56 protein-coding genes and 2 pseudogenes (1 of these 58 only partly in view) are annotated in these 55,104 nt (G+C 70.1%); 34 read left to right on the plus strand and 24 right to left on the minus strand.

Annotation, left to right across the window (positions count from 1 at the left end; all coding sequences use genetic code 11):
* Positions 1–62: 62 nt before the first annotated feature.
* A complete protein-coding gene (locus VXC91_RS11330) occupies positions 63–1,886 on the minus strand; it encodes a glycoside hydrolase family 18 chitinase (protein WP_329506989.1) in 1,824 nt (607 codons plus the stop codon).
* A 224-nt stretch (positions 1,887–2,110) separates the two neighbouring features.
* Between VXC91_RS11330 and VXC91_RS11335 the strand changes: the two genes are divergently transcribed.
* Genes VXC91_RS11335 through VXC91_RS11350 form a run of 4 tightly spaced genes read left to right on the plus strand, consistent with a single transcriptional unit; the run spans position 2,111 to position 4,994 of the window.
* Positions 2,111–2,803, plus strand: a complete 693-nt coding sequence (locus VXC91_RS11335; RefSeq protein WP_329506990.1) for a response regulator transcription factor — start codon at positions 2,111–2,113, stop codon at positions 2,801–2,803.
* A 49-nt stretch (positions 2,804–2,852) separates the two neighbouring features.
* The gene (locus VXC91_RS11340; RefSeq protein ID WP_329506991.1) at positions 2,853–4,316 is read left to right on the plus strand and encodes a sensor histidine kinase; all 1,464 of its coding nucleotides are present in this window, start codon (positions 2,853–2,855) and stop codon (positions 4,314–4,316) included.
* A 49-nt stretch (positions 4,317–4,365) separates the two neighbouring features.
* Positions 4,366–4,767 (plus strand): hypothetical protein, encoded by a 402-nt coding sequence (locus VXC91_RS11345; protein WP_329506992.1) that lies wholly within the window; start codon positions 4,366–4,368, stop codon positions 4,765–4,767.
* Positions 4,767–4,994: a hypothetical protein gene (locus VXC91_RS11350; RefSeq protein WP_329506993.1), complete on the plus strand. Its 228-nt coding sequence runs from the start codon at positions 4,767–4,769 to the stop codon at positions 4,992–4,994. Before VXC91_RS11345 ends, VXC91_RS11350 begins: the two co-directional genes overlap by 1 nt.
* 17 nt (positions 4,995–5,011) lie before the next feature.
* Here VXC91_RS11350 and VXC91_RS11355 read toward each other — a convergent pair whose 3' ends face one another.
* On the minus strand, positions 5,012–5,584 hold the full coding sequence (locus VXC91_RS11355) for a cob(I)yrinic acid a,c-diamide adenosyltransferase (RefSeq protein WP_329506994.1): 573 nt from the start codon (positions 5,582–5,584) through the stop codon (positions 5,012–5,014).
* A gap of 599 nt (positions 5,585–6,183) precedes the next feature.
* On the opposite strand from VXC91_RS11355, the gene VXC91_RS11360 reads away from it, so the two are divergent.
* From VXC91_RS11360 to VXC91_RS11370, 3 genes are all read left to right on the plus strand, one after another.
* A complete protein-coding gene (locus tag VXC91_RS11360) occupies positions 6,184–7,032 on the plus strand; it encodes a 3-hydroxyacyl-CoA dehydrogenase family protein (RefSeq protein WP_329506995.1) in 849 nt (282 codons plus the stop codon).
* Between the two features lie 145 nt (positions 7,033–7,177).
* The gene (locus tag VXC91_RS11365; protein ID WP_329506996.1) at positions 7,178–7,501 is read left to right on the plus strand and encodes an STAS domain-containing protein; all 324 of its coding nucleotides are present in this window, start codon (positions 7,178–7,180) and stop codon (positions 7,499–7,501) included.
* Between the two features lie 244 nt (positions 7,502–7,745).
* On the plus strand, positions 7,746–10,247 hold the full coding sequence (locus tag VXC91_RS11370) for an ATP-binding protein (RefSeq protein ID WP_329506997.1): 2,502 nt from the start codon (positions 7,746–7,748) through the stop codon (positions 10,245–10,247).
* 80 nt (positions 10,248–10,327) lie between these two features.
* Here VXC91_RS11370 and nucS read toward each other — a convergent pair whose 3' ends face one another.
* The gene (gene nucS / locus VXC91_RS11375; RefSeq protein ID WP_329506998.1) at positions 10,328–10,999 is read right to left on the minus strand and encodes an endonuclease NucS; all 672 of its coding nucleotides are present in this window, start codon (positions 10,997–10,999) and stop codon (positions 10,328–10,330) included.
* 416 nt (positions 11,000–11,415) lie between these two features.
* On the opposite strand from nucS, the gene VXC91_RS11380 reads away from it, so the two are divergent.
* On the plus strand, positions 11,416–11,808 hold the full coding sequence (locus tag VXC91_RS11380; protein WP_329506999.1) for an SCO5389 family protein: 393 nt from the start codon (positions 11,416–11,418) through the stop codon (positions 11,806–11,808).
* 101 nt (positions 11,809–11,909) lie between these two features.
* On the opposite strand, the gene VXC91_RS11385 is transcribed toward VXC91_RS11380, so the two are convergent.
* Positions 11,910–12,938 carry an LLM class flavin-dependent oxidoreductase gene (locus VXC91_RS11385; RefSeq protein WP_329507000.1) on the minus strand — a complete coding sequence of 343 codons (1,029 nt, stop codon included), beginning with the start codon at positions 12,936–12,938 and terminating at the stop codon, positions 11,910–11,912.
* Positions 12,939–13,154: 216 nt separating this feature from the next.
* On the opposite strand from VXC91_RS11385, the gene VXC91_RS11390 reads away from it, so the two are divergent.
* A complete protein-coding gene (locus VXC91_RS11390; RefSeq protein WP_329507001.1) occupies positions 13,155–13,487 on the plus strand; it encodes an ATP/GTP-binding protein in 333 nt (110 codons plus the stop codon).
* A 6-nt stretch (positions 13,488–13,493) separates the two neighbouring features.
* On the opposite strand, the gene VXC91_RS11395 is transcribed toward VXC91_RS11390, so the two are convergent.
* From VXC91_RS11395 to mce, 7 genes are all read right to left on the minus strand, one after another.
* Entirely contained in the window at positions 13,494–14,363 is an 870-nt protein-coding gene (locus VXC91_RS11395; RefSeq protein WP_329507002.1) for an ABC transporter permease subunit, read from the minus strand.
* Positions 14,360–15,610, minus strand: coding sequence for an ABC transporter ATP-binding protein (locus tag VXC91_RS11400; protein ID WP_329507003.1), 1,251 nt, complete (start codon positions 15,608–15,610; stop codon positions 14,360–14,362). The genes VXC91_RS11395 and VXC91_RS11400 overlap by 4 nt, the downstream gene beginning before the upstream one ends.
* 173 nt (positions 15,611–15,783) lie before the next feature.
* Entirely contained in the window at positions 15,784–16,554 is a 771-nt protein-coding gene (locus VXC91_RS11405; protein WP_329507004.1) for an ABC transporter permease subunit, read from the minus strand.
* 3 nt (positions 16,555–16,557) lie between these two features.
* Positions 16,558–17,535, minus strand: a complete 978-nt coding sequence (locus VXC91_RS11410; RefSeq protein WP_329507005.1) for an ATP-binding cassette domain-containing protein — start codon at positions 17,533–17,535, stop codon at positions 16,558–16,560.
* An 84-nt stretch (positions 17,536–17,619) separates the two neighbouring features.
* The gene (locus tag VXC91_RS11415; RefSeq protein ID WP_329507006.1) at positions 17,620–18,555 is read right to left on the minus strand and encodes a coiled-coil domain-containing protein; all 936 of its coding nucleotides are present in this window, start codon (positions 18,553–18,555) and stop codon (positions 17,620–17,622) included.
* A 181-nt stretch (positions 18,556–18,736) separates the two neighbouring features.
* The gene (gene scy, locus VXC91_RS11420) at positions 18,737–22,492 is read right to left on the minus strand and encodes a polarized growth protein Scy (protein WP_329507007.1); all 3,756 of its coding nucleotides are present in this window, start codon (positions 22,490–22,492) and stop codon (positions 18,737–18,739) included.
* Positions 22,493–22,727: 235 nt separating this feature from the next.
* A complete protein-coding gene (mce, locus tag VXC91_RS11425) occupies positions 22,728–23,168 on the minus strand; it encodes a methylmalonyl-CoA epimerase (RefSeq protein WP_329507008.1) in 441 nt (146 codons plus the stop codon).
* 148 nt (positions 23,169–23,316) lie between these two features.
* Between mce and VXC91_RS11430 the strand changes: the two genes are divergently transcribed.
* The 3 genes from VXC91_RS11430 (at position 23,317) to VXC91_RS11440 (ending at position 27,089) form a co-directional block, all read left to right on the plus strand.
* Positions 23,317–24,519, plus strand: a complete 1,203-nt coding sequence (locus tag VXC91_RS11430) for an acetyl-CoA C-acetyltransferase (protein WP_329507009.1) — start codon at positions 23,317–23,319, stop codon at positions 24,517–24,519.
* 45 nt (positions 24,520–24,564) lie between these two features.
* The gene (gene meaB / locus VXC91_RS11435; RefSeq protein ID WP_329507010.1) at positions 24,565–25,521 is read left to right on the plus strand and encodes a methylmalonyl Co-A mutase-associated GTPase MeaB; all 957 of its coding nucleotides are present in this window, start codon (positions 24,565–24,567) and stop codon (positions 25,519–25,521) included.
* A 179-nt stretch (positions 25,522–25,700) separates the two neighbouring features.
* Positions 25,701–27,089, plus strand: coding sequence for an MFS transporter (locus VXC91_RS11440; protein WP_329507011.1), 1,389 nt, complete (start codon positions 25,701–25,703; stop codon positions 27,087–27,089).
* A 91-nt stretch (positions 27,090–27,180) separates the two neighbouring features.
* Here VXC91_RS11440 and VXC91_RS11445 read toward each other — a convergent pair whose 3' ends face one another.
* From VXC91_RS11445 to VXC91_RS11460, 4 genes are all read right to left on the minus strand, one after another.
* Complete coding sequence (locus VXC91_RS11445; protein WP_329507012.1) at positions 27,181–27,657, minus strand: MarR family winged helix-turn-helix transcriptional regulator; 477 nt, start codon at positions 27,655–27,657, stop codon at positions 27,181–27,183.
* A gap of 92 nt (positions 27,658–27,749) precedes the next feature.
* Positions 27,750–28,544: an AIM24 family protein gene (locus VXC91_RS11450; RefSeq protein ID WP_329507013.1), complete on the minus strand. Its 795-nt coding sequence runs from the start codon at positions 28,542–28,544 to the stop codon at positions 27,750–27,752.
* On the minus strand, positions 28,541–29,191 hold the full coding sequence (locus tag VXC91_RS11455; protein WP_329507014.1) for an AIM24 family protein: 651 nt from the start codon (positions 29,189–29,191) through the stop codon (positions 28,541–28,543). The genes VXC91_RS11450 and VXC91_RS11455 overlap by 4 nt, the downstream gene beginning before the upstream one ends.
* A gap of 1 nt (position 29,192) precedes the next feature.
* Positions 29,193–29,825 carry an AIM24 family protein gene (locus VXC91_RS11460; RefSeq protein ID WP_329507051.1) on the minus strand — a complete coding sequence of 211 codons (633 nt, stop codon included), beginning with the start codon at positions 29,823–29,825 and terminating at the stop codon, positions 29,193–29,195.
* Positions 29,826–30,065: 240 nt separating this feature from the next.
* Here VXC91_RS11460 and VXC91_RS11465 point away from each other — a divergent pair, with 240 nt between their 5' ends.
* From VXC91_RS11465 to VXC91_RS11520, 12 genes and pseudogenes are all read left to right on the plus strand, one after another.
* The gene (locus VXC91_RS11465; protein ID WP_329507015.1) at positions 30,066–30,410 is read left to right on the plus strand and encodes a DUF3817 domain-containing protein; all 345 of its coding nucleotides are present in this window, start codon (positions 30,066–30,068) and stop codon (positions 30,408–30,410) included.
* Positions 30,407–30,544, plus strand: a pseudogene (locus VXC91_RS11470) (thiamine-binding protein); the annotation flags it as partial. The gene VXC91_RS11465 and the pseudogene VXC91_RS11470, both read left to right, overlap by 4 nt.
* Positions 30,545–30,563: 19 nt before the next feature.
* The gene (locus tag VXC91_RS11475) at positions 30,564–31,958 is read left to right on the plus strand and encodes a recombinase family protein (RefSeq protein WP_329507016.1); all 1,395 of its coding nucleotides are present in this window, start codon (positions 30,564–30,566) and stop codon (positions 31,956–31,958) included.
* Between the two features lie 1,223 nt (positions 31,959–33,181).
* Positions 33,182–33,604 (plus strand): hypothetical protein, encoded by a 423-nt coding sequence (locus VXC91_RS11480; protein ID WP_329507017.1) that lies wholly within the window; start codon positions 33,182–33,184, stop codon positions 33,602–33,604.
* A gap of 89 nt (positions 33,605–33,693) precedes the next feature.
* The gene (locus VXC91_RS11485) at positions 33,694–33,912 is read left to right on the plus strand and encodes a hypothetical protein (RefSeq protein WP_329507018.1); all 219 of its coding nucleotides are present in this window, start codon (positions 33,694–33,696) and stop codon (positions 33,910–33,912) included.
* Positions 33,909–34,181, plus strand: coding sequence for a hypothetical protein (locus tag VXC91_RS11490; protein ID WP_329507019.1), 273 nt, complete (start codon positions 33,909–33,911; stop codon positions 34,179–34,181). The genes VXC91_RS11485 and VXC91_RS11490 overlap by 4 nt, the downstream gene beginning before the upstream one ends.
* Positions 34,178–34,630: a hypothetical protein gene (locus tag VXC91_RS11495; protein WP_329507020.1), complete on the plus strand. Its 453-nt coding sequence runs from the start codon at positions 34,178–34,180 to the stop codon at positions 34,628–34,630. Before VXC91_RS11490 ends, VXC91_RS11495 begins: the two co-directional genes overlap by 4 nt.
* Positions 34,631–34,661: 31 nt before the next feature.
* The gene (locus VXC91_RS11500; RefSeq protein ID WP_329507021.1) at positions 34,662–35,519 is read left to right on the plus strand and encodes a phage major capsid protein; all 858 of its coding nucleotides are present in this window, start codon (positions 34,662–34,664) and stop codon (positions 35,517–35,519) included.
* A complete protein-coding gene (locus tag VXC91_RS11505) occupies positions 35,519–36,082 on the plus strand; it encodes a hypothetical protein (protein ID WP_329507022.1) in 564 nt (187 codons plus the stop codon). The genes VXC91_RS11500 and VXC91_RS11505 overlap by 1 nt, the downstream gene beginning before the upstream one ends.
* Positions 36,079–36,411: a phage head closure protein gene (locus tag VXC91_RS11510; protein ID WP_329507023.1), complete on the plus strand. Its 333-nt coding sequence runs from the start codon at positions 36,079–36,081 to the stop codon at positions 36,409–36,411. The genes VXC91_RS11505 and VXC91_RS11510 overlap by 4 nt, the downstream gene beginning before the upstream one ends.
* A 304-nt stretch (positions 36,412–36,715) precedes the next feature.
* Entirely contained in the window at positions 36,716–37,069 is a 354-nt protein-coding gene (locus tag VXC91_RS11515; protein WP_329507052.1) for an HNH endonuclease signature motif containing protein, read from the plus strand.
* Between the two features lie 273 nt (positions 37,070–37,342).
* Entirely contained in the window at positions 37,343–37,687 is a 345-nt protein-coding gene (locus tag VXC91_RS11520; protein ID WP_329507024.1) for a hypothetical protein, read from the plus strand.
* 535 nt (positions 37,688–38,222) lie between these two features.
* Here the strand turns inward: VXC91_RS11520 and VXC91_RS11525 are convergent.
* The gene (locus tag VXC91_RS11525) at positions 38,223–38,564 is read right to left on the minus strand and encodes a hypothetical protein (protein WP_329507025.1); all 342 of its coding nucleotides are present in this window, start codon (positions 38,562–38,564) and stop codon (positions 38,223–38,225) included.
* Positions 38,561–38,938, minus strand: a complete 378-nt coding sequence (locus VXC91_RS11530; RefSeq protein WP_329507026.1) for a hypothetical protein — start codon at positions 38,936–38,938, stop codon at positions 38,561–38,563. Before VXC91_RS11530 ends, VXC91_RS11525 begins: the two co-directional genes overlap by 4 nt.
* 157 nt (positions 38,939–39,095) lie before the next feature.
* Here VXC91_RS11530 and VXC91_RS11535 point away from each other — a divergent pair, with 157 nt between their 5' ends.
* Together VXC91_RS11535 and VXC91_RS11540 are read left to right on the plus strand one after the other, a co-directional pair.
* Entirely contained in the window at positions 39,096–39,317 is a 222-nt protein-coding gene (locus VXC91_RS11535; RefSeq protein WP_329507027.1) for a GntR family transcriptional regulator, read from the plus strand.
* Between the two features lie 49 nt (positions 39,318–39,366).
* A pseudogene (locus VXC91_RS11540) lies at positions 39,367–39,531 on the plus strand (thiamine-binding protein); the annotation flags it as partial.
* Positions 39,532–39,757: 226 nt separating this feature from the next.
* On the opposite strand, the gene VXC91_RS11545 reads toward VXC91_RS11540, so the two are convergent.
* Entirely contained in the window at positions 39,758–40,189 is a 432-nt protein-coding gene (locus VXC91_RS11545; RefSeq protein WP_329507028.1) for an SRPBCC family protein, read from the minus strand.
* 125 nt (positions 40,190–40,314) lie between these two features.
* On the opposite strand from VXC91_RS11545, the gene VXC91_RS11550 reads away from it, so the two are divergent.
* The 3 genes from VXC91_RS11550 (at position 40,315) to VXC91_RS11560 (ending at position 43,059) form a co-directional block, all read left to right on the plus strand.
* A complete protein-coding gene (locus VXC91_RS11550; protein ID WP_329507029.1) occupies positions 40,315–40,824 on the plus strand; it encodes a MarR family winged helix-turn-helix transcriptional regulator in 510 nt (169 codons plus the stop codon).
* 64 nt (positions 40,825–40,888) lie between these two features.
* Positions 40,889–41,227 carry a DUF3817 domain-containing protein gene (locus tag VXC91_RS11555; RefSeq protein ID WP_329507030.1) on the plus strand — a complete coding sequence of 113 codons (339 nt, stop codon included), beginning with the start codon at positions 40,889–40,891 and terminating at the stop codon, positions 41,225–41,227.
* Between the two features lie 131 nt (positions 41,228–41,358).
* Complete coding sequence (locus tag VXC91_RS11560) at positions 41,359–43,059, plus strand: acyl-CoA mutase large subunit family protein (protein WP_329507031.1); 1,701 nt, start codon at positions 41,359–41,361, stop codon at positions 43,057–43,059.
* 100 nt (positions 43,060–43,159) lie between these two features.
* On the opposite strand, the gene VXC91_RS11565 is transcribed toward VXC91_RS11560, so the two are convergent.
* Together VXC91_RS11565 and VXC91_RS11570 are read right to left on the minus strand one after the other, a co-directional pair.
* The gene (locus VXC91_RS11565; RefSeq protein WP_329507032.1) at positions 43,160–44,311 is read right to left on the minus strand and encodes a DUF3103 family protein; all 1,152 of its coding nucleotides are present in this window, start codon (positions 44,309–44,311) and stop codon (positions 43,160–43,162) included.
* Positions 44,312–44,522: 211 nt separating this feature from the next.
* Positions 44,523–45,137 (minus strand): TetR/AcrR family transcriptional regulator, encoded by a 615-nt coding sequence (locus VXC91_RS11570; RefSeq protein ID WP_329507033.1) that lies wholly within the window; start codon positions 45,135–45,137, stop codon positions 44,523–44,525.
* Positions 45,138–45,404: 267 nt separating this feature from the next.
* Between VXC91_RS11570 and VXC91_RS11575 the strand changes: the two genes are divergently transcribed.
* From VXC91_RS11575 to VXC91_RS11585, 3 genes are all read left to right on the plus strand, one after another.
* Complete coding sequence (locus tag VXC91_RS11575) at positions 45,405–46,379, plus strand: tetratricopeptide repeat protein (RefSeq protein WP_329507034.1); 975 nt, start codon at positions 45,405–45,407, stop codon at positions 46,377–46,379.
* Positions 46,380–46,999: 620 nt separating this feature from the next.
* Positions 47,000–47,665 (plus strand): DUF6230 family protein, encoded by a 666-nt coding sequence (locus VXC91_RS11580; RefSeq protein WP_329507035.1) that lies wholly within the window; start codon positions 47,000–47,002, stop codon positions 47,663–47,665.
* A 135-nt stretch (positions 47,666–47,800) separates the two neighbouring features.
* Positions 47,801–48,349, plus strand: coding sequence for a DUF6114 domain-containing protein (locus tag VXC91_RS11585; RefSeq protein WP_329507036.1), 549 nt, complete (start codon positions 47,801–47,803; stop codon positions 48,347–48,349).
* A gap of 54 nt (positions 48,350–48,403) precedes the next feature.
* Here VXC91_RS11585 and VXC91_RS11590 read toward each other — a convergent pair whose 3' ends face one another.
* A complete protein-coding gene (locus VXC91_RS11590) occupies positions 48,404–48,994 on the minus strand; it encodes a hypothetical protein (RefSeq protein WP_329507037.1) in 591 nt (196 codons plus the stop codon).
* Between VXC91_RS11590 and VXC91_RS11595 the strand changes: the two genes are divergently transcribed.
* Positions 48,972–49,628 carry a hypothetical protein gene (locus VXC91_RS11595; RefSeq protein WP_329507038.1) on the plus strand — a complete coding sequence of 219 codons (657 nt, stop codon included), beginning with the start codon at positions 48,972–48,974 and terminating at the stop codon, positions 49,626–49,628. The genes VXC91_RS11590 and VXC91_RS11595 overlap by 23 nt on opposite strands.
* A gap of 103 nt (positions 49,629–49,731) precedes the next feature.
* Here VXC91_RS11595 and pyk read toward each other — a convergent pair whose 3' ends face one another.
* The 3 genes from pyk to pta all read right to left on the minus strand — a co-directional run bounded on the left by pyk (position 49,732) and on the right by pta (position 54,552).
* Entirely contained in the window at positions 49,732–51,162 is a 1,431-nt protein-coding gene (gene pyk, locus VXC91_RS11600) for a pyruvate kinase (RefSeq protein WP_329507039.1), read from the minus strand.
* Between the two features lie 73 nt (positions 51,163–51,235).
* Positions 51,236–52,468, minus strand: a complete 1,233-nt coding sequence (locus VXC91_RS11605) for an acetate kinase (protein ID WP_329507040.1) — start codon at positions 52,466–52,468, stop codon at positions 51,236–51,238.
* Positions 52,465–54,552: a phosphate acetyltransferase gene (gene pta / locus VXC91_RS11610; RefSeq protein WP_329507041.1), complete on the minus strand. Its 2,088-nt coding sequence runs from the start codon at positions 54,550–54,552 to the stop codon at positions 52,465–52,467. The genes VXC91_RS11605 and pta overlap by 4 nt, the downstream gene beginning before the upstream one ends.
* Positions 54,553–54,885: 333 nt before the next feature.
* Here pta and VXC91_RS11615 point away from each other — a divergent pair, with 333 nt between their 5' ends.
* Positions 54,886–55,104: the start of an ATP-dependent 6-phosphofructokinase gene (locus tag VXC91_RS11615; protein ID WP_329507042.1), read on the plus strand. Its footprint extends 807 nt past the window's final position; 219 of the gene's 1,026 nt are visible here — the first part of the coding sequence; it begins with the start codon at positions 54,886–54,888; its stop codon lies off the right edge, out of view.

Genomic DNA, 55,104 nt, shown 5'->3' on the forward strand with positions numbered 1-55,104 from the left:
AGCCGCAGCCGTCTCCCCCGGACGAATCCGGGAGGGGCGACTGCGGCCCGGTGGAGGCCGCCTTACGACAGGCCGCTGTTGACGGCGCTCACCAGCTCGCCGTTGCTGGTGTCACCGCTGAACTCCCAGAAGAACGCGCCGCCCAGACCCTGGGTCTTGGCCCACGCCATCTTGGTGCCGATGGTGGCCGGGGTGTCGTACGACCACCAGTTGCTGCCGCAGTGGGCGTACGCCGTGCCCGCGATCGTGCCGGTGGCCGGGCAGGACGTCTTGAGCACCTTGTAGTCCTCGATGCCCTGCTCGTACGTGCCCGGCGCCGGGCCGGTGGCCGTGCCGCCCGGGGCGTCCTGGGTGACACCGGTCCAGCCGCGGCCGTAGAACCCGATGCCGATGAGCAGCTTGCTCGCGGGTACGCCCTTCGCCTTGTACTTCGCGATCGCGTCGGCCGTGGTGAAGCCCTGCGCCGGGATGCCGCTGTACGAGGTGAGCGGGGAGTGCGGGGCCGTCGGGCCCTGGCCCGCCCAGGCTCCGAAGAAGTCGTACGACATCACGTTGTACCAGTTGACGTACTGGGACGCACCCCCGTAGTCGGCGGCGTCGATCTTGCCGCCGGAGGAGCCGTCGGCCGTGGTCGCCGCGGTGACCAGATAGTTGGAGCCGAACTTGGCGCGCAGCGCGGACATCAGGTTCTTGAAGGCCGCCGCCCCGCTGGTGTCACAGCTCAGACCGCAGGCGTTCGGGTACTCCCAGTCGATGTCGATGCCGTCGAACACGTCGGCCCAGCGTGGGTCCTCCACCAGGTTGTAGCAGGACTGGGCGAAGGCCGCCGGGTTGGCCGCCGCCTGCGCGAAGCCACCGGACCAGGTCCAGCCGCCGAAGGACCACAGCACCTTGATGTTCGGGTACTTCGCCTTGAGCTGGCGCAGCTGGTTGAAGTTGCCGCGCAGCGGCTGGTCCCAGGTGTCGGCCACGCCGCTGACCGACTGGTCGGCGGTGAAGGCCTTGTCGTAGTCGGCGTAGGAGTCGCCGATCGCGCACTGGCCGTTGGTGACGTTGCCGAAGGCGTAGTTGATGTGCGTGATCTTCGCGGCGGAGCCGGACGTCACCAGGTTCTTGACGTTGTAGTTTCGGCCGTAGATGCCCCACTCGGTGAAGTAGCCGAGCCTGACCTTGTCGCCGGTGGGCGGGGGATTGGTGCCGCCGCCCGTGGTGTGCACCGCGACCGAGCCGCTGGCCGGGCCGGTCTGGTCGGCGGTGTCGCGGGCCTGGACGGTGTAGGAGTAGTCGGTGCCGGCGGTCAGACCGGTGTCCGTGTACGACGTCGTCGTCACGGTGGCGACCTTGGCGCCGCCACGCAGCACGTCGTAGTTCTTGATGCCCTTGTCGTCGGTCGCCGCGCTCCAGGACAGTTTCACCGAGGTGTCCGTGATGTCGGAGGCGGTCGGAGTGCCGGGTGCGGAGGGCGGGTTGTCGCCGGGGACGGTGCCGCCGTCACAACTCGCGCCGTTGAGGGAACAGTTGCTCGGTGCCCCGGAACCGGTTCCGTTGAAGCCGAAGGAGACGGAGGCGCCCGGGGCGAGGGTGCCGTTGTAGGACTTGTTCTTGGCGGTCCAGTGGGTGCCGGAGCTCGTCACGTCCGCGTCCCACGCCGAGGTGACGGACGTACCGGAGGGGAAGTCCCAGGTGATCGTCCAGGAACCGATGGTGGTGGTCCCGGTGTTCTTCACGGTCCACTTGCCCTCGAAGCCGGTGCCCCAGTCCAGGGTCTTGGCGTAGGTGGCGGTGGCCGAGGTGTCGGCATGTGCGGGACCGGCGAGTCCCACCAGGCCGGCGAGCGGGAGCAGCAGGGTGGCGAACCCCGCCGCGGCTCTGTGTCTGAAGCGCATTCCGCGCCTCCTTCGGTCGTTGTGCGCCAGGGGGTCAGGGGCATGACTGAGCCTTCACGCCCACTGTGCTGCGAGCGTAGAAAGGTCTGGACCATCGGTCAATAGGTCTGGACCAGCGGGCAGTTGGCGGTCCACAGCCCGAACTTCCGTGCCTGCGCCCGGCTGCCGCCCGTCCGGAACAGGGTCGTACCCTGACCCGACGGCAAGCGGATCCGGGAGGGCGGATGAAGGGCATGCGCCCCGGTGCGGTGCTCGTCGTGGACGACGACGCGGCCATCCGCCGCTCGCTGGAGCGTGGACTGCGCCTCGGCGGCTTCCGGGTACGCACCGCCGGCAGCGGCCCCGAGGCGCTGGCAGCGATCCGGGACACGCCGCCGGACGTGCTCGTCCTCGATGTGTCGATGCCCGGCATGAGCGGCATCGAGGTGTGCAGCCGGCTCCGCGACGACGGTCAGGACCTGCCCGTCCTGATGCTCTCCGCCCTCGACGAGACCGCCGACCGCATCGCCGGACTCCAGGCCGGCGGCGACGACTACCTCGTCAAGCCGTTCGCCCTGCAGGAGCTGGTGCTGCGGCTGCACGCCCTGCTGCGCCGCAGGCCGCCCGTGGACCGGGACACGCTTCGGGTGGCGGACCTGGTGATCGACCCGGCGGCGCGCACCGCGCACCGGGGCGGCCGGGCCCTGGAGCTGACCCGGCGGGAGTTCGAACTCCTCGAGGTGCTCGTCCGCAACGCGGGCCTCGTCCTCACCCGCGACCAGCTCCTCGACCGGGTGTGGGGATACGACTTCGACGTGCGAACCGACGCGGTCGACACCTTCGTCAGCTATCTGCGGCGCAAGCTCGAGGCGCACGGCGGCAAGCGGCTCGTGCACACCGTGCGCGGAGTGGGTTTCGTCCTGCGGGACGAGCCGTGACGGGGCCGGCCGCCAGGGGTACGGAGTCCCGGCCGACCGTGGAGTCGCCATGAGACTGTCCACCCGTATCGGACTCGCCGTGGGACTCACCGTCCCGCTGCTCGTGCTCGCCTCCGGCTGGCTGCTGCTCCGCCTGGTCGCTCAGGACCTGCACCGGGAGCAGGACCGCCATCTGCGCGAGCGGGCCGTGTCCGTGCTCCCGGACGCCCGCGCCCTGCTGCGTGCCACGGCCGCCGGCCGGCCCCAGGCGGCCGACACCAGGGAACGGCGGCTCTACAACGCGGCGCTCGACGTCGGCATACGCGTCGTCGGGCCCACCGCGACCTTCAGCGGTGGACCGCAGCCCGGTGCCTCGGTCGCGCTGCCGACGCAGGCCACCGCACCGGTCACGGTGCGCCAGGACGGGCACAGCTGGCGGGCGCTGTCCGTGCCGGTCGAGATCGCGCGTGCTCGGGGCACCCTCTGGGTGTTCCAGGCCGACACCGCCGACCGGACCCAGGTCCGGCTCGTACGCCGCCGCGTGGTCTTGACGGCTCTGCTCGCCGCCCCCCTGTCCGGCCTGCTCGCCTGGGGCGTCGCCACGGGCGCCACCGGCCCGCTGCGCCGCCTGGGCCGCCGTACCGCGGGCCTCGACCCGTGCAGGAGCACCACCCGGCTGCACCACGAGCACACCGGCGTGAGAGAGGTCGACGAGCTCGCGGCCACCCTCCGGACGGTCCTGGCCCGCTACGACGAACAGGCCGCCCGTACCGGCGAGGCCCTGGAGACGGCGCGTTCCTTCTCCGCCGCCGCCTCGCACGAACTGCGGACGCCGCTGATGAGCATGGGCACCAACCTCGACATCCTCGCGGACCACCCCGGCCTGCCCGAGCCGGACCGTACGGAGGTCCTCACCGATCTGCGCCGTGAGCACGCCCGCCTCCTCGGCCTGCTGGTGATGCTGCGCGATCTGGGGCGTGGCGACCTCGTGGAGGCGGAGGCGTTCCGCACGGTGGACGTGGCGGAGAGCGCGGACGCGGCGGTCGCCGAGGCCGGGCGGCGAGATCCGGGCGCCCGGATCACCCTGCATGCCGAACCCGGGCTGACCGTGCACGGCTGGGAGCCCGGACTGCGCCTGCTGCTGGACAACCTGCTCGCCAACGCTCTGGCGCACGGCCGGGACGCGCAGGGCCGGGCATGGGTGGCGGTAGGCGTGCGGGGCGCCGGCACCGAGGTCGTGATCGCGGTGGACGACCGTGGTCCGGGCGTGCCGCCCGAGGCGCGCGACCGGATCTTCGGACGGTTCCTGCGGGGGCCTGAGAGCGCCGGCTCGGGTCTCGGCCTGACCCTGGTCGCCCAGCAGGCGGCGCTGCACCGGGGGAGCGTCATGGTGGCGGACGCACCGGACGGCGTCGGTGCGCGCTTCGAGGTACGGCTGCCCCGGGCCGGCGGGGAGCTGCCCGGCCGACGGGACTGGCTGATCGGAACAGCCGAGGCAAACCGGTCACAGAGTTCCCACAAAGTCGGTTTCTAGCCTCCGGCGGCAGAGGACGGACGACGGGCCGTCCGGAACGGAGGCGGAGATGAACGCACGACGAGGACGGCGCACCCTGCTCGCGGGGCTGGCGACGGCGGCCCTGCTGGCGACCGGGACCGGAGCGGCCGCGGCCGACGGCTCACCCGCGCCCGCGCCCACGGGTGACGGGGCGCACGCGCTGTGCAAGCGGGTGCCGAAGATCGACCGGCGGATCGAACGGGCGCTGAAGCGGCTCGACGGGGGAGCGGGCGTGCGCGGATCCGTCGCGCGGCTGCAGCGGCGCGTGGACAACGCGAAGAAGGCGGGTCACGACGAGATCGCCACGTTCCTCGAGGACCGGCTCGCCTTCCGCAAGTCCCTGGTGCCGACACTTCAGCAGCGCCGGAAGGACCTGGAGGGCGTCAAGACGTGGTGCGCCGCCCACGACAACGGCAAGGCGGCGAGCTGATGCGGGGTCCGCGAGCGCTGCGCTGGGCGGTGCCCGTGGTGGTTCTCCTGGTGGGGTTCACCGCGGGCTGCGCAGGGGACCACGGCGCGCCGGCCACGCCCTCCTCGTCCGTGGCCCCCTCGGCGGAACCCTCGGACGTCGCCGAGGTGCAGAAGGCGGTGTCCGCCGCCGAGTCCGCACTCGCGCAGGCGGACCGGGACGCCGCGCAGGACGCCGGCGACCGCTGACCGGCCGGGAGCGCGGCTCAGCGCTCCCCGCCGGGCACCCACAGCACGTCGCCCGTCTCCTTGTTCGCGTACCGGGCGAGGATGAACAGCAGATCGGACAGCCGGTTGAGGTAGGTCGCGGTCAGCGGATTCATCACCTCGCCGTGGACGTCCAGCGCGGCCCAGGTAGAGCGCTCGGCGCGCCGCACGACCGTGCACGCCTGGTGCAGCAGGGCGGCGCCGGGCGTGCCGCCGGGCAGGATGAACGAGCGCAGCTTCTCCAGCTGCTCGAGGAAGCGGTCGCAGTCGTCCTCCAGCCGGTCGACGTAGAACTGCTCGACCCGCAGCGGCGGGAACTCGGGGTTCTCGACCACCGGCGTCGACAGGTCCGCGCCCACGTCGAACAGATCGTTCTGCACGCGGGTGAGGACCTTGACGACTCCTTCGTCGAGTCCCCCCAGCGCGATCGCGGTGCCGATCACCGCGTTCGCCTCGTTGGCGTCCGCGTACGCGGCGATTCGCAGGTCGGTCTTCGGCACCCGGCTCATGTCACCGAGGTGCGTCGTCCCGCTGTCGCCGGTCCGCGTGTAGATGCGCGTCAGATTGACCATGTGACCAGCGTAGTTACGCCCGGGCAGTCCGGAACACCCGTGTGCCCACCGTCACGGCGGGCACACGGGGGCCGGGGGCGACCGGGGCCCGTACGGCAAGCGGGCCGTCGCGCGGGGGCCACGGCGTGCGGGGCCCGGGCGGTGTCCACCGGAGGGCAGAGCGCCGCCGTCCCACGACGACGGGGGTCGTCGACCGGCCCTCCCGACGGGTGCGCGGGAGCGGCGCAGGCGAGTCCTCGCCGACCTCGACGAGGCGCCGCGCAAGGAGACCGGCGCCACACCCGGCGATGCGCCGCCCATGCTGATCGCCCGTCAGATCGCCTGGGTGGACCCGACGATGACAGCCCTCTCGACGGGGGGATGACGAACAGGTGCAATCCGGGCGAAGTGCCGCGTGAGGTGCTCGTGCTTCTCGACGACATGGAGGGGCCGTTGAGTGAGAAGGTGTCCAACTGCGCCGTCCGGGCCCCGGAATGACCCGTGGCGGTGTGAAGTCCGTCATGTGAGACGTGACGCGCATTACTAACCGGTCACACGGCCCCTCACGAGCGCTAGGGTCCGGCCGAGAGGCATACGTAACGCGTCAGGGGAGTCGCACAGTGGCACGGAAGCTTGCCGTCATCGGAGCCGGACTCATGGGTGCCGGTATTGCCCAGGTATCGGCTCAGGCCGGCTGGGACGTCGTCCTGCGTGACGTCACCCAGGAGGCGCTGACGCGTGGCACGGACGCCATCAAGGCCTCGTACGACAAGTTCGTGAGCAAGGGCAAGCTGGAGGCGCACGACGCCGACGCGGCGCTCGCGCGTATCACCCCGACCACCGACCTCGACGCGGCGGCCGACGCGGACGTCGTCGTCGAGGCGGTCTTCGAGAAGCTCGAGGTCAAGCACGAGATCTTCCGGACGCTGGACAAGCTGGTCCGTGGGGACACCGTGCTCGCGTCCAATACCTCGGCCATCCCGATCACCAAGATCGCGGCGGCCACCGAGCACCCGGAGCGGGTCGTCGGTGTGCACTTCTTCTCGCCGGTGCCGATGATGCAGCTCGTCGAGCTCGTCCGGGGCTACAAGACGAGCGACGCGACCCTCGCCACCGCGCGTGAGTTCGCCGAGTCCGTGGGCAAGACCTGCATCGTCGTCAACCGCGACGTGGCCGGGTTCGTGACGACGCGTCTCATCTCGGCGCTCGTCGTCGAGGCGACCAAGCTGTACGAGTCGGGCGTGGCCAGCGCCGAGGACATCGACCTGGCCTGCAAGCTGGGCTTCGGCCACGCCATGGGTCCGCTGGCCACGGCCGACCTCACGGGCGTCGACATCCTGCTGCACGCCACCAGCAACATCTACACCGAGTCCCAGGACGAGAAGTTCGCTCCGCCGGAGCTGATGCGCCGGATGGTTGACGCCGGTGACTTCGGCCGCAAGAGCGGGCAGGGCTTCTACACGTACTGAATCCGCACGCACCGTGGGCGAATCACCCCATGGGGTGAATTCGGTATCGGTTCGCTTACAGACGGCAACCAGATCGTCCTTCGGGCAGTCAGAAGTTGCACAACCACCATGCGGAGTACAAGCGACGCACTTTCGGGGAGCGCATATGCACATCAGGGGCGACCACGCCGGGGTGGTCGTCGGGGGCCGCCTCGACGTCCACAGCGCGGCGGACGCCCGTACGGTCCTGCATGCGGCCGTCGACGACGGAGGCGGCGACCTGATCCTCGACCTGTCCGAACTGGACTCCTGGGACGCCACCGGACTCGGGGTGATCATGGGAGTCCATCGGAGGGCCGGTCGGTGCGGTCGGCGGCTGGTGCTGCGCGGTGTGCCACCGCAGATGCAGCGTCTGCTGGTGGCCACCCGGCTGCACCGGATCCTGGCCATCGAGGGCGGCATCGGGGTGGAGTCCCTCCCCCGGGTGTGAGCAGAGTGCGGTGCGTCACGGGAGTGAACGCCGACGAATGGCACGTCGCACGCAATCCTCACGAGACTGTGACGTCTCGGACGGCACGGTACCCCGGCTTGTCAGAGATACTGTGCGAAGGTTTAGGGTTCGGCTGCCCGCCGCCCGACACCCTTGAGCGGGCACCGGACCAGAAGCGACAGCGCAGTGTGCAGCGAGGCCGGGAGGGGCTCAGGCACGCGACGCTTTTGGGGGGCTTGGACCAATGGACCCGAACACCACGGGACCCGAGGAGTACGGCCACGACGGCGCCCGAGACACGCCGCGTCAGCGCCCGCCGCGGGACCCCATGACGCCGGACTTCGGACAGCCGGTACCCGCACTCGCCCGGACCGTCGAGCTCGTGTCCGGCGACTTCCTGCTCACCGTCAACCCTGTCGACGGCAGTGAGATAGAGGTCCGCCCGCCCGCGGACACCTCCGGGCACGCGCGACCGGTGAAGTACGCCGTGGCGGAGCGGGTCGCGCGCGCCGCCGCCACCCGGCCGCCCGTGCCGCCGGGGCCCGTCCAGCGGCAGCCGGCGCTGCTGGAGCGCCAAGACGAACGCGAGCGACTGGTGAGGCTCCTTGCCCGTGGCCGCTCGGTCCGTCTCACCGGACCCGCCGGCTCCGGCCGCAGCGCGCTTCTGGACGTCGTCGCCGACGACTGCTCGGACCTTGCGCCCGACGGCGTCGTCCGCCTCTCCGGCAGCCGCCGCACCGCAAGCGACGTCCTGTACGACCTCTTTGCCGCCGTCCACCGTGCGCCCCTGTACCGTCCGGGGCAGGACGAGCTGCTGCAGTACGTGCACGAGATCGGCGCCGTGGTGGTCCTCGACGACCTGGAGTTCGGCGGCAGCGCGCTGGACGAGCTTCTCGACGCCACACCCGAGTGCGCGTTCCTGCTCTCCGCCACGCCCGACGTGCCCACGCCCTCGGCCGACTCGCACGTGGAGGAGGTCTTCCTCGGCGGACTCGACCGTGCGGGCGGGGTCGAGCTGCTCGAGCAGGCCGTGGGCCGCGACCTCAGCGAGGAGGAGGCGAACTGGGCGGGCGACCTGTGGTTCGAGTCCGAGGGGCTGCCGCTGCGCTTCATGCAGGCCGGCGCGCTGCTGCGGCAGCGTGACCGGCAGCGGGCCGACGAGAGCGCCGTGGACGAGCTCGGCGTCTTCGAGGACGTCCCGGTGGACGCGCCCTTTGACGCCGGGGGTGGCCGCGACGTCCCGCTGCCGTCGCTCGCAGAGGCCGCCGCGGCAGCTCCGCTGCTCGCCTCCCGGCTGAGCGTGCCGGCGCGCGAGACGCTGAAGTTCGCGGTCGCGCTCGGTGGTGAGGTGCCCCACCAGACGCATCTGCCGGCGCTCGTCGACGACACCTACGCGGACGCGGCGCTCGCCGAGCTCGTCGCCTGTGCGCTGGTCTCGCCGGTCGGCTCCCGCTACCGGCTCGCGGCCGGGGTGCTCACCCAGCTGGAGGCGGCCGGGTACGCGACCGGCGCGCGGGAGTACGCGCTCAGGGCCGCCCAGCACTACACCTGGTGGGCCGGGCACCCCTCCGTCACACCGGAGAGGGTCGCGGCGGAGGCCGACGCCGTGCTGGCCGCGCTGACCGCCGTGATGCCGGACACCACACCGTCGGACGACGACGAGGAGAACCCCGCCGTACGGCTGGCCCGCCAGGCGGCGCCCGCGTTCGCCGCGGGGCTGCAGTGGGGCGCCTGGGAGCGGGCGCTGCGGGCCGGGGCCGAGGCGGCCCGGCTCGTCGGAGAGGTCGGCGAACAGGCCTACTTCCACCACGAGTTGGGCATCCTCGCGCTCTGCGGCGGTCAGCTCGACCGGGCTCGTGCGGAGCTCGAGGCCTCCATCGGGCTGCGCGGCGCCCTCGCCGACAAGCGGGGCACGGTCGCCGGACGGCGCGCCCTCGCGCTGGTCGCCGACCGTTCCGGGGCGACGCCGCCCGGCGGGCGTACCGCCGCGGGCGAGGAGGTGCCGGACGCACGGCACGAGGAGTCCGCTTCGCCGCCCGGCGGTGTACCGGCCGGCTTCGGTGCGCCCGTCCCGATCGGAGACACGGCCACCCTGGTCACGCACCGGGCCGCGGCCCAGCCCGACGGCGGGAGCGGGGCCGGAACCGGGACCGGTGGCGTGCAAGGCGTGGTGAAGGGCACCCGGCGCAACCTGGTGGCCGCGGGCGCGGGAGCGGCGCTGGCGGCCCTGCTCGGCACGGTCGTGACGCTCGGCATGACGTCGAACAACGACCCCAGCACCCCGCCCGAGAACGTCCGCGTGGGCCCCTCGGCGAGCCAGGGCGCCGACGACGACAGCATCGGCGCGGACAAAGCGGGTGGGGACGACAGCGGGGACGTCTCCAGCACCACGAAGCCGCCGACGCCGACGGGCCCCGGCCGGGACGGGACGTACGGCACGTCGGACGACCCGACGCCGAGCAGCACGAGCCGGTCGCCGCTCGACGGGCCTACGAGGACGAAGGGTCCGAAGCCGACGAAGTCGCCGTCCAAGTCGCCCACGTCGAAGCCGTCGACATCGGTGACCGGGTCGCCCTCGCCAAGTAGCTCGGCGCCCACGCCGACGGAGCCGACGACTCCGAGCACCACCGGCTCGGCCGGCAGCCCGGCGTTGTCCAGCGCCCCGGCCGCGTCGAGCAGTTCGGCAGGCGCACCGTCGGGCGGCACCGACCCGCGTACGCCGTCGGGCACGGGCCCGGTGATCTGAGGGCCCCACCGGTTCGTGGCGGCACAAAGGACCGGATCCGTTCTCCGGACCCGGCCCTGGTCGTCGTGGTGCCCCGCCCCTCAGAACAGCCGCAGCTTGTCGTCCTCGACGCCCCGCAGCGCGTCGTAGTCCAGGATCGTGCAGCCGATGCCGCGGTCCGTGGCGAGCACACGGGCCTGCGGCTTGATCTCCTGGGCCGCGAAGATGCCGCGGACCGGGGCGAGATGCGGATCCCGGTTCAGCAGTTCCAGATAGCGGGTGAGCTGCTCCACGCCGTCGATCTCGCCGCGTCGCTTGATCTCCACGGCCACGGTCCCGCCCGCGGCGTCCCGGCACAGGATGTCCACCGGGCCGATCGCCGTCATGTACTCACGCCGGATGAGCGTGTAGCCCTCGCCGAGCGTCTCGATGCGGTCGGCGAGCAGCTCCTGCAGGTGTGCTTCCACGCCGTCCTTGATCAGGCCCGGGTCCACGCCCAGTTCGTGCGAGGAGTCGTGGAGGACCTCCTCCATCGTGATGATCAGTTTCTCGCCCGCCTTGTTGATGACGGTCCAGACGCCCGCCTCGTCCCCCTCGCCTTCCTTCAGGGTGCAGGGCGGCGACATCCAGTTGAGGGGTTTGTAGGCCCGATCGTCCGCGTGGATGGAGACGCTGCCGTCCGCCTTCACGAGGATCAGACGGGGTGCGGACGGAAGGTGGGCGGTGAGGCGGCCCGCGTAGTCGACGGAACACCGGGCAATGACGAGACGCATGGTCGGCAACGCTACTCGACGCCGCGTCCCCGACGCGATTCGACCTCGTGAGCCGCCCGCCCCATCCACGCCGCCCACCCGTTTCCCGTGATCTCTCGGCCGTTTCCCGTGCGTTGTGGCCGACCGTCCCGTCCGTGCCCCTTCGGCCGCCTTCCCGCCCCCTCGCACTGGCTTCGGGGTCTCCTCGGCGCGACCTCAGGAGCCCCACGCTTTCTTCCGGGATGCCCCTGTTCGTCAATGGCTGGTTGTGTGCCTAGTGGGAGTTCGCTGTGTGCGCATTCTCCTGGTGCCGTCACGGTCCGTTGCTTACCGTAGTGCACGGGAGGTCGCGCGGTGTGTACTCAGCGTGTTCGGCACCACGGGCCCCCATCCCTGTCCGTCAACCCCTGTTGTCTGGGGGTGCGAGAGGAGAACCCATGTCGCTCGACGTCTCACCGGCCCTACTTGAACAGGCCGAGCGAGGCGAGGTCGACGAAGCCGATTTCGTCGACTGCGTCCGGACCTCCCTGCCCTACGCGTGGGAGATGATCAGCTCCCTGGTGGCCCAGCTGAAGGTGGACGGCGGCAAGTTCGCCGACAACCAGACGCCCCCGCCGGACGAGCAGGCACGTGGACAGCTGCTGCGTGCGCTCGCGAGTGACGCGATACGCGGCGCCCTGCAGCGGCACTTCGGAGTGCGCCTGGCCTTCCAGAACTGCCACCGGGTGGCGGTGTTCCCGCTGGACTCCTCGGTGGACGACACACTGGCGCGCTTCACCTCGGTCCGCAGTCAGCTGCTCAACCAGTCGCCCGAACTGCGCGACTGCTGACGCACGCGAGGCCCCCTGCTTGCCGCTCCGTACACGGGAGGTGCATCTGTACCGGAGCGGCAAGCTCCCGCCAGGCCGGGTGACGGGCCCGGCCCGGCGGTTCACCGGAGCCTGGGGAGCACCTCGGCACCCAGCCTCCGTACGTTCTCCTCCGTGGCCACGAGGTCGCCCGAGCCCTCCACGAGCAGGGCGAAGCGTGCGATGCCGGTTCGTTCCGCGGTCGCCGTGAGCCGGTCGACGCACAACCGTGGGGTACCCACCGGATGCAGCGCGCACAGCAGCTCGGTGTAGGCCAGTGGATCCCGCATCGAGCGGGCGCGGCCGTCCACCGTGACATGGGCGTCGAGCCCCTGTTTCAGCCAGCCTGGCATCGCCTTCATCAGTGCCTCCACCGCGTCCGTGCGCCGGTCGGCGATCTGGCAGACGCCGGCCGAGACATGGCCGGCACCCGCGATCACCTCGCCGTCGACCCCGGCCGCGCGCGCGAACTGCCGCCACACCGCGACCATTTCCGCCTTCTCCTCGTCCCCGATGTGCATGCCGAGCAACATCGGCAGTCCCCGCTCGGCGGCCAGCCGTACGCTCGACGGCGAGGTGCAGGCGACGACGACCTCGGGCCCTGCGGCGTCGGTGAGCGACTCCGACGGACGGGGGACCACGGGGACCTCACGGAAGCTGAATCGTTCGCCCGCGGCCGCGACGGACGCTTCGCGCAGCCAGCGCACCAGCAGATCGAGTGATTCGGGGAACCCCGTCTCGTAGGCCCCGAGGCCCGAGCCGAAGACCTCCAGGTCCACCCAGGGCCCGCCCCGCCCGACCCCGAGGGAGAGCCGCCCGCCCGAGATCACGTGCAGCAGCGCGGCCTGCTCGCCGAGCGCCACCGGGTGGGCGGTGGGCAGTACACTCACCGCCGTGCCGACCCTGATCCGGTGGGTGCGGCCCAACAGGAGGGCCGCCAGGGTGATCGCCGACGGACAGGTCCCGTACGGCACGAAGTGGTGCTCGGCCAGCCACACCGTGTCCAGACCCGCTTCCTCGGCGGCCTCGGCCGACCGCACCGCGCGGTGCAGCGCCTCCCCCTGGCCCTGTCCCGGAAACTGGGCTGCCAGTACAAAACTTCCTACGCGCATCGCACTTCCTGCTTTCCTGGCTCCGACGCGGAGCTCCCCCACGCGGCATAACTGCATGACAAGTGCCCAAGTCACGGCTGGACGGAGAGATTTGCGGATTGTCTGCAGAATGAGTCGAGGGAGGGTTCCGTCGACGATGGTGACGAACGCGTACCCCTGCTCGCGCCGCGTAGGCTGGACAGTGCCCAAGCCCCCGTACAGCCCGTGAGGTGTTCCGTGTCGCCGCGTCGCAACCGACCGAAGGGGTCCGGCTCGTCCGGCCGGAGCGCGGACGACGACGACAGGTCCCGTTACGGCGGCTGGCAGTCCACCGAGAGCTGGCAGGGCGAGGACTGGAGCGTGCGCCATGTGGCGGGCGCCGGCGCCGAGGGCAAGACCTACCGCTGCCCGGGCTGCGACCAGATGATCCCCTCCGGCGTCCCGCACGTGGTGGCCTGGCCGGAGCACGCGGGGGTGGACGACCGCCGGCACTGGCACAAGGCCTGCTGGAACGCCAAGGACCGCCGCACCACGCGGGTGCAGCGGTCCCGTAAGGCACCGAGGTACTGAACCGGACTACACGTCCCGCTTCTCCAGCAGCAGGTAGGCACCGGCGAAGGCGACCGCCGTCACGCCCAGGATGATCCACAGCGGTTCCCAGCCGGAGGGGCCCGAGGCGGTCAGCGAGTTGGAGTAGAAGACGCTGAGCTGGTTCGGAATCGAGTACTCCAGCAGGCCGTTGCGCACCTTGGCGAGGGACTCCGCGAACATGAAGAGGGCGATGACCAGCGGGGCGAGCAGCAGCCCGATCATGATCGTGATGGCGCCCGCCGAATGCCGGACGATCGACCCGACGACGAGCGAGAGCAGCCCGAGCAGCGCGATGTAGAGGGAGACGCCGATCGTTCCCTTCAACCACTCGCCACCGGAGGGGTCCTTGGCCCCGTGACCCTCCAGCATGGCCGTCTGGGCGAAGGCGACGAAGGCGGCGGCGACCAGTGTGACCACGAAGGCGACGAGGAAGAACACGATCGTCTTCGCCGCCAGCACCCGCCCGCGACTGGGGCACGCGGTCATGGTGGTGCGGATCATGCCGGTGCCGTACTCCGACGCGGTGGTCAGCACGCCGAGCGTGATCACGCACATGCTGCCGAGGAGCAGCCCGAAGAAACCGAGACCGAGCGGATTCTCGCCTCCGAGGTCCGACGTGGAGTTCGCGACCAGCGCGCCGGCGCCCAGGCCGATGCCGATCACCAACAGGACGAACACCCCGAGCGTCCACATCGTGGAGCGGACAGATCTGATCTTCGTCCACTCCGAGGCGAGGGCGTGCCCGAGGTGGGTCCGTACCACCGGGATCGGTGAGGTGTAGCTGGGGATCGCGGAACCGGGCGTGGCCTGCCAGGTGGGCACGGCCTGTGGCATCGGGGGCTGGGGCGTGCTCATCGGGCGTCCTCGGACTTGGTCGGGGTGGGGGTGCCTCCCTGCTCGAGCGAAGTCGAGAGCTGGGGGGAGGCGGGTGCAGGGGAGGCGGGCGGCTGCTGGGGCGCCGGCTGGGCGTACGGGTTCGGCGCGCCCGCTCCCGGAGCGGCGGGCGCCACAGGAGCGCCGTACGGGCCGGCGGGCACCTGCCCGGGGTGTCCCGGCATCACGAAGGGCTGTCCGCCCTGCTGGGGCGGCGGCGGGGCATACCAGCCCGGCTGGCCCTGCCCCGGCACCGGCATCGGCGGCTGGACGCCCGGCGGCAGCGGCTGCATCAGCCCCGCCCGCTGGTCGATGGTGGAACGGTAGTCGACCGCGCCCTGCGTCATCCGCATGTACGCCTCCTCCAGCGAGGCCTGGTGCGGCGACAGCTCCCACAGCCGTACGTCGGCCTGGTGCGCGATGTCGCTGATCAGGGGCAGCGGCAGCCCGGTGATGCGCAGGGCGCCGTCCTGTTCGGGCAGCACGTGGCCGCCCGCCTCGGTGAGCGCGGAGGAGAGCTTCTCCCGCTGCTGGGGCTCGGTGTCGGGTGTGCGGACGCGTGCGAAGCCCGCGGAGTTGGCGGAGATGAAGTCCCTGACGCTCATGTCGGCGAGCAGCTGCCCTCGCCCGATCACGATCAAGTGGTCGGCGGTGAGCGCCATTTCGCTCATGAGGTGGGAGGAGACGAAGACCGTGCGGCCCTCCGCCGCGAGCGACTTCATCAGGTTGCGCACCCAGAGGATGCCCTCGGGGTCGAGGCCGTTGACCGGCTCGTCGAAGAGGAGCACCTGGGGATCCCCGAGGAGCGCGGCGGCGATGCCGAGCCGCTGGCCCATGCCGAGCGAGAAGCCCTTGGAGCGCCTCCTGGCCACGTCCTGGAGGCCGACGACGCCGAGCACCTCGTCGACGCGACGGGCCGGGATACCGGACAGCTGGGCCAGGCACAGCAGGTGATTGCGAGCGGCCCGGCCGCCGTGCACGGCCTTGGCGTCGAGCAGGGCACCGACGTGCCGGGGGGCGTTGGGCAGCTTGCGGTACGGGTAGCCGCCGATCGTCACCTGCCCCGAGGTGGGGTTGTCCAGGCCGAGGATCATCCGCATGGTCGTGGACTTGCCCGAGCCGTTGGGCCCGAGGAAGCCGGTGACGGCACCGGGTCGCACCTGGAAGGAAAGGTTGTACACGGCTGTCTTGTCGCCATAGCGCTTCGTCAGGCCGACTGCCTCGATCATGCTCCGCACCCATCGAAAGGTTCAGGACGTCGGGGCCAACACTGCCCCCGTAAGGCTTAGGAGGATATCCGGGCACTGACGGTTCCGCTCAAGAGAATGCAAAAGCCCGCAGGTCACCGGCGTCAACGGGGTCCTGACCGGGTGCCGCGCCGGTCCTGCCTGGTCAGAGGTCCTCAGGCGTCGCGCTTCTTCAGCAGGACGTACCCGCCGATCAGGACCGCGATCACCCACAGGACCATGATCCCCAGGCCGCCCCAGGGACCGTAGGGTGTGTCGTCGCCCACTCCGGGCACGACCTGCAGGATCCTGCTGCCGGCCTGGTCGGGCAGGAAGCGGCCGATCTTCTTGGTGGCGGAGACGTTGCCCAGGATGTTGGAGATCAGGAAGAAGAACGGCATCAGGATGCCGAGGGAGAGCATCGGCGAGCGCAGCATCGCGGCGACGCCCATCGAGAACATCGCGATGAGCGTCATGTACAGCCCGCCGCCGACGACCGCGCGCAGTACGCCGGGGTCGCCGAGTCGTGCGCCGTGCGGTCCGAGGATCGCCTGTCCGAGGAAGAAGGCCAGGAAGCTGGTGGCCATGCCGACGACGAGGGCGAGCGCGGTCGCGACCGCGATCTTCCCGAACAGGAAGGTGCCGCGCCGGGGGACCGCGGCCAGCGAGGTGCGGATCATGCCGGTGCTGTACTCGTTCGACACGACGAGCACCCCGAACACGATCATCGCGAGCTGACCGAGGCTCATTCCGGCGAAGCTGATGAAAGTCGGGTCGAGGGTGAGCCGGTCCCGCGGGCTCATGCTGTCGAACTCCCGTCTGGTCAAGGCCGAGATCAGCATGCCGAGGGCCACGGTGACGACCAGTGCGGCGGAAAGCGTCCACACTGTGGACGCCACCGATCGGATCTTGGTCCACTCCGACTTGATGACCTGGGCCGCCGCCATGGCTCAGGCTCCCTTCTTCCAGGCCGCGCCCCATTCCCGGCGCGGAACGGGCTGTGCCCAGGTACCGCCGGGGGCGTCGGTGTGCGCGTGGTACTCCACCGACTGTGCCGTCAGCCGCATGAACGCCTCCTCCAGGGAGGCCTGTTGGGGGCTGAGCTCGTGCAGCACGATCTGATGGCGGGTGGCCAGCTCGCCGATCAGCTCGGCCTTGCCGCCGTCCACCTCCAGCGCCCCGCCGCCGGACTCCACGACGGTGATGCCCGCCTCGTGCAGGACGTCGAGCAGCCGTTCGCGCTGGGGAGAGCGGACGCGGACGTACGACCGGGAGTTCTTCGCGATGAAGTCGGACATGGAGGTGTCCGCGAGCAGCCGCCCCTGGCCGATGACCACGAGATGGTCCGCGGTGAGCGCCATCTCGCTCATGAGGTGGCTGGAGACGAACACGGTCCGGCCCTGCGCCGCGAGGGACTTCATCAGGGTGCGGATCCAGTGGATGCCCTCAGGGTCGAGGCCGTTGACCGGCTCGTCGAACATCAGGATCCGCGGGTCGCCGAGGAGCGCGGCGGCGATGCCGAGCCGCTGGCCCATGCCGAGCGAGAATCCCTTGGCCTTCTTCCGTGCGACCGCGGTCAGACCGGCCGTGCCGAGGACCTCATGGACGCGGGTGGCGGGGATGCCGTTGCTCTGCGCAAGGCACAGCAGATGGTTGAAGGCGCTGCGGCCGCCGTGCACGGCCTTGGCGTCGAGGAGGCCGCCGATGTACCTGAGCGGGTTCTCGATCTGGTCGTAGTGCTTGCCGTCGATGCGGACGTCACCGGCGGTGGGGTGGTCGAGCCCGAGCACCATGCGCATCGTGGTGGACTTTCCGGCACCGTTCGGCCCGAGGAAGCCGGTGACGACACCCGGTCGCACGGTGAAAGTGAGGTTGTTGACCGCCAGCTTCTCGTCGTACCGCTTGGTCAGCCCCTCGAGCTCGATCATGCGGACACGCTAGAACGCCGGGAAGCCCTCCGCCACTGCAGTGGCGGAGGGCTTCCCGGATGTTCGGACGCCGTACGTTCCGTGTTACCGGGACTGCTGCGCGGGAACCCCGCGGGAGATCGGCTCGTCCTCGGCCGGCGAGCCCGCGGCGGCGACAGCGGCGCCCGTGAGCGTCGCGAGCATCTCGCGGACGTTCGTGAGCTGGGCGTTGATGGAGTCGCGACGGTTCGTCAGCGCCGCCAGCTCGCGCTCGGATTCCGAGCGGATGCGGTCGGCCTTGGCGTTCGCGTCGGCCACGATGTCCTCGGCCTGGCGCTGGGCCGTCTCCACCGTCTGGCGGGCGCGGCGCTCCGCGTCCGTGCGCAGCTTCTCGGCCTCCAGGCGCAGCTGCTCGGCACGGTGCTCGATCTCGGCGAGGCGCTTCTCGGCCTTGGCCTGACGCGAGGCCAGGTCCCGCTCGGACTGCTCGCGCCGCTTCGCGAGGTTCGTCTCGAAGTCGGCGGCGGCCTGCGCGGCCTTGGCGCGGGTCTCCTCGAAGAGGGCGTCCGCCTCCTCGCGCTTGGACTGCGCGTCCTTCTGGGCGTCGGTACGCAGCTGCGAGGCGTCGGTCTTGGCCTTCTCGACGATCCGGACGCCCTCGTCCTCGGCCTTGGTCTTGCGATCCGCGGCGAACGACTCCGCGTCGTTGCGAACCTGCTGAGCGGCCGACTCGGCCAGCTCGCGGTGCTGCTCGGCGGCGCGGCGGGCCTCGTCGCGCAGGTCCTTGGCCTCTTCCTCGGCGAGGCGGAGGATCTTCTCGACGCGCGCGCCCAGACCCGCGTACGACGGCTCCGCGTCGGTGACGGCGGCCTGGGCGTTCTGCGTCTCGAGGTGGAGCTCCTCGATGCGCTTCTCCAGAGCGGTGATGCGGGTGAGAGCACTGTCACGGTCGGAGACGAGCTTGGAGATCCGTTCGTCCACCTGCGCGCGGTCGTACCCACGCCGCACAAGCTCGAAGCCGTAGGGGGAAGTGTCGCTCATGGGGTTCCTGTCGAATGAGACCGGTGAGGTGATAGGGGAATCCTAGGGGCCAAAGCGGCGTGTCATCGAGCGGATGCGTTGTTGATCTGGAGAATGACCCTTCTTTTGGGTGGCTGGCTGTCCGAGGGCTTGCCAGAAGCTGTGTGAATCGTCACGGCGAGCACAGATTCGGCTCGCCTGGCTACCCTTCTGACGCCTTGCCACCCGAACGGGGAGCACCCACGGTGGCCCCCGCCTTGACGCCTCCGTCCTTGTTGCCGCCCGCCGACGGGGTCTCGAAGGACTCCAACGCCTCCAGGACGTCCTGGACACGGGAGATCTCCGCGTTGATGTCCTCGCGGCGGCGCACCAGGATCTCCAGCTCCCGCTTGCCCTCCTCGACGGCCGTCCGGGCCTCGTGAATCGCCTCGGCCTTGATCTTCTCCGCCTCGGCGACCAGGGTGGCCTTCTTCTGCTCGGCTTCCTTCAGCAGCCCCTCGGCCTTCTTGACCGCGGCGATACGGAGCTTGCCCGCCTCGGAGTTGGCCTCCGAGACGATCTCCTTCGCCTGCGCCTTGGCCTTCTCCAGCTGCTCCTCGGCCGCCTTGATCAACGCGTCGCATCGCTCGCCCGCCGACTTCATCGCCTCGGCCGACTCGCGCCGCGCCCGCTCGTGCAGCTCCTCGATCTCGGTCGTGATGCGGTCGCGCAGTTCCTCGGCCCGCTGCCGGATCGCGGTCGCGTCCCGGCGCGCGCCGACGAGCAGTTCGTCCGCGTCCGACCGGGACCGCTCCACCAGCGTGTTGCCCTCGACCGTGGCCTCGGAGACCAGGCGCTCGGCCTCCTGGCGGGCGGCACCCACCATCGTGTCGGCCTGCGCCTCGGCGTCCGCGGTCGTCTTGTGCGCGGTCTGCTGCGCCTCCGAGAGCAGCTTGTCGGCCTCGGAGGTGGTCTCCGTGATGAGCGTGTCGACCTGCTCGGCCGCCTCGGAGCGCCGCTTGTTGGCGTCCTTGCGGGCCTCGTCCAGGGTGCGCTCGGCCTCCTCGCGGGCGGCCGTGGTGATCCGGTCGGCCTCGGCTTCCGCGTCGGCCTTGACCCGTTCCGACTCGAAGCGAATGCGCTCGGCGTGCTGCTGCGCGGAGCCGACCGTCTCGGCGGCCTCGGTACGCAGTCGCTCGGCTTCCGCCGTCGCCTCGGTGATGAGGGCGTCCGCCTGTGCGGCGGCGTCCGACCGGATCCGGTTCGCGTCCTCGCGCGCCTCCGCACGGGCGCGCGCCGCGTCCTGGTCGGCTGTGGCGATGGCGTCCGACGCCTCGGTCCGTACGCGCTGGGCGTGCTCGGCGGCGTCCGAACGGATCCGCTCGGCCTCGGCGATCGCCTCCGAGACCGTCCGCTCCGCGAGGGACTTGGCGGCCTCCGTCTCGTCGGCGGCCTCCTGCCGCAGGCGTGCGGCGTCGTCGCCGGCCCGCTCGCGCTCCGCGTAGGCGTCGGCGCGGACCCGGTCGGCCTCCTCCTGCGCCTCGGTGCGTGTGCGCTCCGCCGCGTGCTCGGCGGCCGAGCGCAGGCCGGTGATCTCCTCCTGCGCCTGCTCGTGCAGGCCGGTCACGGAGTCCCGCACCTGCTGGGCGTGCTGCTCTGCGGCCGAAACCATCTCGGTGGCGCGCCGGTCGGCCTCCTCGACCAGCCGTACGGCCTCGGTCTGGGCCTCCTCGACCCGGGCGCGGGCCACGGCGAGCAGTTCCTCGCTCTGCTCACGGGCCCGCTCGCGCTCCTGGTCGGCCTCGTGGCGCGCCGCGCCGAGCAGTTCCTCGGCCTCGCGACGGCGCCGGGTCGCCTCCTCCTGCGCGGCGGCGAGCGTCTCCGTGGCCTCGGTGCCCAGCCGCTCGGCGGCCGCCTGCGCCTCGGCCCGTACCCGGTCGGCGGTGTCCTGTGCCTCCGACTTGAGCCGTTCGGCCTCGGCCGCGGCTTCCGAACGGAGGCGTACGGCGATGGCCTCGCCCTCCGCACGGGAGGCGGACGCGTCGGAGGCGGCCTCCGTACGCAGCCGGTCCGCCTCGGCCTCGGCCTGCGCCTGGAGCGTACGAATGCGCTCGGCGGCCTCGGAGCGCAGCCGCTCGGTCTCCTCGACGGCCTCGCGGCGGATCCGCTCGGCTTCCGTACGGGCGGCGGTCAGGGCCTGCTCCGCGGAGGTGAACCGCTGCTCGGCCTCGGTCTGCAGGCGGGTCAGCTCCTCGGCTGCGCCCGCCCGGCGGGCCTCGACCCCGCGCTCGGTCTCCTCGCGCAGGTCACGGGCGACCCGCTCGGCCTCTTCCTTGATCGCGTCCGACAGCTCGACGGCCTCGGCGCGCTGTGTCTCGGCCTCGCTGCGGGTGCGCTCCAGGGTCTCCTCGGCCTGGCGGCGCAGCGTCGAGGCGCGTTCGATGGCCTCGGTGCGCACCTTCTCGCTGTCGGTGGCCGCGGCCGCACGCAGCTCGTCCGCGTCGACCTTGGCCTTGGCGAGCAGCTCCTCGGCGGTCTCGGCCGCCTGTTCGATCTGCTGGACGGCCTCGCGACGGGCCTCGGCCCGGATCCCCTCGCCCTCGGCCACCGCCTCGGCGCGCAGGTGCTCGGCCTCGCCGCGCAGCCGGCGCGCCTCCTCCTGCAGCTCGACCGTCTTGGCGCGGTACTCCTTGGTGTCGTCCTTCGCCGCGCCCTTGAGCTGCTCGGCGATGTCGTGCGCCTCGGCCCGCAGCCGGTCCGCCTCGGCCTCGGCCTGCGTGCGGATCCGCTCGGCCTCCTCGCCGGCGGCCTTGGTGGTCGCCTTGGCGTCGTCGGCCGCCTTGTTCAGGACGTCCTCGGCCGTACGGGCCGTCTTGGCGAGCTGGGAGGCGGTCTCCTCGGCCGTGATGCTGCGGGCCTTCTCCGCGGCCTCCGCGACGATCTTCTCGGCCTCGGCCCTGGCGTCCGCGACGACCTGCTCGGCCTCGGCCTTGGTGGCCTCCGCGTCCTTGGTGGCCTCGCTGACGAGCCGGGCGACCTGTTCCTTGGCGGTGCGGGTGCGCTGCTCGTTGGTCGACTCGGCGCCGGCCAGAGCCTTGGCGGCGGCCTCCTTCGCCTCGGCGACGACCTTGTCCGCCTCGGTGCGCGCCTCGCGCAGCGCCGCCTCGGCCTCGGCCATCCGCTGCTCGGCGGCGCGGCTCCGCTCCGCTGCCTGCCGGCGGGCGGCGTCCGACTCGTTGGCGGAGGAGGAACGCAGCTGTTCGGCGTGGTCGGTGGCCTCCTGGGCCTGGGTGGACGCGGCGTTCAGCAGCCGCTCGGCGTCCGTGCGGGCACGGCGCAGGATCTGGTCGGCCTCGGCGCGGGCGGCCTCCGCGTCGCTCTGCAGCCGATGCCGGGCCTCGGTGGTGACCCGCTCGGCCTCGGCGCGGGCGGCGGCGAGCCCCTGTTCGGCCTCGGCCCGCGACTCCTCCACCAGACGGCGGGCCTGGGACTCGGAGCGGGCGCGCAGCTGCTCGGCCCACGCCACGTTCTCGTTGACATGCGACTCGACGGTCTGCCGCCGTTCGGCCAGCTCCTGGTCGAGCTGCTGGCGGCGGGTGACGGCCTCCGCGTGCAGCTCCGCCTGGAGCCGCGCCACCTGCTCGGCGTGCTCCTGGAGGATGCGCTGTGTCTGCGCGCGGGCCTGGCTGAGCTCGCGCTCGGCGTCGGCCCGCAGCTGGTCCGCCTGCATCTGGGCAGTGCGGAGCATCTGCTCGGCCTGATAGCCGATGTCGGTCCCGTCGTAGGCAGGACGGGTCATGAGGGTGCGGCGCGCCTCGTGCAGCTTGGCGCGCAGCACCTCGACCTGGTAGCCGAGGTCCTCGGCGTGCTGGATCGCCTTTTCCCGCTCGGTCTTCAGCCGCTCCATCTCGGCCTCGAACCGAGAGAGGTGGTCGACGTCAGCCGCCGGCTCTCGCTCCTGGCGTTCGTAGCCCCGCACTGCGCGGTCCCATCCGTCCCCTGGTCGCAAGTCTCTCCAAACGAGCTCCGTCCATCCGCCGAACGGGGCTCCCGGGGAATGGTGTCAGATCAACGGCGGAGCATGGGCTGCTGCCCCGACGCTCGTCCCCCGAAACCCGGACCCCGGCCTCGTGTCCCGCCGCTCAGGCAGGACCCGGTCGCCCTGGTGGAGCGGCGACCGCCCCCAACACCCTACCGGCCCTTATGTACGAGAGTCAGTGCTCAGGTGACTCAACAGCCGCGGATGTGACCAGTTCTGTCAGCACACCGTGGCAGTCCTTCGGGTGCAGAAAGGTGATCCGCGACCCCATGGAGCCGCGTCGTGGCTCCTCGTACAGGACGCGTACGCCCTTGTCCCGGATGTCGGCGGCGTCCCCGTCGACGTCCGCCGTACCGAAGGCGATGTGGTGCACGCCCTCGCCGTTCTTCGCCAGCCACTTGGCGACGGTGGAGTCCTCGCGTACGGGCTCGAGCAGCTGGAGGTAGGAGGCACCGCCGTCGTCGGTGTTGTTGATCTTCAACATGGCCTCGCGCACCCCCTGTTCCTCGTTGACCTCGGTGTGGAACACGGAGAAGCCGTACGTCGAGGTGTAGAACTCGACGGTCTTCTCCAGGTCGAAACAGGCGATCCCGATGTGGTCGATTCGCGTCAGCATGCTGTCAGTGCAGCGCTCCTGGAGTGGTTACGCAACGTGCGCGCGATCACACCGACGGCTTGATGACGGGGTGGACTACTCCTCAGTACATTCGAAGTAAACCCTCGTTCACTCCTCGGCTGTGCAGGCCGGAAGGGGATCGCAGCTCATGTCTGGAACGAACAGCACGACCTCCGTCATCGTGGCGGGTGCCCGGACCCCGATGGGACGGCTGCTCGGCTCGCTGAAATCCTTCTCCGGAGCCGACCTCGGCGGCTTCGCGATCAAGGCCGCCCTGGACCGTGCGGGGATCGGCGGCGACCAGGTGCAGTACGTGATCATGGGCCAGGTGCTGCAGGCCGGTGCGGGGCAGATTCCGGCACGTCAGGCCGCGGTCAAGGCGGGCATCCCGATGAACGTCCCGGCCCTGACGATCAACAAGGTGTGTCTGTCGGGGCTCGACGCGATCGCGCTCGCCGACCAGCTGATCCGCGCGGGTGAATTCGACGTGGTCGTCGCGGGCGGCCAGGAGTCCATGACCAACGCCCCCCACCTGCTGCCGAAGTCCCGCGAGGGCTTCAAGTACGGCGCGGTGCAGATGCTCGACGCGATGGCCCACGACGGGCTGACGGACTCCTTCGAGGGCATCGCCATGGGCGCGTCGACCGAGAAGCACAACGTCCGCCTCGGCCTCGGCCGGACGGAGCAGGACGAGATCGCCGCCCTGTCCCACCAGCGCGCGGCCGCCGCCCAGAAGAACGGCGTCTTCGAGGCCGAGATCACTCCGGTGGAGGTGCCGCAGCGCAAGGGCGAGCCGATCGTCGTCAGCCAGGACGAGGGCATCCGCGGCGAGACGACGGTGGAGACGCTCGCGAAGCTGCGCCCGGCGTTCAGCAAGGACGGCACGATCACGGCCGGTTCCTCCTCGCAGATCTCCGACGGTGCGGCGGCCGTGGTCGTGATGAGCAAGGCCAAGGCGCAGGAGCTGGGCCTGGAGTGGATCGCCGAGATCGGCGCCCACGGCAACGTGGCCGGACCGGACAACTCCCTGCAGTCGCAGCCGTCGAACGCGATCCGGCACGCGCTGAAGAAGGAGGGCCTGGAGGTCTCGGACCTCGACCTGATCGAGATCAACGAGGCGTTCGCGGCGGTTGCCGTGCAGTCAATGAAGGACCTCGGGGTTACCTCCGAAAAGGTGAATGTCCATGGTGGTGCGATTGCCCTGGGTCACCCGATCGGGATGTCCGGAGCCCGGCTCGTTCTCCACCTCGCCCTGGAACTGCAGCGGCGCGGCGGAGGCGTCGGCGCGGCCGCTCTGTGCGGCGGCGGTGGCCAGGGTGACGCGCTGATCGTGCGGGTGCCCAAGGCCTGACCATCCCGCACATCGGACGTCGTCTCGAATCGGAACGGAGCTGTGATGCAGGACGTCTCCTCGCTGGTCGCCCAGGCCAGGGAAGGCCGGCCGCGGGCCGTGGCCCGGCTGATCTCCTTGGTCGAGGGGGCGTCCCCGCAGCTCAGGGAGGTCATGGAGGCCCTCGCCCCGCTGACCGGCGGGGCCTATGTGGTGGGCCTCACCGGCTCGCCCGGCGTCGGGAAGTCCACCTCCACGTCGGCGCTGGTGACGGCGTACCGCAAGCAGGGCAAGCGGGTCGGCGTCCTGGCCGTCGATCCGTCCTCGCCCTTCTCGGGCGGTGCGCTGCTGGGCGACCGCGTCCGGATGTCGGAGCACGCGTCGGACCCCGGCGTGTACATCCGTTCGATGGCGACGCGCGGGCATCTGGGCGGTCTCGCCTGGGCCGCCCCACAGGCGATCCGGGTGCTGGACGCGGCGGGCTGCGACCTGATCCTGGTGGAGACCGTCGGCGTGGGTCAGTCGGAGGTCGAGATCGCCTCTCAGGCCGACACCTCGGTCGTCCTGCTGGCTCCGGGGATGGGCGACGGCATCCAGGCCGCGAAGGCGGGCATCCTGGAGATCGGCGACGTGTACGTCGTCAACAAGGCCGACCGTGACGGGGCGGACGCGACCGCCCGCGAGCTCAACCACATGCTGGGGCTCGGCGAGTCACGCGCCCCGGGTGACTGGCGTCCGCCGATCGTGAAGACCGTCGCGGCACGCGGCGAGGGCGTCGACGAGGTCGTCGAGGCGCTGGAGAAGCACCGGGCGTGGATGGAGGAGCGGGGGGTGCTGACGGAGCGCCGGCTGGCCCGCGCCGCCCACGAGGTCGAGACGATTGCGGTGACGGCCCTGCGGGAGCGGATCGGTGATCTGCACGGCGACCGCCGTCTGGGCGCGCTGGCGGAGCGGATCGTGGCCGGTGAGCTGGATCCCTACCGGGCCGCGGACGAGCTGGTCGCGGGGCTCACGAACGGCTGAGGGGCCGCAGGGCGCCGGGAAATCCGTGGCCGGCTCCGGCGCCCGCTGATACGTTGATCCGCATGTTCCTCCTCTTGGCATAGGACCCGCCCAGGTCCGCGATCGGCACACGGCGTCCGGCCGTGGTCGTCGCGGAACTCAGGCGTCCCCTTCCATGCCTCCCGTTGAGGAACCTCCGCGTGCTCACGCCTGCTTCCGGGCGGCCCTCGTATGCCGCCGTTCTGCGCGTCCCCCATGCCCGCCGTACCTTCGCCGCCGCCCTGGTGGGCCGGCTGTCGTACGGGACGGTGTCAATCGCCGTCATGCTGTCCGTGACCAGGGCGACCGGCTCGTACGCCGTGGCCGGTACGGTCATGGCGCTCTTCGGTGCCACGACCGTGCTCCTCTCGCCGCTGCGGGCGGCGTTCGTCGACCGGTACGGGCCGAGACGGGCGCTGACACCGATGGCGCTCATCTACGCGGGGCTGCTCACGACGCTCTCCGTGGCGAGCTGGCGGCCCGGCGCACCGGCACCGCTGCTGGGTGCCCTTGCCCTGGCCGCCGGTGCCTTCCCGCCCCCTCTGGGCCCCACCATGCGGGCCGTGTGGAGTGCGCTGATCGACGACCAGCGGCTGTTGCAGCGCGCCTTCGGACTCGACGGAGTGGTCGAGGAACTGCTGTTCGTGTCCGGTCCGCTGCTGGTGGGCGCACTGCTGCGGTGGGCGCCGCCCGCGGTCGGGGTGGCGTTCAGCGCGCTGCTGGTGGTGGTGGGGACCGCCGTCTTCGTCTCGTCCCCGCCCGTGGCCCGTGCACGCCCCGGCACGGCGAAGCCGGGCCGCTCCACGGGGCGCATGCGGCGAGCGCGGGGGCTCGCACAGCCGGTGACGGTGGCCGCCGGGGTCGGACTGGGGATCGGCGCGCTCGATCTGCTGGTCCTGGCCTTCGCCGAGGAGCGGCGCTACGGCGACGACGTCGCGGCATGGGTGCTGGCGGCGCTCTCCGCGGGCAGCGCCGTCGGCGGGCTGCTGAACGGCGCGGTCGACTGGCGTACGAGCGCCCGGGTCCGGCTGCCGGTGCTCGCCGCGGCGCTCGGGCTGACGCTGGCCGTGGCGGGCCTTGCTCCCGGCCTCGCCGTACTGACTCCGGCCGTGGTCTGTGCGGGCCTGTTCATCGCCCCGGCCCTCACGACCTCGTATCTGATCGCGGACGAGTCGGCACCGCCGGGTTTTCGCACCCGGGCCGGAGCCTGGGTGAACACGGCGGTCAATGCCGGCACCTCGGCCGGCTCGGCGGCGGTGGGCGTGCTCCTGGGCCATCTGCCGCTGGGCGTGTGCTTCGCGGTGTCCGGCGCCACCACCGTGACGGCCGCCGTCCTTGCCGGGTGCGGGCCGGCCGTCGCCGGGGTCGCCGGTCGCCTGAGCTTCGTGCGCGGGGTACGGCCGCACCGGCCCGGCCCGCCGGGGGCGGGCGGGGAACCGTCCGCCGACGGTGTGCTCGTGGCCGCCGCACCGGGCGCCGGGGGCGAGTGTGCCGGTGCGGCGCACGCGTGCCCCGCGCAGCCGCGGCGACGGCGCGGCGGGCGGCGCTGACGATCACCGTTCGGTGCGTGCCGCTCCGGGCGGTCGGCGGTGCGATGGCATCCGCCGCCCGCCCGCGACACCGGGCGGTCCCGGGGTCCCGCTACGGCTTGCCCCGCTGCCCCCGCAGGTGTTCCGCGATCGGGCGCAGGGACTTGTGCAGCTGCTCCAGGTCGTCGGGGGAGAGCAGATCCATGAAGTGCCGCCGCACGGACGCCACGTGGTGCGGCGCGACCTTCTTCATCGTCTCCAGGCCGTGGTCCGTGAGGACCGCGAACAGGCCCCGGCGGTCGGACTCGCAGTTCTCGCGTCGTACCAGATTCGCGTTCTCCATGCGGGTGATCTGGTGCGACAGGCGACTCTTGGACTGGAGGGTGGCGGCCGCGAGGTCGCTCATCCGCATCCGCATGCCCTCCGACTCCGAGAGATTCACGAGGATCTCGTAGTCGTTCATTGTCAGGCCGAACGGCTGCAGATCTCGTTCGAGCTGGTACGTCAACAGCCTGTTGACCTCCAGGTGGGTGCGCCAGGCGCACTGCTCCGCATCGGTCAGCCAGCGCATGGCCGTCTCGGTCTCCATGAATGAAGTCTACCTAAAAAGTTGAAAGGCGAACTAGTGAGGGTGGTGTGACGGTGCGCACGCGTTCGATGTCACACTCCGCAGACTACCGCTCACAGCCCGAAGCGACGCTGGAGATCCCCCAGCTGTCCGGGAAGGCGCGGTGTCCCCGGCGACCCCGGGTGACCGGGTACCCCGGCGGCGCCCGGTACTCCGGGCTCGTTCGGGACCGCTCCCGCGGCCTGCTCCGCCATCAGTGTCTCCGTGGACTGGAGCAGGACGGTACCCGCTCCGACGAACTCGAACTGATGCTCCTCTCCGGAGGCACCTCCGAGGCCTGTCATCGCACGTAGACCGCCCCATACACCGGTCAGATACCCGTGGTCGTAGTGATGGCAGGGCGACGGGCAGTCGGCCCAGCCGACCAGGGCCTGCGGATCCACCCGGATCGGAGGTTCCATGAACACCACGGGACCGTTGGACGCGGCCACGAACTTGCCGGTTCCGATCAGTGTCAGGAAGCCCGGGACGATCGACTGCTTGAGGGCGAGACTTGGCTGAAAAGCGAGCAGGTTGCCCGAGCGAATGGTCAGATTGCCGTCGTCCAAGTCATACGAATTCACGTCGAAGGCCCGGTCGGCGAGGAGCATCTTGCCCGAACCCTCCGCCACCACCCAGTCGCCGGCGTGCAGTGGCGAATGAAAGGACGTACGGACAACACGGTCGAGTCGCCCGTGCCCGATCCCGTTGAACTCGATCGAGCCGTAGTAGGCGATCATCTTGCCCTTCTGCAGGAACCACTGGCTTCCCTTGAGCTCCACGCAGAAGGTGTATTTGTTGACGTTCTCGTCGGCCGGCAGGGTCATCGGGTCGTGGACGACGGGGCCGGCGCCCGGGTAGGTGGTCACAGCTTCTCCTCCGACGCCTGGACGTACACCGCACCGTTGCCGCTCAGCTCGAGCTGGAACGCCTCGCCGGAGCCGCGGCCCACCATGTCGCGCCAGCCGAGTGCCGTCGAGAGCTTGTTGCGTACGTCGCCGTGGTGGGCGACGTACGCCTGGGGGTCGACGTGGACCGGGCGCTGCGGGGTGATCGGCACCTCGAAGACACCGCCGTGCGCCATCACGGCGACCGCGCCGTGCCCCGTGAGCGTCGTCGTGAACAGGCCCTGGCCCGTGACCTGGCCGCGCATCAGGCCCATGACCCCGCCCTGTGAGCCCATGAACATCGTGCCCTGCCGGAGGGTCCCTTCGAAGGCGAGCAGGCGGTCAGCCTCGACGTACAAGGTGTCGCCCGTGAGGTGGATCACCTGGATGTGGTGACCGCCGTGCCCGAACAGCACCGTCCCGCTGCCCTCGACCGTCATCAGCGGCGTCGCCTCGTTCGCGATGCGGCGGCCGATCATCGACATGACCCCGCCCTGGCCGCCCTGGACGTTGGGCGTGAAGGAGACGTCGCCCTTGTACGCGAGCATCGCGCCCCGCTGGCTGAACAGCCGCTCTCCCGGCACGACCGTCGCCTCGATCATCTTCCCGTTCACTTCACGGAAGGCCATGTCAGACGTCCCCCGCGATCGTGTTGCGCTCGCTGGGCTGGACGTACACCAGCCCGTCCCCTTCGAAGCGGATCTGGAAGGCCTCGCCGCCGCCCTCGCCGAGGAATGTGCGGAAGGTCACCCCCGACTGGAACGACTGCCGCAGATTGCCCTGGTGCGCCACGTACGCTCCGGGGTCGACGGTCAGCGGGTACTGCGCGCTCACCCGCAGCACCACCGCCGGTCCGTCCGACATGATCGCCGCCTGGCCGTGGCCCTCGACGGTCGTCGTGAACAGACCGTTGCCCTGGGAGGCGCCGCGCAGGCCGGTGAACGTCGTTCCCGTGCGCAGACCGGCGTCGGTCGCGAGAAGGTTGCTCGACTCGACGTACAGCTTGTCCCCCTGGAGATCGACGAGGTTGATCTCGGCGGCCCGGTCCGCGAACCAGCACGTCCCGTGCCCCCGCACCTCCATCACGGTCATCTGCTCGCCGGTGAGCCGCCGGGTCACCATCCCCCGGATCCCCTCACCGCCGCCGGTGAGCTTCTTGAAGGCCATCTGCCCGTCGTAGGCGACCATGGAGCCGTTCTTCGCTTTCACGGCGTCACCGGTCATGTCGACGGCCAGCACCTTGCTGCCTTGGAGTCGGAACATCGCCACGGGGCGAAGGTAGCGGCCGGGCGAGGCGGCGGACAGAGCCGTGTGGTGGATCCGGCCCCTGACGCGTCCCTGAGGGAACAGGTGTACCGGTGGACCCGCGACCGCCAGGTCGGCGGACAAATCGCCGACACCCGCACCCCCGTTCCGGGTGCGCCGAGTCCCGGATGTCACAATGGGCGGACGCTTGTGCGTGCGTTCACAAAGCGTCGACGACTCTTCCACCGAAGGTGACCCGTGGACATAAAGACCGCCACCGCCCTCCGCCGGCTCCGCCTTGTCTCGGCCCCCGAGGCCGTCTCCTTCCTGCTGCTGCTGGTCTGCTCGGTACTGAAGCGCACCACTGACTTCGACGCGGTGCCTGTCATGGGCTCGATCCACGGGATCCTCTTCATCCTGTACGTGATCTTCTGGGCCGACGCCTGGAACCGCACCAAGTGGTCACTGCGGACCGCGGCCGTCTACTTCGTGCTCTCCGTGCTGCCGACCGGCGGCTTCTTCGCCGAGCGCAAACTGCGCCGCGAGGCCGAGGACGCCGTCATCGCCGCGCGCGCCCGCAAGGAAGGGATCGTGAACGCGTGATCGTCGCCTTCTCCGTGACACCGCTCGGGGTCGGCGAGGACGTGGGGGAGTACGTCGCCGACGCCGTCCGGGTCGTACCGGAATCGGGTCTGCCGAACCGTACCGACGCCATGTTCACCTCGATCGAGGGCGAACGCGCGTAGCTTCGCGTACATGACGAAGACAGGGATCTACCTACGGCTGTCCCGCGAGGCGGACGACTCTGCCAGCCTGGACACGCAGCGTGCCGCTGCCGCGCGCTGGCTGGCCGCCCATGGCTACGACCAGGCGGACGCTGTCGAGTACGTGGACGCTGGCGTCAGCGGAGCCAAACCGCTGGAGCTGCGTAAGGGCATGGCTGCGCTCCTCGCCGACCGGCCGGACGTCGTCGTGGCGTGGAAGCTGGACAGGTTCGCCCGCTCCGTGTCGGAGTTCCTCCGCCTGGTCGCCTGGGCGGAGGCTCACGGCGTAGCCATAGCGACCACAGACAACGCGATCGACACGACGACCCCGACAGGCCGCATGGTCGCAACCGTCCTCGCAGCTTTGGCGGAGTGGGAGAGAGGTGTTATTGCGGCCCGCATCGTGGACGGGCACGCAACACGCAGGGCCCAGGGACGTTGGTCGTCCGGCCGGGCCCCGTATGGCTACCGCATCACCCGTCGCAACGGAGCTGCGTACCTCGAAGTCGACCCCGACCAGGCCGCGAAGGTCCGCGAAGCGGTGGCCACACTCGTTAACGGCTCTACGGTCGCCGCCACGGCACGCATGACGGGCCTCTCCGAACCTCAGTGGCGACGCCTCCTGAAGTCTCCGACCCTGCGAGGACAGCGGGAACACAAGGGCGTCCTGATCTGTGAGCCTGACGGGATCACGCCCGTTCAGTTCACTGACCCGATTCTCTCCGCTGCGGAGTTGTTGGCCGTACGGAAACGCATGCTGGCCTTGGCAACGGGCCAGGACCGCGCTCCCCGCCGTGCCGCACCGATGTGCGCAGACCTGGCCCATTGCTACCGATGCTCCGGCCGGCTGAACGGCGGGACGTCCGACAAGGGCGTTCCTCTCTACCGCTGTAGGGCTGGGCACGTCACTGTCTACGCGGAGACCCTGGACCAGCGCGTAGAAGCCGACTTCCTGACCACCTTCGGCACCTACGCTGAAACCGTCGTCCGCCTGGAGGGCGGTAACGACCTGTCAGCGGAGATGCTGGAAGCGCGCGAACAAGCGGAGCGTCTGGCCGCACGCATGGCAACGGCTGGCCCGCTGATGCTGGCGACCCTGGAGAGCCTGGCCGCGGACCTGGAAGCCACGTACGCCCGTCTGCGGGACGCCCACGACCCGGAGGTCCGGGAAGTGCCTGTCCCTACTGGCAGGTCCATGGCAGAGGCGTGGGAGGCGTCTGACGTGCCTGCGCGGGCCAGGCTCCTGGCTGGCATGGGCCTGCGGGTCGTCCTCCATCCGAAGCAACGCGCTGACCGGCTGAACGTGGCCTGGGGGCCGTCTGGAGACGCGTACGACGCGCGCCTGGAGGAGATCGAAGAGGAGGAGCGCGCAGCGCTGGCAGACTGACGCTCCGGAGCGACGAGGAGGGGCCCGCCTGGGCGACCGGGGCCGGGCCCCTTCGCCGCGTCTTGGGCCGGCGCTGGCCGGAGGCAGCGGATAGCCGTTACAGACCAGGAGACTTAGCAAGGCCCTGAGCTGCAATGTTCTTATATTTTTTTAGTGGTTACTTCAAACAAATAACTCCTACATAGTTTTGGTTTTTGGGAGTTACCCCAGATGGTGCAACCACTACAGCTTTAAAGAACAACGCCCAGCGGCGGCCTCCCCGCTGCCTGCCGTTAACGCCTGTGAGGCCCAGGAAGGCGCCTGCACGCCTCTCTGAGCGCCTCTGACCGCCTCCAGGCCGCCACAGAGGCGTACAGGGCCGTTTACGACCTCCGTGCCAGCCAGGGGACATCCTCCCCGGACTAGTAGTGAAGGCGGGGGAGGTTTTCCCTGTAGGTAGTGGAAGGCACTCCGCCTTCATCGCAGCGGCCGTCCTGCCAGGGCACCCCAGCCGCAGACACAGACAACCGCTTCGCGCAGCGGTCTACGAAGTAGCGCGCACCTGGCCCCGGTCGCGGGTCTGCTGTTCCCGATCCTGGCGGGGGGACACAGCGGATCTTGCGACCGGGGCCATTTTTGTACCCATCTCCCGCCAGGAGGCCCCAAGTGCCCTACGACGACCATGACTTTGACGGAACCTGCCTCGCACCAGGCTGCGACAACCTGGTCCCCGAGCCGACTCCCCGGAAGCGGACGCGCACGTACGCCAACGAGTCGGAGCCTGACTTCGACATGCGGACGAAGCGTGACCAGCGCCGGACGTGTTCGAACGCCTGCCGCACCGCGCTGTCCCGAGCCAGGCGCGAGAAGGCCCGTCCGCTGGTCACGTGCCAGCTTTGTGGGCAACCGTTCATGCCACGCGGTCGCGGTCGCTGGACGGTCTGTCCTTACGAGGACGCCGACAACTTTTGCCGGGAGCGTCAGGACGACCGGGAGGACGCGCAGTCAATGCGCACGGCCGCCCTCGCCGAAGCTGAGTGCGAGCACTGCCAGACGCCTATCCCGTACAGCGGTCGCGGACGCCCGAAGCGCTTCTGTGCTCCGCGCTGTCGCACGGCTTTTTACCGCGCCACGAAGGGAGCTGCGAAGTGAACACCGAGACCCTGGCCGCTGTCACTGATGACCTGACCCGCGACGGTTGGCACGCCCTTGACCCTCGTGAGACGGACACGACGGCCCCGATCGTGAACGCCCTCCGCTGTCACAGCGTCAAGGCCACTACCGGTTCAGTCCTGGCCGTCCGCCGTTCCCTGTGGAAGCGACGCCAGGAGCTGAAGGCGAAGCCTGCCCCGGAGCCTGCCACGCCTGCCGTTGACGATCTGGGCCTTCCGGTCCCGACCGTAGATGAACTGGCCGACGAAGCCGCCTACGTCGTGGACGTGTTCTTCATGCTGTCGCTGACCTTTGCGCCGGACGCCCCCTGGCTCTTCGACAATGACGACGTGAACTGTTCGGCAGTCCCTCGCGACATCCGACAGACCGCCTTCCGCGCTGGCATGACGGTTGCCGCCGCCCACGGCGTCCCTGACAAGCCTCCGACGATGCGCCAGGTCGTTAACGCCCTGATCCGCCGGATGTCGAAGGACGGCCGGCTGAAGCGCTCCTGACCTCCTGGGTCGGTCCCTTGACGGGGGCCGGCCTTGCGGGGTGCCCAGGCGCCTGCCTGGCGCTCCTCTCTCATTCCTGGAGTCCCTCCGTGACCGACCTCCCTGCGCCCACCACCCAGATGGTCCGCAACGTCCTCGACGAATGCGTCTACGCGGCGTCTAAGACCCTGATCCGCGACGACCGTTCCTCCGACCCGGAGGCCCTGACGGCACTGGCCGCGCTGACCCAGGCCGTTGCCGAATACAAGGCTCAGACCCTGGCCGTGGCCAAATTCCGTGCCCAGCGTACGAAGGAGGCCAGCAAGTGATCCCGATCCGCCCCTCTGACGACGATTGGGTACTGGTCTTCAGCGACGCCCTGGCCGCTATCGCTGTCGCTGACGACGACTCGGAGGTCCGGTTCGAGGAGCTTCACTTCCGAGCACGGGAGCACACGAAGACCCTCCGTACTCCAACGGTGCCGGTAGGCCCCTACCGACGTCTTCTGACCCGAACCGGCTTCCCCGTCTTCGGCCAGAACGGCGCGCAGGTCGTCAAGGGCCTGCGCCTCATCGACACCCAGGAGGCCACAGAATGACCACAGAGGACACCACACAGACTTCCGCTGAGCCGTCCGACGGGACGCCGGCAGCGGACAACCCAGCCGATCCGGGGGACGCCCTGGGCGACGCTGGCAAGAGGGCCCTGGCCGCCCTGCGCTCCGAAAACAAGGAGCTGAAGGCCAGGCTGAAGGCACTGGAGGACACTTCCGCCGCTGAGCGCGATGCCAGCGAGGAAACGGCCTCCACGTCAGGGAGTACGCGCGATGCGGCCCCGACGTCAGACGAAGGCACGGCCGCGACGGCCGACGACGTCAAGCCAACACCGCCGAGGTTCCAGGGCACCGCCGATGGTGGCGCCCGAATGGGCACGGCTCCCGCGCGACAGCTCACGGCTGACGACCTTCGATCGATGAGCCCTCGCGCCATCGACCAGGCACGTCGTGAAGGCCGCCTGCGCGACATCCTCCGCGGCAACGGCCGCTGAGTCTCTCTGACCCAAGATTGGAGGCCATTCCATGGCCGTTACTTCCTTCGTCCCCACCATCTGGGGAGCTGCGGTTCTCACCGCCCTGTCCGAGAACCTGACCTACGGGTCCGAGCGTTGCTCGAACCGCGACTACGAAGGGGACGTCTCCGAGAGCGGCGGCACGGTGAAGATCACCACCGCTGGTGACGTCACCATCGGCGACTACGTGCCCTACACGGCGTACACGCCGGGCCAGGCTTCCACGACCACTGTGGACATGCCGATCAATCAGCGGAAGTTCTGGAACTTCATGCTGGACGACGTGGACCGCGCGCAGGTCCGCGACGACGGTGAACTTGTCGGCAAGCTGTCCGCGCGTGCCGCTCAGCAGCTCAAGGAGACCACCGACACCTACGTTGCCGCGCAGATGGCCGCCGGCGTCGCCGCTGGTAACCAGATCGCCGAACTCTCGGTGACTACGGCGACGGACGCCTATGACAAGGTGCTCCTTCCGCTCCGGCAGAAGCTGAGCGACGCCAGCGTGCCGACCGAGGGCCGGTTCCTGGTCGTCACTCCGGCGTTCCACAACAAGCTCCTGGCCGACAACCGCTTTGTCGCCGCTGGTGACGCCACTGCCGCCGATGTCCGCCAGAACGGCTTTGTCGGCCGTGCCGCTGGCTTCGACATCTTCGAGTCGGTGAACGCCCCCGATGGCCCCGGTACTGGTGCGGGCAAGCTGATCATCGCCGGTCACCCGTCCGCGACGACCTTCGCCGAGCAGATCAGCAAGGTGGAGGCCGTCCGCATGACGGACCGCTTCGTCGACCAGGTGCGCGGCCTGCACCTGTACGGCGCGCTGGTCATCCGGCCCACCGCGCTGGCTACCGCGGATGTGGTGGGCGCGTAATGCCGCTGGCACCCCTCGCCCTGGTCGCTGACCTGGTGGCGAGGGGTGTCGCCGTATCGGCGGAAGAGGAGCCGATCGTTAACGTCTACCTGGACGTTGCATCGGCTCTTGTCCGTGACGCGGCCGGCACCCCCGTCTCCCAGACGACCAGCACGACGACCCTGGAGGGGGATGGCTCCCTCCGCCTGCGCCTCCCTGGCCTCCCCGTGACCTCCGTCAGCGCGGTCGCTGTCGACGGCCAGGCCGTGACTGACTGGACGCTTCGCTCCGGCGTCCTGGTCCGTGACGCTGGCTGGTACGGCGACGTCCAGGTGACCTACACACACGGCCTCCCCGCTGTCCCGTCGGACATCGTGGACCTGGTCTGCCGCCTGGTTGCCAGGGCCCTGGTGGAGTACCGCTCCGGCGACCCTCTGAGCCGCCCTGTCACCCAGGAGCGCATCGGAGACTACTCCGTCACCTACGGAGGCCAGGAGGCCGCCACAATGGCGCTCAGCGCCGTTCAGCGCGCCAGACTGGCCGCACGCTTCGGCGCTGGCCCTGCCCTGGTGCGTTCACGATGAGCCGCGTCTCGCGCCTTCTGAATCAGACCGTTAACGTCTGGCGGTATACCCGTACCTCGGATGGCATGGGCGGCTGGGTGGCAGCGTGGGTCCAGGTGGGCACTGCGCGCGCCAGGCTGTCCCAGCGCAGCGCCCGTGAACGCACGGCAGCGGACCAAACGACCTCGCGCCTGACGCACGTCGTCTACCTCCTGCCTGACGCTGACGTCCGGCGCGGTGACGAACTCCGCCAGGCCGGCCGGACGTTCACGGTCCTCGCCACCTTTGAGCCTTCCGAGCCAGGCACGTACCTGCGCGCTGACTGTGAAGTAGTACAGACCGCTGCCTGACGTACCTCGAAAGGAGACCGCCATGCGACTCCGTGTCGGCTTCGGCCACCGCCTGGTCCTGGACGGCCAGGCGTACGGCCCAGGCGACGAATTCGACGTGCCCGAAGAGGCCGCCGCTACCTGGTTTCGTACCGGCCTCGTCCTCCCCGTTGACGGTGTCTGGCCGGACGACCTCTCCGCGGGCCCTGCGCAGGCCCCTACGGCCCCTGAACGCCCCCCAGGGCCGCCCCAGGCCGCGGAGCCTGCCGAGCCTGCGACACACGGTCCCTGCGACCCTGGCCCGAAGCCGAAGGGCGCACGCGCCATGCAGACTTGCCCGGTCCACCGCTGCCCGTGCCTTACGTGGAAGGGCAAGTGCAAGGCACACTCCCGCAGCAACGCGCAGGGCCGTCGCTACCGCGACAGCTACACGGCTACCCCCAGCCTCCGCACGCACTGGGACAAGCTGAGCAAAGGCAAGCTGCGGAAAGACCCGCTATGCCAGTCCCCTACCTGCGCTGAGATCCCCGCGCCACTCCGGCCAGCGGCTACCCAGGTGGACCACATAGACGGCCTGGGCCTTCAAGGTCCGCGAGCCTTCGACCCAGACAACTGGCAGAGTCTGTGCACCTCGTGCCACTCACGGAAGACAGCGGGCGAAAGCTTCGGCCGACCGTGAACGTCTGCCCCTCGCTGCCCACCTGCCTGGCACCACACCAGGCGCAGGCATCATGCCGACCGCGTCAGCTCCGCTGCGCAGCGATGCGTTAACGATCTTCGCTGAGCATCACAGACGGTGACCCCCACCCCGGGGGGTGACCCCCTTGACCATGGGGATCCTCAGCGCACGGGAGGTGTCTGGGGGGTGCGCGACGTGAATCAACTTTTGGCCGCGATCCAGCGGCGACACTCCGTGACTACTTTGGAGGTACCCATGCCCGGAGTCCGAGGCATGCAGCAACACACTCGTCGTAAACCGATGACCGGCGGAGGCAAGGCTACTCGCCTGCCGACCATCTGTGACCTGCCGGTCCCGCCGGCCCCGCCTGGCGCGAACTTCAGCGACGCCCAGCAGCAGCGCTGGGACGAACTGTTCGCGTCCGCCGTGGCCTGGTTGTGGGGTGAGGCCGAACTGGGCCTCGTCGCTGCCTACGTTCACCTGGAAGCCCAGCTCTTCGACGGCTCCGGTACCGCTGCCACGATCCGGGAGATCAAGTCGCTCGCCGATTCGCTGGGCCTGTCGCCTGCCAGCCGTGCCCGCATGGGCTACGAGATCGGGGACGACGATGGCCAGTAAGCGCCAACAGGCAGCGAAGGCCAGGAAGGCCGCGCACACGCCTGGCTCACGTCCTCCTGGGGTTTACGGGCCCTGGAGGGACGGGGAACCTGGCTGGACCGTCTGCCGCACGCACATGTTCGGCGTCATGCCCGGCTCAACGTGTCTGCGCTGTCGTCTGGAGGCGATGGAATCGTGAACGCCCGACCCGCGGCCAGTCAGCCGACAGCCGCGGACATCCTGGCCGCACTGTCCGCCTTGCGTCAGGACTTCCGGTCAGCGATGACGCTGCGTCCGCTGCCAGGCCGACGTCGTAAACGACTGTCCACCCTGCCTGACCTGCGCATTCGTCACGCTGACCGTAAACGACTGGCGTGATCCTGGCCGCGGATTGGCTCTTTCTGTCCGCTGCCAGCCTGGCTGTCCGGCCTGGCCGCCGACCTGTCCGACCTCCTGGCCACGTGCCTGGCCACGACGAAGGCCCCTGACCGCTTCCCTTCTGGGAGGTGGCCAGGGGCCTTTCTGCGTTGTCCGCGCTGTCCGCGCTGTGTCCGCGTCAGCCGGTCGCGGTGTCCTCGTGGCCGCCGCGTAGCGCGTCACGCAGGGCACGTGCAGCGGTGCCATAGACCGGTTGATCGAGCGGGATGCGCTCGATGTGCTTCGCTGCGACGCCGATCACTTCGCCCAGGGCGTCCGTCAGGGCAGGGGCGAACACGGCCAGCTCTTCCGCTGTCGCCTCGTCAGCTTCGAGGACAGCGGATACAACCGCGTGAAGGGCTGCCGCTGCCGCGAGGCTGGATTCGTCTGCCAGGAGGTCCAGGGCGCCTCCAGGCTCCGCGGAGACGTACACGCTGTGTCCCGTGGCTGGGTCGGTACCGAGGTAGCGAGGGCTGGTCATGCGGCGTTCACCGCCCGCGACGCCTCCAGGGCCTGACGGAGACCGGACTGGGCCGCGTCCAGCCTGACGCGTGCAGCGTCGACTGCGTTAACGATGGCCTCCGACACCGACAGTTCCTCCTGCCGTACAGGCCACGACGAAATGCCGTTGTAGTGGTCCTCGTACGCCTCGTGCCCCAGGGCCAGCGCGCAGTCCGCGTCAGCCTCGCTGAGCGAGGCAGGGTCGATACCGGGGCGCTCCGCCCCGCAGGTGTCGTCCGCGGTCGCCGCGGCCATTTGCACTGCCGCCTGGCACGCGGCCAGGTCCGCTTCCTCGTGGCTCATTCCGCGGCGCCACAGCGCGTTGTACACGATGTCGTAGGTAGGCTGGTCCACGTCGGTCACTCCTTGGGTGATCGGCCTGGCCCGGGGAGTTAGCCGCTCCGCCGGGCCGTCTTCGTTAACGACCTTACGCGGTTAATCGGTATCGCGGTAGTCCAATACCCCAGAACTGCGGTAGCACAGTGACACGGCAGCGCGCAAGCTAAACACCATGGACCTTGATCGCGCCCGACCTGTCTGGCCACAGATTGCCGATGACCTCCGCAGGCGCCTGGACGCTGGTGAGTGGAAGGCCGGCGAGCGCTTCCCTGGCGCTGTCGCGCTGGCCGCCGAGTACGAGGTCACCCAGTCGACAACCCAAAAGGCTGTCGTGGCGCTACGCGAGGAGGGCCGGCTCCGCACCGTCCTGGGAGCGGGGAGCTACGTGGTCTGACCCGGGGCGGAGCCCCCCTCCTTCATGTACTCCAGACTTGCCACGTTCCGGTGAGTGGGACGAAGTCATGCACGTCGTGAAGCGCGCCGTCGCCGCGGTCGAGGAGCGCGCACCACGAGTCTCCCTGGTACTGAAGGCGGACATCCGCCCGGCCGTGACCGACGGCCTCACCTCGAAGGTGGAGACGGTGGAGCGGTATCTGTCCGGCGAGTGATCCCCCTTCCGGCAACGAAGAACCCCGGCCCCGAGGGCCGGGGTTCTCTCGTACTCCAGGCTGACGGTCTCCGGGACCGGGGTGTCGGCGCAGGAGAAGACGCGACCGGACGGGACGCGCACCTGCGCGCTGCGGTTTTCCTCACGGCATCCGCTGCCGCCGTCCGCGGGTGCGCGGACAGGCGCCCCGGGGCCGCGTCGCTCCCGGCAGCCTCACGACGCTCCGCTCACCGTTCCCGTTCCACGTACTCCTTGAACTGCTCCAGATCGCTGCGGACGAGCCGCTCGATCGCGTTCGCCTGGGCGAACCCCTTCGGCCCGCCGAACGCCTCCCTGACGGTCGCGGGGTCGTACTCGAGACGAATCTGGACCCGGGTGTGGTCGCGGTCGATGGGATGCAACGAGAAGGAGCCCGCCAGATCGGGGCCACCCGTGGTGTGCCACTCCATCACGCGCTCCCGGCCGCGGTCGGAGACCTCGGCGTCGAACCCCTTGGCGCGACCGCCGGCCTCGATGTCCAGATGTGCTCGGCCGCCCTCCTCCGTGCGGACGTCGCGTACTCCGCCCACGAAGCTGGGATAATTCTCCACCCGGTGGAGGCTGTTCCAGGCCGTGTCGATGGGGACACCTACGTCGACGTGTTCTTCCAGGGTGCTCATGGCCCACCTCCGCGTTCGGCTCATGACGCATGCCTTCCGCTTCCAGTGTGCGCCCCGGGGCCGTCGGCCGACCGAAAAGCGAGACGGGGCTGACCACCATGTGACCGGCCGGTAAGGTCAAAGACGTGCCGAAGCCGCTCAGCCTGACCTTCGACCCCATCGCCCGCGCCGACGAGCACTGGAAACAGCGATGGGGAAACGTGCCGTCCATGGCCGCGATCACCTCGATCATGCGGGCCCAGCAGATCCTGCTGGCCGAGGTGGACGCGATCGTGAAGCCGTACGGGCTGACCTTCGCGCGCTACGAGGCACTGGTGCTGCTCACCTTCTCCAAGGCGGGCGAACTGCCCATGTCGAAGATCGGGGAGCGCCTGATGGTGCACCCCACGTCGGTCACCAACACCGTCGACCGCCTGGTGAGGTCCGGCCTTGTCGCCAAGCGGCCCAACCCCGACGACGGCCGCGGCACTCTCGCCTCCATCACCGACAAGGGCCGCGAGGTCTGCGACGCGGCTACCCGTGACCTGATGGCGATGGACTTCGGGCTCGGTGTGTACGACGCGGAAGGGTGCGGTGAGATCTTCGCGATGCTGCGCCCGCTGCGCGTTGCCGCGGGGGACTTCGAGGCCGAGTAGCGGGCGTTCCGGCGGCGCGGGGGTGCCCGAAGATCGCCCGTAACCGGCCGTTACGCTCGTCCGCATGAAAAAGAGCGTGCTGACCCGCTACCGCGTGATGGCCTATGTCACGGGCGTGCTGCTGGTCCTGCTGACCCTCGGTGTGATCGCCAAGTACGTGCTGGACGTCAACGGCGCCGCGGACTTCACCCGCGTCGTCGGCATCGCGCACGGCTGGCTGTACGTCGTCTACCTGATCTTCGCCTTCGATCTCGGTGCCAAGGCGAAGTGGCCGGTCGGCAAGCAACTGTGGGTTCTCCTGGCGGGGACGATCCCGACGGCCGCCTTCTTCGTGGAGCGCAAGGTCACCCGCGAGCTGGAGACGAGGCTCACGGACGAGGCGCCCGCCGTCGTCAAGGCCTGAGGCCCCCACCGACGGGCCTGCGTGGGACGACCGCGCACGGGGCGGCCCCACGCCGCCGGTGGGCGGCTTTGGCGCACGTCACCTCCGCAAGCGGTCGACATTTACTTGGACGTCCTAGTAAATTCGACGGTATGGACGCTGACGCCATCGAGGAGGGCCGCCGACGCTGGCAGGCCCGCTACGACGCCGCACGCAAGCGTGAGGCCGACTTCACCACGCTCTCCGGCGACCCCGTGGAGCCCACGTACGGTCCGCGCCCCGGCGACACGTACGAGGGATTCGAACGGATCGGCTGGCCGGGTGAGTACCCCTTCACGCGCGGCCTGTACCCGACCGGCTACCGGGGGCGGACGTGGACCATCCGGCAGTTCGCCGGCTTCGGCAACGCCGAGCAGACCAACGAGCGCTACAAGATGATCCTGGACGCCGGCGGCGGGGGTCTGAGCGTGGCCTTCGACATGCCGACCCTCATGGGCCGCGACTCCGACGATCCGCGCTCCCTGGGCGAGGTCGGGCACTGCGGCGTGGCGATCGACTCGGCGGCGGACATGGAGGTCCTCTTCAAGGACATTCCGCTCGGCGACGTCACGACCTCGATGACGATCAGTGGCCCGGCCGTCCCCGTCTTCTGCATGTACCTCGTCGCCGCCGAACGGCAGGGGGTCGACCTCGCCGTGCTCAACGGCACGCTGCAGACCGACATCTTCAAGGAGTACATCGCCCAGAAGGAGTGGCTCTTCCAGCCCGAGCCGCATCTTCGCCTGATCGGCGACCTGATGGAGTACTGCGCCTCCGGCATCCCTGCGTACAAGCCGCTCTCCGTCTCCGGCTACCACATCCGGGAGGCGGGCGCGACGGCCGCGCAGGAGCTCGCCTACACGCTGGCCGACGGGTTCGGATACGTGGAGCTGGGGCTCAGTCGCGGACTGGACGTGGACGTCTTCGCCCCCGGCTTGTCCTTCTTCTTCGACGCGCACGTCGATTTCTTCGAGGAGATCGCCAAGTTCCGGGCGGCGCGCCGCATCTGGGCCCGATGGCTGCGCGACGTGTACGGGGCGGGGAGCGAGAAGGCGCAGTGGCTGCGCTTCCACACCCAGACCGCCGGTGTCTCGCTGACCGCGCAGCAGCCGTACAACAACGTGGTGCGTACGGCGGTGGAGGCCCTTGCGGCCGTGCTGGGCGGGACGAACTCGCTGCACACCAACGCCCTCGACGAGACCCTGGCGCTGCCGAGCGCGCAGGCGGCGGAGATCGCGCTGCGAACCCAGCAGGTGCTCATGGAGGAGACCGGGGTCGCCAACGTGGCGGACCCGCTGGGTGGCTCGTGGTACGTCGAGCAGCTGACGGACCGGATCGAGGCGGACGCCGAGCGGATCTTCGAGCAGATCAAGGAGCGCGGTCTGCTGGCCCATCCGGACGGCCGCCATCCGATCGGACCGATCACCTCCGGGATTCTGCGGGGCATCGAGGACGGCTGGTTCACGGGCGAGATAGCGGAGTCCGCGTTCCGGTACCAGCAGGCGCTGGAGAAGGGTGACAAGAACGTCGTCGGCGTGAACGTCCACACCGGGTCCGTCACCGGCGATCTGGAGATCCTGCGGGTCAGCCATGAGGTGGAGCGGGAGCAGGTGCGGGTGCTGGGCGAGCGGAAGGCCGGCCGGGACGACGCCACGGTACGTTCGGCGCTCGACCGCATGCTGGCCGCCGCGCGGTCCGGGGACAACATGATCGAGCCGATGCTCGAGGCCGTCCGCGCGGAGGCGACGCTCGGGGAGATCTGCGGGGTGCTGCGAGAGGAGTGGGGCGTCTACACCGAGCCCGTGCACTTCTGAGACCGCACACATGACGCGTGCACTTCTGAGACCGGACACAGAAGGGGCCGGCGGGAACCAGGTTGCCGCCGGCCCCTCCTGTCGTCGTCGGCCCGGCGCCTCAGAACTCCTGCACGAAGTAGGGCTCCACGGTCATCCAGCCGTTGCCCCGGGCGCCGTAGCGGGTGCCGTTGTCGCTCTGGGCCAGGGTGTACCAGGAGTCGACGTAGTCGGGGTCGTCCGTCCACCAGTCGTCCGGGAGCGCGTCAAGGACCGCGTTCACCAGCGGAATGTAGGTGCCCTGGTCGGCGATGGTGAGCAGCGCGGTGGCGATCGCCTTGGCGAGGTCGCGGTAGTTGGTGCTGCCGTCGTCCTCCATCATCACGGCGTCGGCCAGGTTGTACTTGTAGAGCGACCAGTTGACCAGGATCTGGTTGGGCCGGTAGACCGTGCCGTCGTTGTCCAGGTACGGCATGTCGACGGGGTCCACCCGGACGGCGCCGTCCTGGCCGAAGCCGGTGACGAGGGTGTAGATCTCGGCGTCGCCCTTGATCCAGGGCTCCTCGTCGTCCGAGAGCTCGACCGAGGTGATGCGGGTGGTCCAGAAGCCCGCGGCGGACGCCGACGCCCGCGAGGGGGCCGCAGGGGCCTGCTGAGGGGCCGACGCGGCGGAGGCCACGCCGTAGCGGGCGAGTTCCTCGTTCAGGACGTCCAGACCGGCGGCCAGCGCCTTGGAGCCGTCGATGTCCACGACGTACACCGGGTGCGCCGGCGCCGTGCGGGCGTCGAGCGTGTGGGTCCGGCCCCGGCTGTCGTAGGCGGTGACCGTGGCGGCGTCGTCGTCCGAGGCGGCCGCGGCCACCCAGGGCGTGGTCCCGGCCGCGAGCGCGGCGCGCATGGACCCGTCGCCGAGCCGCAGCCGCAGCAGCGAGCCGACCCCGGCGTCCAGGCCCTTGGCGGCGGCGATCCGGCGATCGGCCGCGGCCAGAGCGGACTTCAGGGTGCCGTCGGCCTGGCCGGCCAGGGCGGTGACGGCCACCTCGTCGGAGGTGAGCGCCGCCTCCCGGACGCGGGCGCGCCAGGCGGAGTCGGTGAGCGAGCCGGCTATCGCACGGGCGGCGTGGTCCTCCGCCGTGCTGACGACGGACGAGGGGCTGGGGGTCTTCGGGGCCGCAGTGGCCGGCAGCGCGCCCAGTGTCTGGGCGGTACAAAGAGCGACCAGGGACGCCGCGACGGCGCCGATGCCGCGCCGACGGGGGTGACGAGGTCTCACGTGGATCGATCCTCCGGGAGGCGAGTGGACGATGTCTCACTGTCAGGTGGAGCCCGTGATGCGGATCTATGCGGGTAGACTCCCGCGCCGACAAGCATGGCGGTGACATGACACATGCGGCAAGAGGCCCGTGCCGCGCACTGGGTGAACTTCCGGGGGCGCGGGCCGGAAGGCCCGCTGCACGACGCCCAAGAACGCCTGGCGTGCGGCGTCAGGAGCCGTACGCCGTGAGCCCGCCGAGCAGCACCGTGGCGAAACGTGCCGCCCAGTCGGCGTCGACGGCCTCGCAGGAGACGAGGGTGCGGTGCACGACCGCACCCGCGATCACGTCGAAGATCAGGTCGACCTGTGGAGCGGGGTCGCCCTGGTCGGCGGGGATCTCGCCGCGACTCTGAGCCCGCCGGCGGCCCTCGATCACCAGCCGCTTCTGCCGGTCGACGATCGCTTCGCGGATCCGCTGCCGCAGCGCCTCGTCGTGCGTGGCCTCGGCCACCACCGCCATCAGCGCGGTCTTGGCCGCCGGCTGCTCCAGCAGGGCGGCGAACTCCAGCACCACACCCTCCACGTCGGCCTGGAGGCTGCCCCGGTCGGGGAGTTCGAGCTCGTCGAAGAGTTCCGCCACCGCGTCCACCACGAGTTCGCTCTTGCCCGCCCAGCGGCGGTAGAGGGTCGTCTTCGCGACACCCGCCCGGGTCGCCACGTCCCCCAGTGTGAGGCCCGACCAGCCGAGTTCGACGAGCGCCTCCCGGGTGGCCGCCAGGATCGCAGTGTCCGCGGCGGCGCTGCGCGGGCGTCCCGTACGGGCGGCGGAAGTGCTGCTCTCCATGTCAGTGACCATATCCGGCCGGGTCCCCGTCCACTTCTGGACGTTGTGTGGAGTGGTGAGGGAGATCACCGGCGGACTGGGCACGGTGAGCTCCGAGGGCAGTTACGCTACGACTCGTAGCGAAAGCGTGCCCGTCCACCTCCGTGTGACGCACGCGTGAGCGACGACCACCGGCGCCGAGTGGGGACCCGGCGCGCAGCACCACCGGCAGGGCACGGCTTTCACAGCGCTTTTCACAGCGGCGTACGGAAGGGGGAGGATGTACTCATGCAGCCACGGAACATGTCCATGAGCGGAGTCGTCGACCTCGCCGCGGTGAAGGCGGCCCAGGAGGCCAAGGCGAAGGCGGAGCAGGCGCGGGCCGAAGCGGCCCGGCAGGGCGGGGGAGGAGCGGTCTCCCCGGCCGACCTTGTCATCGACGTAGACGAGGCGGGGTTCGAGACCGACGTCCTGCAGCGGTCCACCGAGGTGCCGGTCGTCATCGACTTCTGGGCCGAGTGGTGTCAGCCCTGCAAGCAGCTGAGCCCGATCCTCGAGCGGCTGGCCCGTGAGTACAACGGCCGGTTCGTGCTTGCCAAGATCGACGTCGACGCCAACCAGATGCTGATGCAGCAGTTCGGCATCCAGGGGATCCCGGCCGTCTTCGCCGTCGTCGCCGGGCAGGCGCTGCCACTCTTCCAGGGCGCCGCCCCCGAGCAGCAGATCCGCGACACCCTCGACCAGCTCGTCCAAGTGGCCGAGCAGCGCTTCGGGCTGACCGGTCTGACCGTCGACCCCGACGCCGAGCCGGGCGGTGCCCAGGTGGCCCCCCAGGCCCCCGCAGGCCCCCACGACGCGACGCTGGAGGCGGCCGTTCAGGCGCTGGACGCGGGCGACTTGGGCGGCGCGGTCCAGGCGTACAAGAACGTGCTGGGCGAGGACCCCGGCAACACCGAGGCCAAGCTGGGCCTCGTGCAGGCCGAGTTGCTCCAGCGGGTGCAGGACCTCGATCCGCAGAAGGTGCGCAAGGACGCGGCGGACAAGCCCGGTGACGTGTCGGCCCAGATCGCGGCGGCGGACCTGGATCTGGTCGGCGGACACGTGGAGGACGCGTTCGGGCGGCTCGTCGAGACCGTGCGGCGCACGGCGGGAGAGGACCGGGACGCCGCGCGGCTGCGGCTGCTGGAACTCTTCGAAGTGGTCGGTGCCGAGGACCCGCGCGTCACCACGGCGCGCAGAGCGCTTGCGAGGGCCTTGTTCTGACCAGTCGCTAAACGCCAGGGCGTGTGATGCCCACGTGAAGATTTGCCGACAGAGGTACATGGCGGCCGTGCTTTACCAAATCTTGGTAATCACGGTCGCTGTTACTTGGAGTAAGTCGAGGCTGTTGATCTGTCGGGTTCTGTCCCTTCTTCGGTTGTTTCGTCATCTCCCTTTGTGCCACGAAGAGTTGCCGGGCGATGCCCGCCTGTCGTGGTTCGGTTATCCGGCCGTTACTGCTGAGTAACGAACCCCCTTGCGGGGGAGGCGAGAATGCACCACGATCGGCGACGCTCGGTCCATCGCCGTACCCGACAGCCAGCCGGGTCTACGGGTGTCCGTGGGTCCCCACCGAGCAGGAACCGGCGGCAATGGCGTCGGCTCCTGGACAGGGGGGTCTCCGCTGTCGCGGAGCCTGTCCGGCAGGTTGTGCGTGATGCGTGTCAGGCGCGACCAGTGGTTGTCGCTCGGGGGTGATCGCCGGTGATTGGGGCGCGATTCGCGCCTCCGAGCGCGGGCGCTCTCCTTCCCGAGGACGTAGCACTTCTCCCATCCCTGTCCGGCTGAGCTGCTGACCGGTGGCGAGTCGGGATCAGGAGATGTACGTCCGAGAAGGAGGAAATATGGAGTCCCAGATGCGTGGCGGGACCAGATGGAAGCGGTTCGCTGTGGTCATGGTGCCCAGCGTCGCCGCGACGGCAGCGATAGGCGTGGCCCTGGCGCAGGGCGCTCTGGCCGCGTCGTTCAGCGTGTCGGGACAGTCGTTCAAGGTTACGGCCGACGAGCTCCACGGCAACGGCTTCGCGCAGTACGGAGCGATCGACTCCGGCTACACGCTCTCCGGTGAGAAGACGATTCACCCGGTGGCGGTCTCGTCCTTCAAGGACGCGACGATCAAGAACCTGTGCCAGTCGGTCGTCACCCCGAACATCCCGCTGCTCGGTTCCGTCAGCCTGACGCTGACGGCCGGTAACAGCGACGACAAGAAGAGCCAGGTCTCCGCCGACAACCTGTACATCGACGTCGCGGACCTGGAGGCCAAGGGCGGTGCCGTCTTCCACGGCATCGACATCGGTGTTGCCGCCGGCGACACGGGCCCGAACAAGGGCGGCAAGGGCCCTGGCATGAAGGGCGGCAAGGAGCAGGCCAACCCGTACGGCTTCGCTCAGCAGGCCGAGGGGGCGGACCTGTACGGCGTGCAGCAGACGGCGTGGGCCACCACCGCCGGCACCTTCACTCTGCCCGGGCTGAAGATGAAGCTGCAGACGGGCACGCACGAGTGCTACTAGGCACTCGGTGACGGGCGGGGGGAGCCGAAGGCGCCTCCCGCCCGTACCAATCTCCGGTCGCGTTTCACACACCCCCCACACTTTCATCGCACCACACCCTCACCACAGCAACGCTGCACCAGGGAGCTGTTTTCCATGAGCGCCGAGACTTCTGCCGTACCCGGCCAGTTCACCCGCCGGAGGCTGCAGTTCCGCGCCTGGCGGGGCACCCGGCCGTTCTGGGCCGGTCTGTTCGTCATGCTCGGCGGCTTTCCGATCATGTACTTCCCGTATGCGCACTTGCAGGTCGGCCACCTGACACTGGCGATGGCCACCACCGCCGGCGCCGGCTCCCTGATCATCGGTGTGCTGCTCGTCGTCCTGGGCATAAGCCTCTGGTTCCAGAAGCACATCCGCACCTTCGCCGGTGTCGCGGCGATTCTGCTGGGACTGGTGTCCCTCCCCGTCTCCAACTTCGGCGGCTTCATCATCGGCTTCCTGCTCGCCCTCATCGGCGGGGCCATGGCCGTGTCGTGGGCGCCGGGGAAGCCGTCGGAGGCGCAGCCGGCCGAGGAGACCGGCGGGGAGCAGGACGGTGCACCGGAGGTCGGGCTCGGCAAGGCGGCGGACGGGATGGTCGCGCCGAACGATCTGTCAGGAACGAGCCCGGCCAACGGGGCGAACGGGAGGCACAGTGCCGGCTGACGAGGTGACCGACGGGACTGACGTGGACGCGTCCCGTACGAGAACCGGGCCGCGTCACGCGGCCCCCAGAAAGCCGCTGTTCACCAGGTTCCACATGCCGGCGGGCAAGGCGATAGCCCTGGCGGCGATGCCGTCAGCGGTCTTCATGGGGGTGGGGCTCAACACGGCGTTCGCCAGTGCCGACGACCACTCGCCGTCCAAGAGCATGTCCGTCGACGAGTACCAGAAGTGCGTGGAGGCCCTGGACCCCCAGGACTCCAAGGACGCTTCGGCCTCGCCGTCGCCCTCCGCCTCGGCGAGCGCGTCCAAGTCGGCGGACACGCCGGAGCCGACGGCGTCGGCCTCGGCGGACAAGCCGTCGGACAGTACGCCGGGCACGGCCTCTTCGCCGGATTCAGGTTCCGGCGACAAGGGCACGCCCGAGCCGTCCGCGTCCTCCTCGGGCGCGTCCGGCGGCGGTACGTCCACGCCGGCTCCGTCCGCCTCCGCAGGCGGCGGCGACCTGCTGGGCACCGTCGGGGACACCCTCTCGGGCATCCTCGGCGGCGGCTCCGGCTCGAGCTCGTCGTCGAGCGCGGCCCCCACGCCGTCCGCCTCGGCCTCCGCGACGAAGGACACGTCCTTGTCCGGCACCGTCAAGGACACCACCAAGACGGTGACCGACACGGTCAACAACACCGTGAAGGACACGACGGACACGGCGGGCAAGGCGATCTCCGAGGTCACCAAGTCGGCCGACGACGCGGTGAAGTCCGTGGCGTCCGCGGCCGCGAGCCCGTCCCCGGGCTCCACCGAGCTCCCGGACGGCTGTGTCGCGGCCACCGACGACCAGGGCGACGTGGAGAAGATCACGGCGCTGCCGGACGATCCTTGGCGCCTGGAGGCCAGCTCGCTGCTCCTCAAGGGCGCCGATTACCAGGGCATCGTCAAGGTGCGCACCGCCAACGGCACCGTCAAGAAGGTCCTGAAGTACGTCATCTCCAACGGCACCGACATCGGCGACCTGCACCAGCTCGTCGACGGCCAGAAGGGCGAGACGTACCACGTCCAGGCCGCCAAGGGATCGACGTCCACGATCCGTGACGGCAAGACGGTGATGTACACGGAGAGCATCTCCGGCAACCTGCTGGGTCTGATCCCGGTGACGTTCAGCCCGGACAACCCGCCGCCGCTGAACATCCCGATCATCTACTTCACCAACGTGAAGGTCACCCAGGCCGGTCAGTTCGGCGGCACGCTGACGGTGCCCGGCATGCACCAGTACGTCACCGGGGGCTGAGCACTCTCCAGACCTGTTCGGGAGCCGCACAAACAGCCGTGGCCCGGTCCTCCGCGAGGGGGACCGGGCCACGGCTGTGCTCGGGGTGGGTTGGTGGACCGGGTCAGCCGCGGTGGTCCTCGCCCAGGTGGTGCACCCGGACCATGTTCGTGGTTCCGGGGACACCGGGCGGGGAGCCGGCCGTGATGATCACGATGTCGCCGCCGTTGAACCGCTTGAGCCGCGTCAGTTCCTGGTCGACCAGACTGACCATTTCGTCGGTGCTGTTCACGAACGGCACGACGTGGGACTCCACGCCCCAGCTCAGCGCCAGCTGGTTGCGTGTGGACTCGTCCGTGGTGAACGCCAGGATCGGCTGGCAGGCCCGGTAGCGGGACAGCCGGCGGGCGGTGTCACCGGACTTGGTGAAGGCCACCAGGCCCTTGCCGCCCAGGAAGTCCGCGATCTCGGCCGCGGCGCGCGCCACCGAACCGCCCTGGGTGCGCGGTTTCTTGCCCGGGACGAGCGGCTGCAGGCCCTTGGCGAGCAGCTCCTCCTCGGCCGCCTGCACGATCTTCGACATCGTCTTGACGGTCTCGATCGGGTACGCGCCCACGCTCGACTCCGCCGACAGCATGACCGCGTCGGTGCCGTCCAGGATGGCGTTGGCCACGTCGGAGGCCTCGGCGCGGGTCGGACGGGAGTTGGTGATCATCGACTCCATCATCTGGGTCGCCACGATCACCGGCTTGGCGTTGCGGCGGCACAGCTCGATGAGCCGCTTCTGCACCATCGGGACCTTCTCGAGCGGGTACTCGACGGCCAGGTCGCCGCGGGCGACCATCACGCCGTCGAACGCCATCACGACGTCCTCCATGTTCGCCACCGCCTGCGGCTTCTCCACCTTGGCGATGACCGGGACGCGCCGTCCCTCCTCGTCCATGATCCGGTGGACGTCCTTGACGTCGTCCGCGTCCCGCACGAACGACAGCGCGACCATGTCGCAGCCCATGCGCAGTGCGAACCGCAGGTCCTCGATGTCCTTCTCCGACAGCGCCGGGACGTTCACCGCCGCACCGGGCAGGTTGATGCCCTTGTGGTCGGAGATCACGCCGCCCTCGATGACGATCGCCTTCACCCGGGGGCCCTCGACGTCCACGACCTTCAGCTCGACGTTGCCGTCGTTGATCAGGATCGGGTCGCCCTTGGAGACGTCGCCCGGCAGGCCCTTGTACGTCGTACCGCAGATGTGCTTGTCGCCCGGAACGTCCTCGACGGTGATGGTGAACTCGTCACCGCGCACCAGCTCGACCGGGCCCTCCGAGAAGGTCTCCAGACGGATCTTCGGGCCCTGCAGGTCGGCGAGGACACCGACGGCCCTGCCGGTCTCGGCGGCCGCGGTACGGACGCGGACATACCGAGCCTCGTGCTCTTCGTGCGTGCCGTGGCTGAAGTTGAAGCGGGCCACATTCATGCCGGCTTCGATCAGCGATACGAGCATTTCATGGGAGTCGACCGCGGGGCCGAGCGTGCAGACGATTTTCGAACGGCGCATGGGGCGATCCTATCGGTTTGTTTCGCTGCGGAATATTCCGTCTGGCGGAAGATACAAGTGGGCGGGTTCGCGCTCAGGCGAGAGCCGTCGAATATGTTCCGTTGCCCTTTCCGACCAATGCGTAGGTCTGTGTGGCGATCTCCAGTTCCTCGTCGGTGGGCACCACGGCGACCGCCACCCGCGCGTCGGCGGGCGAGATCAGCCGCGGCTCGTCGCCGTGTACCCCGTTCAAGTCGCCGTCCACCGCGAGGCCCAGCTCCTCGAGGCCCATGACGGCAGCCTCGCGCACCGGCGCCGCGTTCTCGCCGACTCCGGCGGTGAAGACGATCGCGTCCACCCTGCCGAGTACCGCGTAGTAGGCGCCGATGTACTTCTTCAGCCGATGGATGTAGATGTCGAAAGCGAGCCGCGCCTGTGCGTCGCCCTCGTCGATCCGGCGCTGAATTTCCCGCATGTCGTTGTCGCCGCACAGACCGAACAGACCGCTCCTCTTGTTGAGGAGAGTGTCGATCTCGTCCATGGACATTCCGCCAACGCGCTCCAAATGGAAGATGACGGCGGGATCCAGGTCCCCGGAGCGTGTCCCCATCACCAGCCCCTCCAGGGGCGTGAGCCCCATGGACGTGTCCACGCACCGGCCGCCCCTGACCGCCGAGGCGGACGCGCCGTTGCCCAGATGCAGCACGATGACGTTGACCTCGTCCGGCGCCTTGCCCAGCAGCTTGGCGGTCTCCCGGGACACATACGCGTGCGAGGTCCCGTGGAACCCGTAGCGCCGCACCCTGTGCCGGTCCGCGATCTTCGTGTCGATCGCGTACCGTGCGGCGTGCTCCGGCATGGTGGTGTGGAACGCCGTGTCGAAAACGGCGACGTGCGGCAGGTCCGGGCGCAGCGCCATGGCCGTGCGGATGCCGGTGAGGTTGGCCGCGTTGTGCAGCGGCGCGACGGGGATCAGCCGTTCGATCTCGGTGAGCACGGCGTCGTCGATCACGGTGGGCTCGCTGAAGAACATGCCGCCGTGCACCACGCGGTGGCCGATGGCGGCGAGCTCGGGCGAGTCGAGCCCCAGCCCGTCCCGGGCCAGCTCCTCGGCGACCGCCTTCAGGGCCGCCTGGTGGTCGGCGACCGGCCCGTTCTGCTCACGGGTGCAGCCGGTGGTGAGCGCCGTGTGCTTGATCCGGGACGTCTGTTCGCCGATGCGCTCGACGAGGCCCACGGCCAGCCGGCTGCTGTCCCGCATGTCCAGCAGCTGGTACTTCACCGACGAGGAGCCGGAGTTGAGGACGAGTACGTGGGTCTGGCTCACCGGTCTGCCTTCTCGACGGGGTTCTGGGCCTGTATCGCCGTGATGGCGACCGTGTTGACGATGTCCTGGACGAGTGCGCCCCGGGACAGGTCGTTGACCGGCTTGCGCAGGCCCTGCAGGACGGGGCCGACGGCGATCGCACCGGCCGAGCGCTGTACGGCCTTGTAGGTGTTGTTGCCGGTGTTGAGGTCGGGGAAGATCAGTACGGACGCCTGTCCGGCGACCTTCGAGTCCGGCAGCTTGGTCGCCGCCACGCTGGGCTCGACCGCGGCGTCGTACTGGATCGGGCCCTCGATCATGAGATCGCCGTCGCGCAGCCGCACCAGCTCGGTGGCCTCACGCACCTTGTCCACGTCGGCGCCCGAGCCGGAGGTGCCGGTGGAGTACGACAGCATCGCGATCCGCGGCTCCACGCCGAACTGCCGGGCGGTGGTGGCCGACTGGACGGCGATGTCGGCGAGCTGCTCGGCGTTCGGGTCGGGGTTCACGGCGCAGTCGCCGTAGACGAGCACCTTGTCCGCGAGGCACATGAAGAAGACGGAGCTGACGATCTTCGCGTCCGGCTTGGTCTTGATGATCTCGAAGGCGGGCCGGATGGTGGCGGCCGTGGAGTGCACCGCCCCGGACACCATGCCGTCGGCGAGCCCCTCCTCGACCATGAGTGTGCCGAAGTAGTTCACGTCCGCGACGACGTCGTACGCCAGCTCGACCGTGACGCCCCGGTGGGCGCGGAGCCGGGCGTACTTCTCGGCGAAGGTGTCGCGCATGCCGGAGGTGGCGGGGTCGATCAGCTGCGCATCGCCGAGGTCGATGCCGAGGTCGGCGGCCTTCTTGCGGATCTGGTCGACGGGCCCGAGCAGCGTCAGATCGCAGACGCTTCGGCGGAGCAGCACCTCGGCGGCGTGCAGCACGCGCTCCTCGGTGCCCTCGGGGAGCACCACCCGGCGTTTGTCGGCGCGGGCCCGCTCCAGCAGCTTGTGCTCGAACATCATCGGCGTGAGCCGGTCGCTGCTCGGGGCGGACACCCGCTCGAGCAGGTCGGCGGTGTCGACGTACCGCTCGAACAGGCCCAGCGCGCGCTCCGCCTTGCGCGGAGTGGCCGCGTTGAGCTTCCCCTCCAGGGAGAAGAGCCGGGCGGCGGTGGGGAAGCTGTTGCCGGACACCGAGAGCACCGGTGTGCCCGGGGCGAGGCGGTCGGCGAGGGAGAGGATCTCGCTGCCGGGCACCTCGTCCAGCGTGAGCAGCAGGCCGGCTATCGGCGGGTTCCCCGCGCTGTGGGCGGCGAGCGAGCCGATGACCAGATCGGCTCGGTCGCCCGGGGTCACCACCAGGCAGCCCGGGGTCAGGGCGCTCAGGAGGTTGGGCAGCATGGCGCCGCCGAAGACGAAGTCGAGGACGTCCCGCGCCAGCCCCGCATCGTCGCCGAGGAGCACCCGGGCACCGAGAGCCTGTGTGATCTGCGCGACCGTCGGGGCGGAGAGAGCCGGGTCGTCCGGTAGGACGTGACACGGCACGGGGAGCCGGGAGCCGAGCCGCTCGGCGATCTCGTCCCGGTCCTCGCCGGCCACGCGGTTGACGACCATGGCGAGGACGTCGCAGCCGAGTCCGTCGTACGCCCGGTAGGCGTTGCGCGCCTCGGCGCGCACCGACTCGGTGGTCTGGCTGCGCCCGCCCACCACCGGGATCACGGACGCCCCGAACTCGTTGGCGAGCCGGGCGTTGAGGGACAGCTCGTCGGGGAGCTGGGTGTCGGCGAAGTCGGAGCCGAGGACGAGGACCACGTCGTAGTCGCGGGCCACGAGGTGGAAACGGTCGACGAGGGTGGACACCAGCTCGTCCGTCCCTCGCTCGGCCTGGAGCGCGGACGCCTCGTGGTAGTCCATGCCGTACACCGTGGCCGGGTCCTGCGACAGCCGGTACCGGGCACGCAGCAGTTCGAAGAGGCGGTCGGGGCCGTCGTGGACGAGCGGGCGGAACACACCCACCCGGTCGACCTGCCGGGTCAGGAGCTCCATGACTCCCAGTTCGACGACCTGGCGGCCGTCGCCGCGGTCGATCCCGGTCACGTACACGCTGCGCGTCACGCGTGCTCTCCGTTTCGTCTCTCGTGCGGGGTGGCGGGCAGGGGCGCGGGGCGCCCCCGGGGGTTCCGCACCCTCTCCGTGCGTCAGTGGCTGACACGGGCGCCATTGACCGATTCTGCATGTTTTTGTGGGGTTCTGCGGCGCACAAACATCGTCCACGAGGGGTCGGCAGAACCTTCTTGACAATACCCCTGGGCCTGGATAAGGCGCCCGTCAGCACCCCCGGATCACAGGCCAGGGCGGAGGCGGGGTGCGGGCGCGGCACCCGTCGGAGGGGCGTGAAACAATCGGATTGGCTCACCAGAATCAACAGCGAGCAGGAGACACAGCACGATGCGCATCGGAGTACTCACCGCAGGCGGCGACTGCCCGGGCCTGAACGCAGTGATCCGGTCGATCGTGCACCGAGCGGTGGCGCAGTACGGCGACGAGGTGATCGGTTTCGAGGACGGGTACCGGGGCCTGCTCGACGGCCACTACCGCACCCTGGATCTCGACGCCGTGAGCGGCATCCTGGCCCACGGCGGCACCATCCTCGGCTCCTCGCGCCTG

It is taken from the genome of Streptomyces chiangmaiensis, from assembly GCF_036281785.1.
Taxonomy (GTDB): Bacteria; Actinomycetota; Actinomycetes; order Streptomycetales; family Streptomycetaceae; genus Streptomyces; species Streptomyces chiangmaiensis.

What these genes read in the sequence shown, in the direction of transcription:
- VXC91_RS11535 (WP_329507027.1), top strand. Translation starts at nt 39,096, where the DNA reads ATGGACCTTGATCGCGCCCGACCTGTCTGGCCACAGATTGCCGATGAC.
- VXC91_RS11405 (WP_329507004.1), bottom strand. Translation starts at nt 16,554, where the DNA reads ATGGCGGCGGCCCAGGTCATCAAGTCGGAGTGGACCAAGATCCGATCG.
- VXC91_RS11410 (WP_329507005.1), bottom strand. Translation starts at nt 17,535, where the DNA reads ATGATCGAGCTCGAGGGGCTGACCAAGCGGTACGACGAGAAGCTGGCG.
- VXC91_RS11510 (WP_329507023.1), top strand. Translation starts at nt 36,079, where the DNA reads ATGAGCCGCGTCTCGCGCCTTCTGAATCAGACCGTTAACGTCTGGCGG.
- VXC91_RS11495 (WP_329507020.1), top strand. Translation starts at nt 34,178, where the DNA reads ATGACCACAGAGGACACCACACAGACTTCCGCTGAGCCGTCCGACGGG.
- VXC91_RS11560 (WP_329507031.1), top strand. Translation starts at nt 41,359, where the DNA reads ATGGACGCTGACGCCATCGAGGAGGGCCGCCGACGCTGGCAGGCCCGC.
- VXC91_RS11520 (WP_329507024.1), top strand. Translation starts at nt 37,343, where the DNA reads ATGCAGCAACACACTCGTCGTAAACCGATGACCGGCGGAGGCAAGGCT.
- VXC91_RS11570 (WP_329507033.1), bottom strand. Translation starts at nt 45,137, where the DNA reads ATGGAGAGCAGCACTTCCGCCGCCCGTACGGGACGCCCGCGCAGCGCC.
- VXC91_RS11475 (WP_329507016.1), top strand. Translation starts at nt 30,564, where the DNA reads ATGACGAAGACAGGGATCTACCTACGGCTGTCCCGCGAGGCGGACGAC.
- VXC91_RS11345 (WP_329506992.1), top strand. Translation starts at nt 4,366, where the DNA reads ATGAACGCACGACGAGGACGGCGCACCCTGCTCGCGGGGCTGGCGACG.
- VXC91_RS11370 (WP_329506997.1), top strand. Translation starts at nt 7,746, where the DNA reads ATGGACCCGAACACCACGGGACCCGAGGAGTACGGCCACGACGGCGCC.
- VXC91_RS11555 (WP_329507030.1), top strand. Translation starts at nt 40,889, where the DNA reads ATGAAAAAGAGCGTGCTGACCCGCTACCGCGTGATGGCCTATGTCACG.
- VXC91_RS11515 (WP_329507052.1), top strand. Translation starts at nt 36,716, where the DNA reads ATGCAGACTTGCCCGGTCCACCGCTGCCCGTGCCTTACGTGGAAGGGC.
- VXC91_RS11380 (WP_329506999.1), top strand. Translation starts at nt 11,416, where the DNA reads ATGTCGCTCGACGTCTCACCGGCCCTACTTGAACAGGCCGAGCGAGGC.
- VXC91_RS11415 (WP_329507006.1), bottom strand. Translation starts at nt 18,555, where the DNA reads ATGAGCGACACTTCCCCCTACGGCTTCGAGCTTGTGCGGCGTGGGTAC.
- VXC91_RS11385 (WP_329507000.1), bottom strand. Translation starts at nt 12,938, where the DNA reads ATGCGCGTAGGAAGTTTTGTACTGGCAGCCCAGTTTCCGGGACAGGGC.
- VXC91_RS11355 (WP_329506994.1), bottom strand. Translation starts at nt 5,584, where the DNA reads ATGGTCAATCTGACGCGCATCTACACGCGGACCGGCGACAGCGGGACG.
- VXC91_RS11525 (WP_329507025.1), bottom strand. Translation starts at nt 38,564, where the DNA reads ATGACCAGCCCTCGCTACCTCGGTACCGACCCAGCCACGGGACACAGC.
- VXC91_RS11455 (WP_329507014.1), bottom strand. Translation starts at nt 29,191, where the DNA reads ATGGCCTTCCGTGAAGTGAACGGGAAGATGATCGAGGCGACGGTCGTG.
- VXC91_RS11430 (WP_329507009.1), top strand. Translation starts at nt 23,317, where the DNA reads ATGTCTGGAACGAACAGCACGACCTCCGTCATCGTGGCGGGTGCCCGG.
- pyk (WP_329507039.1), bottom strand. Translation starts at nt 51,162, where the DNA reads ATGCGCCGTTCGAAAATCGTCTGCACGCTCGGCCCCGCGGTCGACTCC.
- VXC91_RS11400 (WP_329507003.1), bottom strand. Translation starts at nt 15,610, where the DNA reads ATGATCGAGGCAGTCGGCCTGACGAAGCGCTATGGCGACAAGACAGCC.
- VXC91_RS11505 (WP_329507022.1), top strand. Translation starts at nt 35,519, where the DNA reads ATGCCGCTGGCACCCCTCGCCCTGGTCGCTGACCTGGTGGCGAGGGGT.
- VXC91_RS11545 (WP_329507028.1), bottom strand. Translation starts at nt 40,189, where the DNA reads ATGAGCACCCTGGAAGAACACGTCGACGTAGGTGTCCCCATCGACACG.
- mce (WP_329507008.1), bottom strand. Translation starts at nt 23,168, where the DNA reads ATGCTGACGCGAATCGACCACATCGGGATCGCCTGTTTCGACCTGGAG.
- VXC91_RS11395 (WP_329507002.1), bottom strand. Translation starts at nt 14,363, where the DNA reads ATGAGCACGCCCCAGCCCCCGATGCCACAGGCCGTGCCCACCTGGCAG.
- VXC91_RS11445 (WP_329507012.1), bottom strand. Translation starts at nt 27,657, where the DNA reads ATGGAGACCGAGACGGCCATGCGCTGGCTGACCGATGCGGAGCAGTGC.
- VXC91_RS11340 (WP_329506991.1), top strand. Translation starts at nt 2,853, where the DNA reads ATGAGACTGTCCACCCGTATCGGACTCGCCGTGGGACTCACCGTCCCG.
- VXC91_RS11365 (WP_329506996.1), top strand. Translation starts at nt 7,178, where the DNA reads ATGCACATCAGGGGCGACCACGCCGGGGTGGTCGTCGGGGGCCGCCTC.
- VXC91_RS11585 (WP_329507036.1), top strand. Translation starts at nt 47,801, where the DNA reads ATGAGCGCCGAGACTTCTGCCGTACCCGGCCAGTTCACCCGCCGGAGG.
- VXC91_RS11500 (WP_329507021.1), top strand. Translation starts at nt 34,662, where the DNA reads ATGGCCGTTACTTCCTTCGTCCCCACCATCTGGGGAGCTGCGGTTCTC.
- VXC91_RS11350 (WP_329506993.1), top strand. Translation starts at nt 4,767, where the DNA reads ATGCGGGGTCCGCGAGCGCTGCGCTGGGCGGTGCCCGTGGTGGTTCTC.
- VXC91_RS11460 (WP_329507051.1), bottom strand. Translation starts at nt 29,825, where the DNA reads ATGTTCCGACTCCAAGGCAGCAAGGTGCTGGCCGTCGACATGACCGGT.
- meaB (WP_329507010.1), top strand. Translation starts at nt 24,565, where the DNA reads ATGCAGGACGTCTCCTCGCTGGTCGCCCAGGCCAGGGAAGGCCGGCCG.
- VXC91_RS11580 (WP_329507035.1), top strand. Translation starts at nt 47,000, where the DNA reads ATGGAGTCCCAGATGCGTGGCGGGACCAGATGGAAGCGGTTCGCTGTG.
- VXC91_RS11575 (WP_329507034.1), top strand. Translation starts at nt 45,405, where the DNA reads ATGCAGCCACGGAACATGTCCATGAGCGGAGTCGTCGACCTCGCCGCG.
- nucS (WP_329506998.1), bottom strand. Translation starts at nt 10,999, where the DNA reads ATGCGTCTCGTCATTGCCCGGTGTTCCGTCGACTACGCGGGCCGCCTC.
- VXC91_RS11335 (WP_329506990.1), top strand. Translation starts at nt 2,111, where the DNA reads ATGAAGGGCATGCGCCCCGGTGCGGTGCTCGTCGTGGACGACGACGCG.
- VXC91_RS11330 (WP_329506989.1), bottom strand. Translation starts at nt 1,886, where the DNA reads ATGCGCTTCAGACACAGAGCCGCGGCGGGGTTCGCCACCCTGCTGCTC.